Raw genomic sequence first — 54,202 nt, forward strand, 5'->3', positions numbered from 1 at the left:
CCGCAAGATCGGTCGAGCGCGACATCTCCAAGAGCGCCTATCTGGTGTCGCCACGCAGGACGAGACGTTGATGACGGCACTTGAAAACTACCAAGCCCGGATGCAGCGGGTGCTGGATCACATAGACCAGCATCTGGACGACGATCTGGGCCTGGAATCCTTGAGCGGCGTCGCGGCGTTCTCGAAATACCATTTCCACCGGCAGTTTACGTCCACCTTCGGCTTGTCCGTGCATCGCTATGTCCAGCTCACCCGCCTGAAGCGCGCTTCCTACAGGCTTGCCGAGAGCGACGCCCAAAGCGTCACCGACATAGCGATGGATGCCGGCTACGACGCACCGGATGCCTTCGCCCGCGCCTTTCGGCAACGGTTCGGACAATCGCCTTCGTCGTTCCGGAAGTCTCCCGACTGGGGGGCGTGGCTCATGGCCTTCGGGCCGCTCGACAAAGCAAGGACCACGCTCATGCAGATAATCTTCGAACCCGACGACGTAATGATCCGCGAAGTGCCGCCGACGCCGGTGGCGATCATGGAGCATCGCGGCGACCGGGCGACGCTCCAGGACACCATCCAGCGCTTCATCGCCTGGCGCAAGGCGGCCGGCCTCTCGCCCGAGACAAGCCCGACCTTCAACATCTTCCGTTCCGAAAGGGAGCCGGCGAACCCGGCCGATTACAGCATGGACATCTGTGCCGGAACCGACCTGCCGGTAGAAGGCGGGCCGATCGAGGACGCACAGATGAAGGCCGGAATCATCCCCGGCGGACGCTGCGCGGTGCTGCGCTACCCCGGCAACACCAACAATCTCGAGCCGGCCGCGCTTTACCTCTATCAGGAGTGGCTTCCGGCCAGCGGCGAGGAAGCACGCGACTTTCCGATCTACTGCCAACGGCACTTTTCGTCGAACGGACAGGTGCGCGAAGTGGTGCTTGAGCTGTTTCTGCCGCTGAAATAGTGGGGGGGCCGGCGGCCTATCTCCGGCCCTGAGCTGGTTGAGCCGACGACCGTGTGAAATCTGATATGGCGCTCCCCCACTCCGTCTCGGCTTCGCCGAGCCACCTCTACCCCCACATTCGTGGGGGAGAGGAAACCCAAGCTTTTGAAGGGCTGCGATCTCGGAATTGGCATTTCCTCATCCCCCATGAAATGGGGGGTCCGAAGGACGGGCGAGACCCGTGGCTCGCCCCGGCAAGGTGGCTCGGCGAAGCCGAGACGGAGTGGGGGTCAGCGCTGCCATAGGCGATTGGCCCAGCGCGCGGATAAGGCAAGGCTATCCCTAAGCCTGCCCGCGCACAGCCTTCCGCAACCGCGAATGCCGCACCGGAGACGCTGCCTCGGGCCCCGGCGCTATCTCCGCAGCTTCCCCCTCATGCAACCCCACCCGCAGCGCCGCGCCCGCCAGATGGTCGCGCATCGCGGCTTGCGCCCCTTCGGCGTCGCCGGCACGGATCGCTCTCAGGATGCGCTCATGTTCGCCGAGCGTGATGCAGGCCATGTCGTCCGACTTTTGCTGGTTGCCGGCGGCGAGAATGCTTTCGCGCACCCGCTCGGACACGAAGACCAGGAATTGGCCCATGTAGGAATTGCGCGTCGCCTCGGCGACGGTGCGGTGGAATTCGAGGTCGCTGCGCAGCCAGGCGACGCTGCCATAGGGGGCGGCGCGCATGCCGGACAGCGCATCGCCCATGGCTTTGAGATCGGCGTCGCTGCGCCGTTTTGCGGCAAGGGCCGCTGCCTGCACTTCGAGGATGCCACGCAGTTCGAACAGATTGCGAAACGAGTCGGCGCGCTGCAGCGTCTCATGGTCGATGGTCAGCACCGTCGGGTTGTTGCTCTCGACCACGAAGGCGCCGCGCCCCTGCTGCGACCAGATTCGGCCTTCCGAGCGCAGCCGCGCTATCGCCTCGCGCACCACGTTGCGGCTGACCCCGAAAGTGGTTGCCAGCGCCGCCTCGGTCGGCAGCTGGTCACCCGGCTTCAGCCGGCCTTGCGCGATCTCGCGCGAGATGGAACTGGCCACCAGAGTGGAGAGGTGTGGGCCGCGATTGACCTTGTCGAGTTTCAGCGTCATCGCTCACCTATAGTCGACGGCGGGTGCGGACGCCAGAATGCGGCCGTTGCTGAGAATGTGGCGCGGGTCGAATGCGTCCTTGATGCCGGCGGCGAGGTCGAGCGTCACCGGATCGATGCGTTCGAGGAACGCCTTCTGCTTGACCCGGCCGATGCCGTGCTCGGCGCTGATAGAGCCGCCATAGCGATCGACGACGGTGAAGATCTCGGCTTCCGCCTGCTCGAACAGATGTTCCATCGCCTCGGTGCCCATGCCTTCCGGCGGCACGACGTTGAGGTGGATGTTGCCGTCGCCGACATGGCCGTAGGTGACGGCCAGCGCGTCGGGCCGGGCTTTCTCCAAGGCGGCCAGCGCATCGGTGACGAAATCGGCAAGCCTGGAGATCGGCACCGACACATCGGTGCGCAGGTAGCGCCCGCCCCTGCCCTGCCGCTCGACCATGATCTCGCGGTAGAGCCACAACCGCTCACCTTGAGCCCTGGTCGAAGCGATGACGCCGTCCTCGACGATGTCCTCGACGCTGCCGAGAAACCCCAGCAGCATATTGGAGAGGTCGATCAGCCCGCCCGACGACACCTCGATCAGCACATAGGCTGGGTACGGCTTGCCGACCGGTTCGGCAAAACCCTGGCCTTCGCGCATGGTGATCTCGATGCCGCCGCGCAGGATCAGTTCGAAGGCGGTGAGCAAATCGCTGCAATCGCGCCGCGCCCTTGCATAGAGTGCCATCGCGTCCTCGACGGAACGCAGGCCAACCAGCGCGGTTTCGATCTGCGTCGGCTTGGGGAATAGTTTCAGCGCCGCCGCGGTGACGATGCCTAGCGTGCCCTCCGAGCCGATGAAGATCTGCTTCAGATCATAGCCGCGGTTGTCCTTGCGCAGCACTTTCAGCCCGTTCCAGATGCGGCCGTCGGCCAGCACCACTTCGAGGCCAAGCACCAGGTCGCGCGTCATGCCGTAGCGCAGCACGTTGAAGCCGCCGGCATTGGTGGCGACATTGCCGCCGATGCGGCAGCTGCCCTGCGCGCCGAAAGTGATCGGCAGCAGGCAGTCGCTCGCTTCGGCGGCGCGCTTGGCGTCCTCGAGAATGCAGCCGGCCTCGACCACCATGGCGAAGTCGATCGGGCTGATCGAGCGAATCCTGTTCATGCGCTCCAGCGAGATGACGATCTCGCCGCCATCCGCCGCCACTGCGGCGCCGACGAGCCCGGTCAGGCCGCCTTGCGGCACGACCGGAATGCGCTCGGCATGGCAGAACCGCATCAGCGCCGACATTTCCTCCACCGAAGAGGGCCGCGCCACCGCCAGCGGCCGGCCGAAATGATCGCCCGACCAATCTCGGCTGTAGCGCGCCAGATCCACTTCCTCGGTCAGCAGCCCGCCATTCGGCAGCAAGCCGGCCAGGGCTGCGATCTGCGATGCGGAGGGTGGCGGCACGGCATTCATGGATTGGCTCTGGGCCCCTCGGCAAAACGGCTGGACAAATACCGGCGTTGTCGTGTTATCATACAACCCTGATTGAGAACATCAAGCGAGGCTTGCCGCCAACCGTGCGATGTGGATGATCAGACCCGCAAATCACAGAATTCGGAGGACTTCCCCAATGAGCGACGCCCCGGGATTTCGCTATATGCACACCATGATCAGGGTGCTCGACCTTGACAAGTCGATCGCCTTCTACACCGAGGTGCTCGGCATGACCCTGCTGCGCCGCGACGACTACCCCGGCGGCAAGTTCACCAACGCCTTTGTCGGCTATGGCCCCGAGGACAAGGAAGCCGTCGTCGAGCTGACGCTGAACTGGGGCCGCGAGGAACCCTACGAGATCGGCACCGGCTTCGGCCATCTGGCGCTCGGCGTCAACGACATCTACGCCGTCTGCGCCGAACTGGAAAAGCGCGGCGCCAAGATCCCGCGCAAGCCCGGCCCGATGCAGCACGGCACCACCCACATCGCTTTCGTCGAAGACCCCGACGGCTACAAGATCGAGCTGATCGGCCTCGACACGATGTAATCCGATCGGGCCGGACCGCATCGGCCGCGCGCCGATGCGGTCCCGTCCTGTCCGCGCTTGCCTGGGAGGCGGGATCACTTGATGACCGCGATCTTGCTGCGGTCGATGGTGATGGCGACGGCGGCAATAAGCACCGCGCCGAACACCATGTTTTCCAGGAAAATATTGACGCCGACGAAGGTCATGCCGATGCGCACGATCGAGATGATCAGCGCGCCGACCGCCGTGCGCGCAACGCCGCCGAGCCCGCCGGTGATCGCCGTGCCGCCGACGATTACGGCGGCGATGGCCGGCAGCAGCAGCTGGTTGGCCAGCACTGGCGAACCGCTCGACAGCCTGGCTGCCAGCACGACGCCGGCGATGGCCGCGAGCATACCCGACGCGGCAAAGGCGATGATCTTGGTGCGGTCGACATTGATGCCGGCCGCCCACGCCGCCGGTTCGCCGGCGCCGACCGCGATCGCTTGCCGGCCGAAGCGCGTGTAGCGCAGCGCCAGAAAGGCGGCGATGCCGATGACCGCCGAAATCAGCACCACCACGGGAATGCCGGCGACAGTGGCGTTGATCCAGGCGGTGTTTTCGCGACCAGCCTCCTCGATGGTGATGGCGCGGCCATTGGAGACCCAGAGCGCCAGGCCGGTGACCACGCCGCCGGTGGCGAGTGTCGCGACGAAGGACGGCACGCGCAGCTTGACGTGCACGACACCGCTCAACACGCCGAAGGCGAGCCCCGACAGGATCGCCACCGGAAAGGCGGCGAGGCCGAGCGACGGCAGCAATTGCGCCAGGATGACGCTGGCCAGCGATGCCACCGCCTGGATCGACAAATCGATGCCGCCGAGCAGAATGGCGAAGGTGACGCCGGTCGCCAGGATGAACAGCACGGCGGTGTTGGCAAACAAAAGCGCCACGGTTTCGCCGGTGAGGAAGCCGGGCGCGGCGATCTCGATGATCAGCAGCAGGCCGACCAGCAGGATCAGCGGAATGGCGCCTTGCGTCCACTTGCCCTCGAAAACCTGCCTGATGGAGAACGCCTCATTCATCGGTTCACACCATTGCCCTGAGAAGATCGACCTGGTTCGGCTTGTTGCCCGGACTGGCATCGAAGCGCGCGGTGATTGCACCGTCGCGCATCACCAGCACCTGGTGCGACAGACCGATCGTTTCCTCCAGCGTGTCGGAAATCAAAAGGATCGCCACGCCTTGCGCCGAGAGATCGCGCACCAATTCGTAGACCTCCTCCTTGGCGCCGACATCGAGGCCGCGTGTGGGATGGTCGAGCACCAGGATGCGCGAGCCCGCCGTCATCCAGCGCGCCAGCACCACCTTCTGCTGGTTGCCGCCGCTGAGCTTGCGGCAGGCGGCATCGGGACCGGGCGCCTTGATGCGCAGCCGCTTGATCCAGTCGGCGGCAAGCCGGCGCTCCTTGCCATAGTCGATGGCGCCATGGCGCATGACGCTGGAGAGATCGGCCAGCGAAATGTTCTCCGCGATCGACAGGAACATCACCAGCCCTTCGAGCCGGCGCTCGCGCGGGACATAGCCGATGCCCTTGCGCACAGCCGGCTCCGGCGAGGAGAAGCGCACGGCATCGCCGGCGATTTTCATCTTGCCGGCATCATGCTGGACGAAGCCGCCAACGGTGCGCGTCACCTCCTCGCGGCCGGAGCCGACGACGCCGGCAATGCCGACGATCTCGCCCGCCCGGATCGAGAGATCGACGCCGTGATAGTAACCGTTGGCGCCAAGGCCCTTGGCCTCGACCATCACTGTATCGCGCGGCGCGAGCTGGCGGGCCTCGCGGTAATATTCGGCCTGCAGGCCGCGCCCGACCATGATCTCGTGCAGCTCCGGCGCGGTGACTTCAGCTGCGCGGTGCTCGGCGACGACCGCGCCGTCCTTCATCGTGTAGACACGGTCGGAGATGTTGAGCACCTCGTCGAGGCGGTGCGAGACGAACACAAAACTGGCGCGGGATTTAAGCGAGCGCACCCGCGCGAACAGCACCTCGATATCAGCGGCGTTGAGCACCGAGGTCGGCTCGTCGAGCAGGATGAGCAACTGCCGCTCGACCACTTCCTCCAAGGTCAGCGCCTTGGCGAGCTCGACCATCTGGCGTGCGGCGAAGGTGAGTTCGGAGGTGCGCGCGGTGACGTCGATGTCGATGCCGATCTTGGCCAGTTGCCGCCGCGCCGCCGCGTTCATGGCGCGCCAATTGACGAGGCCGAAGCGGGTGAAGCGGTCCTCCTCGCCGAGATAGATGTTTTCGGCAACCGTCAGGTTCAGCACCAGCGACTGCTCCTGGAACACCATGCCGATGCCATGCCTGGCCGCATCACGGGCGTTGCGCATGCGCAGCTGTTCGCCATCCAGCGTGAGCGAGCCGCCATCCGGGCGGTAGCCGCCGGCCAGCACCCGCATCAGCGTCGACTTGCCGGCGCCGTTCTCGCCGATCAGCCCGACAACTTCATTGGGCCGCACTTCGATGGAGACGTCGCGCAGCGCCTGGACGCCGGGGAAATTCTTGATGATGTTGGACGCCTGCAGCATGGCGTTCACTTGACGATTTTCAGGCGGACACGGTCGAGCGACAGCGCCACCGCGGCGATGATCATCAGACCCTGCACCGTCTGCTGGATGTAGGGCGAGATGCCGAGCAGGATCATGCCATTGGCAAGCACGGTGACGATCAGCACACCGATCAGCGTGTTGACGACGCCGCCCTCGCCGCCGGTCAAAGCGGTGCCGCCGACGACCACTGCGGTGACCGCTGCAAACAGCCTGCCGTCGCCGATGACGGCGTGCGACTGGCCGAGCTGTGCCGCGGCCAGCACGCCGGCAATGCCGAAGAAGAACCCTGCCAGCGCAAAAGCGGCGATGCGCACGCGCACGACATTGACGCCGGAGAGCTTGGCGACATCCTCATCGCCGCCGATCGCCAATATGTGGCGGCCGAGCTTGGTGTGATACTGGATGACAGTGGCGAGCAGGAAGGCGCCGAACGCGACCCAGACCGCCACCGGCAGGCCGAGGAAACGGTGCAAGGCCAGGTCGCGGATCGAGGCGTCGTTCAGCTTGATGGCCGTGCCGCCCAGCATATAGACCGACAGGCCGAGGCCGATGAACCACATGCCGAGCGTGCCCATGAAGGACGGGATGCGCAGCATGGTCTGGACGAGACCGCTGACGAAGCCCATGGCGGTGCCGGCGGCGATGGCAGCGAGCACCGCCCACCAGCCATAGTCGTTGCCGTTGCCGTCATTGGCGGCGAGCAGCACAAGCACCATTGCCGCCACCGAAAGCGTGCCTTCGACTGCGAGGTCGATGCTGCCCATCAGGATGATGAAGGTCAGCCCCATCGCCAGCGTCAGCGGCACGGCGGCGGAATTCGCAAGCCGCACCAGATTGCGCAGCTCGATGAAATTGGGATTGGCAATGGCGATGAGTACGCAGAGTACAATCAGCACCGCCAGCGGCGCCAGGCTGCGCCAGCGCCTGCCGCCCAGGAATGTCGCGATGCGGCCGGGGAACGGTGTCATGGGCGTCGTCCGCTCGATGTCCGAAACGGACTTCAGGGGTTCTGTATGGATTGTCAAGAAACCGCTTCCCGTCTGCTGGTGACAGCCGTCGCGACAAGGGGATCGCGACGGCTGCGGGAGGAAGCGGGCCGCCAGGGAGTTGCAGCCCACTCCGATGGATCAGGTGCGGATTGCTCCGGTGACCCGGCCCCACAGATCGTTCCAGTCGATCTCGGGCTTCGCATCGACATTGGTCTTGTAATATTCCTCGACATTGTCGTGCGAGATCAGCACCGCCTTGCCGTAGAACTCGCGGTGCTCCGGGGGCTCCTTGGTCGGGTCGAACTTGCCGATCTTGGCGTTGTAGCCGATGGCTAGACCCATGCCGCCCTGCCAGAACGGATCCGAAGTGACCGTGCAGGCGAACTCGCCGGTGCGCACCGCATCGACCGCCGTCTTGATGCCGTCGACGCCGACGATCGGCACATTGCCGGCGAGATTTTCGGCACGCAGCGCTTCCAGTGCGCCGGAGCCCATATCGTCATTGGCCGCCCAGATGCCCTTGATGTCGTCGCCGAAGCGGGTGAGCAGATTGCCCATCAGGTCGAAGGCTTCGGTCGACTTCCAGTTGGCGACCTGAAAGTCGAGCAGCTTGATGCCTGGGTTGGCGGCAAGGGCTGCGTCGAGGCCCTTCTTGCGCTCGATCGCCGCCGTGGTCGAGATCAGGCCGCCGAGCGCTACGATGCCGCCCTTGCCGCCAATGGTCTTGAACAGGATCTCGGCGATGGTCTTGCCGCTGTCGATGCCGTCGAACTCGATATGCGAGACATAGTTCGGGTTGAAATCCTTCGGGTGCAGATCCCCAGGCTTGTTCCACTGCGTCACCACATAGGCGCCGGCCTTGGCGCAGGCCTCGACGATCGGGCGCGCATCGGGCGTGTCGTTGGGATCGGAATTCAGCACCATATTGCCGCCGGTCTTGGCCAGCATCGCCTTGATGTCGGCAATGCCCTTCTCGCTGTTGCCTTCCGAAACCAGCGTGACGTGTTCCAGCCCGGCCCATTTGGCATACGCTTCGGCGCCGGTCTTCCACACCGCGTGATAGGGGTTGGACAGCGAGCGGATCGACGTCACCAGTGTCGGCTTGTCTTGCGCGCGCAACACGCTCGGCATGGCGAGTGCCGCCACGCCGGCGGTGGCGCCCATCATCAGCGTGCGCCGGTTGACCGCAAAATTCTTCGTGTCGTTCATACCTCGAAACCTCCCGATTGAATTCTGTTCCGCCCGGCATCTTGCGCGTGGAGCGCGGCCGGGACCTCCTGGTGAGGATCGTCAAGCTCCTCCACTTGTACGACAACCCTTCAACACGATAACCATACCCTTTCTCTTGACGCGGCACAAGCGACTTGAGATCGTCGCGCGCAAGAGGAAGGGGCGGTGATTTTCATCGCCCGCCGGAGCATGATCCCTGGAAGTGGGAACCGGTTTTCTCGGACAAATCGGGAAACCGTTTTGTCCGGAGATCATGCTCCAACAAAGAGAACCCGGGAGTGGAAATGACGGATTACATCATTGTCGGCGGCGGTTCGGCTGGCTGCATTCTGGCCGCCCGGCTGAGCGAGGACCCGGACGTGTCCGTCGTGCTGCTCGAGGCCGGTCCGCCCGACACCGACCGCTACATCCATTTGCCGGTCGGCTTCTTCAAGATGACGTCGGGGCCTCTGATCTGGGGCTATGACACCGCGCCCGGCAAGGAGATCGACGGCCGCACCATGGTCTATCCGCAGGCGCGTGTGCTCGGCGGCGGCTCCTCGATCAACGCCCAGGTGTTCACCCGTGGTTGCCCGCAGGACTACGATGGCTGGGCGACCGACGATGGCTGTGCCGGCTGGAGCTATGCCGACGTGCTGCCCTACTTCGTCCGCTCCGAGGGCAACGACACTTTTGCCGATGCGCAGCACGGCACTGACGGCCCGCTCGGCGTCTCCAGCGGCGCGCCGCATCCGCTGACCCGCATCTTCGTCAAGGCGGCGCAGCAGGCGGGCCTTCCTTTCCGCGCCGACTTCAACGCCGGTGAGCAGGCGGGCGCCGGCTTCTACCAGACGACGACGCGTCGGGGGAAACGCTCGAGCACGGCGGTCGCCTATCTAAAGCCGGCGCTCGGCCGCAAGAATCTGACGCTACGCACCGACGCCTCCGTCAGCCGCATCGTGGTCGAGAACGGCCGTGCCATTGGCGTGGAGATCATCGCCAATGGCCGCACCGAACTGCTCCGCGCCGAGCGCGAAGTCATCGTCACCGCCGGCGCCATCGGCTCGCCGAAATTGCTGATGCTGTCCGGCATCGGCCCGGCCGCGCATCTCGGCCAGCACGGCATCAAGGTGATCCACGATTCCAAAAACGTCGGCCAGAATTTGCACGATCACATGGACGTCGACGTCGTCGCCGAACTCAACGGCCCGCATGGCATCGACCGTTACAAGAAGAAGCGCTGGCAGGCGGTTGCCGGTCTCGAATATGCGCTGTTCGGCAAAGGACCGGTGGCCTCCAACATCGTCGAGGCCGGCGGCTTCTGGTGGGGCGACCGCGCGGAGAAGACGCCGGACATCCAGTTCCATTTCCTGCCCGGCGCCGGCGTTGAGGAAGGCATCGGCTCGGTTCCCGGCGGCAATGGCTGCACGCTGAACTCCTACCATGTGCGCCCGCGTTCGCGCGGCAGCGTCACGCTCGAGTCCGCGGACCTGCGCGATGCGCCCATCATCGACCCCAACCCGTTCGCCGACCGCTATGATCTCGAACGCGCCATCGACGGCATCGAGATCAGCCGCGAAATCCTGTCGCAGCCAGCCTTCGCCAGATACATCAGCCGCGAGCATCTGCCCGGCAAGGCGATGCAGGGGCGCTCAGCACTCGAAGCCTTCGCCCGAGAACATGGCCGCAGCGCCTATCACCCAGTCGGCACCTGCCGGATGGGCGGCGATGCCGGCAGCGTCGTCGATCCCGAGTTGCGCGTGCGCGGTCTGCAAGGCCTGCGTGTCTGCGACAGCTCGGTCATGCCAAGCATCGTGTCGTCCAACACCAACGCGGCCGTGGTCATGATTGCGGAGAAGGCTGCGGATCTGATTGCGGGGCGAACGGTGCCGGTGGCGTAAGCAGGACAAACGCATGTGGTGGCGCCACGCGATTGCCCTGCCTTGAGCACCTGTCGCTGAGCGCATAGCACTCGAACCGCACTAAAAACGACAGCCTCCCGCAGCGCCTTCAACCGACGCTTGCGCAACCCACCAACCGACCGGAAACCCCCGGTTGCGGGCTCGTTGCCGACGCCTGCGCGGGGATGTGAAAGCGCTTTTGCGCCAGTTCCGCGATCACACCATATGAACCGATCCAAGCTCTGCTAGCTTGTGGGCGTGGGACTTGTCCCGCTTTGGCCGGTGCTTCAGGCAACCCCATCCCAACCCCCCGCCCCCTGCGGTACCGGCCATCCCCCTCCCCCTTTTGGCAGGCTTCTCGACCTGCCATCCTCAGCCGTCCCTGCCAACTTCGAGGTCGACGACGAGGCCTGATGCGTGGCATGCAAATCAAGACCATCGGCAGCTTATCGAGGGATTTCACATCGGCTGTCTGGACGACGTCCTGGAGAGCGACAGATCGGGGTCGAGCCGCCTCAGCTCCCGGTTAATGGCCGCCAGGCGCTCCGGTTCGCCTTCCGTGTTGCAGACATTGAGAGTAACGACGCGTAAGCGCATCAGCGAACCACCGCCGCGATGCGTTCCAACGTGGTGCGCGAAACGGCTCGGCCATCGGCGCGGTTCGGCTTGCCAAATGCCGCCATGCCGCCCATACACGGCTTGAACAACCGCCCCGAGGGTCCGCGCCCATTTTGCCAAAGGATACTCTCCGATGTCTGTGACGCCGTCCCCCTGGTCAAAGCCGTGACGGCCTCCCTCGCAAGCCTGGGCTGGACGGATTTCTTCGGCGACCAGCTTGAAGCCGATGAGGCAGACCTCGTGCCGACGCGCATCGCCTCGGTGCACCGCGACCGCCTGGCCGGCCTGTCCCGGGCAGGGCCAGTGGATCTGACGCTGCCGGCCAATGCCAACACCGGCGACTACGCCGTCGGCGACTGGGTGCTGGTCGAGCAGCATACACATCTGCTGCTCCGCCGGCTGACCCGCAAGACGGTGCTGGAGCGCCGTACCCAGGGCGGCAGGATCCCGCAGCTGGCCGCGGCCAATGTCGACACGCTGTTCATCGTGACGTCCTGCAATGCCGATTTCAACATCGCCCGGCTCGAGCGCTATCTGGCGCTGGCCAACGAGGCCGGAACGACGCCGGTGATCCTGCTGACCAAGGCCGACACCGCTGACGATGCCGAGAGATACCAAAGCCAGGCTGCCGCCCTTCAGCGTGGTTTGCCCGTAGTGACGCTGAACCCGCGCGTCGCCGATGCCGCAGCGGCGCTTGCTCCCTGGTGTGGCGCAGGGCAGACGGTGGCGCTGGTCGGCTCCTCCGGCGTCGGCAAATCGACGCTGGTCAACACGCTGGCCGGAGCGGCGCAGCAATCGCCGCAACAGACTGCGGGCATTCGCGAACACGATGCCAAGGGTCGCCACACCACCACGGCGCGGTCGCTGCACCCCATCGCCGGTGGCGGCTGGGTAATCGACACGCCGGGCATGCGCACGCTGCATGTCAGCGACGTCGCATCCGGCATCGACACGCTGTTTGCCGAAATCACCGAGCTCGCACCGCTGTGCAAGTTCCGCGACTGCACCCATGTCCACGAACCGGGCTGCGCGGTGCAGGCTGCGTTGAAGGCGGGTACGCTCGACCCCGAGCGCCTTGCCCGCTGGCGCAAGCTGTCGGAGGAAAACCAGGGCAACACGCCGGTTCAGAGCGGGCCGCGCGGCAACAAATCGCCTGCCGGGCGCCCGAAGCGGCGTTGAGAGGATAGGAATTGCGGAACGAGACGTCGGAGGCCCGGCATGTGCCGGGCCTCCCTTTTTTCACTCTCCGCGCATCGTTGCCTGGAAGGTCGGCAGGTGCTTCTTCTGCGCCTCCAGCATACGCTCGCGGTAGACGCCATAGATGACGTCGGTGTCGTGCAACGTCACGCCGGCAATGGTCGGCGAGGCGAAGACCGGCAGTTCGATGCCGCGCTTGGCGAGCTGCTCGGCCGTGCGCGCGATCAGCTCATGCGCCAGGATCATGGCAAGCACCGTCGATGAGGCCGACACCGGCCGGCTCCAGCCCTCGACCGGCACGATGGCGTCCTCGATCGGCGAACAGGTGTCGATGACGAGGTCGGCGGCATCCGCCAGCCGCTTGCCGGAGGAGTGCGTCGCTGGCTTGTCCAGATTGTTCTTGCTGGTGACAGCGACGACGAAGATGCCGCGCTTCCTGGCGTAGAGCGCGGTGTCGATGCCCGACGAGTTGCGGCCGCTATGGCCGAAGATGATGATCGAGTCGCCCTTGTTGAGCGGCTGGTGGTCGAGGAATTTTTCGGCGTATCTTTCCGTACGCTCCAGCCACAAAAGCTCGCGCACGCCGCCGGCGCCGAGCACATTGTGCCACATCACGCGCGGGTCGGTCAGGGGGTTGAAGCCGACATAGCTGCCATAGCGCGGAAACACTTCCTGCACCGGCAGCACCGAATGGCCGGAGCCATAGAGATGCACCAGCCCGCCTCCCTCGAGCGAGTCGGCAAAGCGGCTGGCGGCCTGGCCAAAGGCCTCTTCATTGGCTTTCGCAGCCTGGTCGATGAGGGCGGCGAGACGGTGGATGTAGAGATCGGACACGTGGGTACTCCTGTTTGCTGTGTCGGTCTGGAATGGATCAGCTTCTCGGGTTCAGCGGCACGCGTCCGGCGCGCAGCGTCGAGCGGATTTCGTAGCGGTCGCCGCGCATGATCGAGACGGTGAATTCGAACGGGCCGCGCTCGTCGGTGGTGATGCGTTCGACGACGAAGGCCGGGCTGCCGACAGCGAGGTCGAGCAGTTCGGCGTCCGCCGCGCCGACCGCGCCGACCCGGTAGTTCTCCCGCGCGGCCACCGGCACGATGCCGTAATGGCGCTCCAGCGCCTCGTAGAGCGAGCCCTGCAGCAGGCCGGCATCGAGGAAGCCCGGCACGCGCACGGCCGACAGCTGCGCCGTCTGGATGCCGATCGGCTCGTTGTTGCCGAGCCGCAGCCTGCGGATGCGCACCACCGGATCGCCCTCTTCGATCTCCAGCGCGCCGGCAGCCGCCGCGTTGGCGGTGGTCAGGCTGCAGTCGAGCAGACGCGAGCCCGCGACCACGCCCATATTGCCCATCTCCTGGGTGAAGCTGGTCAGTTCGCGCGTGCCGGCGACCAGCGTGGTCGAGCGCACGAACGTGCCGCGGCCATGTTCGCGCCTGAGCAGTCCTGCCTCCTCGAGATTGCGCAAGGCGTGGCGCAGCGTGATACGGCTGACGCCGAACAGGGCGCACAGCCTGTCCTCCGCCGGGATCTGGTCGCCCGTTGCCCATTCGCCGCTCTTGACGATGGCGCGGATCGCCTCTTCGACCTGATACCAGAGCGGCTCCGGCCGTCTGCGGTCCGGCTGCTGAAAGCTTGCTTCGCTCATCGCACCTGCCTCCACCCTTGCCCAACGGCGCCGGCCAGCGCCGCGCCGACCAGGCCGGCGCGGGGACCAAATTTTCCGGGCTTGACGTCGATGCCGCGCAGATGCGGCGGCAGTTGGCGTCGCAGCGCTGCAAGCAGCGGCGGCCGGATCACATCCAGCGCCTCCGCCAAACCACCCGAAATCAGAACCGCTTGCGGATCGAGCAGCGCGACAGCGCCTGCAAGCGCGGTGCCGAGCTGTCGCGCCGGCAGTTCAAGCAAGGTGAGTGCGGCCAGTTCGCCGGCCTGGGCAGCGGCGATCAGCTGGCGGCCGTCGGCAAGGCCGATCTGTCCGGCAAGGGCATCAAGCGCCCGGCCCGACGCGACGCGCTCCAGCCAGCCGCTGCGCTCCTCGCCATGATCTTTGACGTCGGCGCAGGCCCAGCCGAACGAGCAGGCGCCGCCATGCGCGCCGGCAACGATGCGGCCATTGGCCAGCACCGCCGAACCGATGCCGGTGCCGATGGCGAGCAGGATCGCATCCGACATGTTTTTCGCACTGCCTTCGACAGCCTCCGCCAGCAGCGCAATCTGCGCGTCATTGCCGAGCGCTACGCGCAGTTTGGGAAACAGCGGCTGGATATCGACGCCGTCGAGGAACGGCAAGTTGGGGATCCAGCGGCAGACCGAGCCCTCGACCAGTCCCGGCACCGCGATGCCAAGCGCTTCGGCCGACCCGGCCTCGGCGCACAGCGCGTCGATGCGCGCAATGAAGGCATCAAGGGTTGCCGGCGCCGGCTCGCTGCCCAGCGCCTCCAACGCACCGACATCGCCCGTAGACACGGCAGCGCGCAGATTGGTGCCGCCGAGGTCGATGGCGAGTACCCGCCTCATCGACCGGACCCTTTGCCGAAGGGGAGCGAGAACAGGCCGCTGCCGGCATTCCACGAATGCGACGCCGCCGCGAAGGCCTGCGCATGGCGCGTGCCGCGCAGGCAGCCGCGCAGCCGGTAGAGCGAACTGTAATAGTCGACATAGGGGAAGCTGCTCAGGCCGCGCGCCAGCTCATACTCCATGACCGCGTCGCGCCAGGCCTCGAACCCGTCGCTGACATCGACGAGATGCTCGGGCCGGAAGCCGTCATCGTCCTCCCAGTTCTCGCCGAACAGCAGCTGTTGCGGCGTGTGCGCCGGATGGTCGCTGGCAACGGTCGGCAGTCCGGCGAAGAAGATACCGGTCTTCGTCAAATGCGCGGCGGCGCGATGGTCCTTGTGCCAGCTGCCGTGCCAATGGGTGATGACGATCTCGGGTTTCAGCTCGCGAATAATGTCGCCCACTTCGAGCGCCGTCTGATCGTCTGTGGGCAGGAAGCCGTCGCGCAGGCCAAAGCTACGCATGGCGACGCCGAGCCGCTCCGCCGCGCTGCCCGCTTCCTCTTCCTTCTGCACGCAATAATGCGCGGGAACCAGGTACGGATGGCCCTGCTCACCCATGGTCAGATGCAGGAAGGTCACCGTGGCGCCGCGCTTGACGGCAGCGGCCGCCAGCGGCCCGGCCATCACCTCGGCATCGAAGGCGTGCGCGCCGACCACCAGGATCGATTTCGCCGCATAAATCCTGTCTTCGATCATTTCATGCCCCCTCCGGTACCGACGCCTTCGCGAATCTGGCGCGCCAGCAGACAATACATGATCAGGATGGGCGCCATGGATATCGCCAGCGAGGCGAACACCAGACCCCAGTCGGTGCGGAACTGGCCGACGAAGACGCTGATCGCCAGCGGCACCGTCTTGTAGCGGTCGTCGAAGATGAAGATCAGCGGGAAGAAGAAATCGTTCCACACCGCGATCGCGGTGAAGATTGCCACGATCGACACCGCCGGCTTGACCATCGGCAGGATGATCTGGAACAGGATGCGGACCTCGCCGGCGCCGTCCATGCGCGCCGCCTCGTCCAACTCGGAGGGCAAGACGCGCATGAAATTGGCGAAGATGAAGACGGCGAAGGGAATGCGGATCGCCGAATAGACCAGGATCAGCCCGGTCAGCGAATCCAGCAGGCCGAGATTGCGCATCAGCGTGAACAGTTCGACCGAGGCCAACCGGATGGGCAGCATGATGCCGGACAGGAACAGGCCGAGCATGATGGCATTCCAGCCAAGCTTGTAGCGGCTGAGCGGATAGGCGGCCATCGCCGAGACGACGATGGTGAGGATGACGGCGCCGCCCGTGACGATCAGGCTGTTGATGAAATTCTGGCCGAGATCGGCGCGCGTCCAGGCGTTGATGAAATTGTCGAAGGCAAAGCTTTGCGGCAGGCCGAGCCTGTTGTCGTAGATCTCGGCCGTGGTCTTGAAACAGGAGACGACAAGGATGTAGAGCGGCAACAGCACGGCCGCCGTCCAAACGACCAGCACCGTCCAGCCGGGCAGCCGCGCCAGCTGCCGAGAGATGGCCGGTCTTTGCGAAATCGCCAGCGCGCTCATAGCTGCACCGTGCGGCGGTCGAAGAAGCGCAGCATCATGAGCGTGCCGATGCTGAGGATCAAGAACAGCACGGTGCCGAGCGCCAAAGCCAGACCGATATCGGTGATGCCGACAGCACCTTCCGCGCCGAAGGCCAGCCGGTAGAAGTACGTCACCAGCGTGTCGGTCGAATAGCTCGGATTGCCCTGCACGCCCTGCATGACATAGACGATGTCGAACTGGTTGAAGGTGTTGATGAACGACAGCGTCGTCAGCGTGCCCAGCGCCGGCATCAGCAGCGGCAGCGCGATCGAGAACAGCATGCGCGCATTGCCGGCGCCGTCAAGTTTTGCCGCCTCGAAAATCTGGCCGGAAATCTGCCGCAGACCTGCCGTGTAGATCAGCACCGGCAGGCCCATCCAGTTCCAGGCATCGACGGCGATCAGCATGGCGAGCGCGGTGTGGCTGTTGCCGAGCACGGTCAGGCTGCCCTGGTGCAGGCCGAGCCCGTTCAGCGCCCATTCGACGACGCCGCCCGGTGCCAAAAGCAACCGCCACAGCGCGCCGACGATGACCGGGCTCAGCACCGCCGGAAAGAAGAACACCGACTGGAAGAACGCAGCACCCCTGTCGCGCAGGAACAGCAGCCAGGCGAACAAAAGCCCGATTCCGTTCTGGAACAGCATGATGCCGAAGAACCAGGCGGTGTTGTGCCACAGCGCGCCGTAGAGCCGCGCGCCGCTGGGGAAAACGAACAGCCTTGAGAAATTCGACAGGCCGGCGAACTCGACCATGCGCAGCCCCTTCCAGACGAAGAAGCTGCCCCAGAGCGACATCCCCAGGGGATAGAGGACGAACAGCGCATAGACCGCCAGCGCCGGCAGGGTGAACAGCACGGCCATGCGCTGCTGCGTGCGGCGAAGGCTGCTGGTGCGGCGAAGGGTGCTCATGCGCTTTTCTGGTCCGTGAGAGGCGCGGCCGCTTTGCGACCGGCCGCGCCTACTGCTTCGGCTTGAACCAGGTGGCGACTGCGGCCTGCATGTCGGCCGCCAGCTTCTCCGGCGCGATGTTGCCTTCGACCATGTCGATGATCTCCGACTGCAGCACCGAAGACGCCGTCGGCGACTGCCAGCGGAAGCCGACCAGCGTCAGATAGGGCGTCGAATTCTTCGCCATCTCCATCATCGAGGCCAGCACTGGATCCTTCACCGTCACATCCGTGCGGGCCGGCGGCCAGCCGAGCTCGTCGGCGAACATCTGCGCGAACTCTGCCGAAGCCATGAAGCCCAGCACCTTGGTCGCGGCTTCCTTGTTCTGGCTCTCGGAGACCAGGCCATAGGAGCCGTCGGAAAAGGCCGAGGTGTAGAGTTTTGCCCCGGCATCGTCGGCGGGGAACGGGAAGATCGAGAATTTCAGCTTCGGGTTCTGCGCCTTGAAGCTGCCGTTCTCGAACGAACCGCCGAGGAACATCGCCGCCTTGCCGCCGATGAACTGCTGCGTGGCGGTGGTGTAGTCGATGCCGGCGAAGCCGTCGGGGAAATACGGCTTCAGCTCGGCGAAGCGCTTCAGCGCCGCCACATAGCGCGGATCCTGGAAGGTCGCCTTGCCGCTCATCATCTCGTCGTAGAAATCAGGACCATAGATGGTCGGGCCGACCGCGCCGACGGCGATCTCCAGCTCCCAGGCCGAGCCGTTGGCGCCACCGGTGGCGATCGGCGTGATGCCGGCCGCCTTCAGCTTCTCGCAGACAGCGGTGAAATCCTTGTAGGTCTTGGGGATCTCGATGCCCTGGGCGGTGAAAATATCCTGGTTGTAGAAGACGCCCATCATCGGCACCGAGTAGGGCACGCCATAGAGCTTGCCGTCGCTGCGGCCGCGCGCGCCGCCAAGCGCCGCGTCCTCCATGTTCTTCAGCTCCGGCACGCTGTCGTCCAGCGCGTCGAGATAGCCGGCCTCGACGAAGGGCTGCAATTCGCCATAGGCCTTGAGCTGCGCGATGTCGGGCCCGCGCCCGCCGCGCAGCGCCGTGCTCAGCCGGTTCTGGTAGTCGGCATCCGGCGTGAACTGAATGGCGACCTTGATGCCGGGATTCTTCGCCTCGAAGGCATCGAAGATGCGGCGCATCGCCGCCTCGTCCTCGGTGCGCCAGCTCCACAGCGTCACCGTGCTGTCGGCGGCTCGCGCCGGCAATGAGGCAAAGACGCCGGCGCAGGCGGCGGCAAGGCCGCCGATCAGCCTAAGCGCTGCGCGCCGGTGAAGTGAAAGCATGCTCATTGCCAGTCTCCCATTGTTCTCTGTGCTTGGCGTCCCGCGGCGTTCCCGTGCCGTGAGAAGCCATTGGTTCGGCAAAAGTCATTATAACGACATAGCGGTATTCGCAAGAGGTCTGCTGCGCCTCAGGAATGGCGGCGTTTGGCCCCCTCGCGACATTGCAGTACCCGCAACTGTTTGTTACATAACGACAAATACCCACATTCCAGCGCCGCAAAGAAATCTGTGACCGTACCATGTGAGACTTTTTCGCCAGCAAGCCCTTGCGTCGCCGCGCTGACTTGTCATAACCTCATGCGAACCACTAGGGAGGATGAGGAATGTCGTTTGCCTGGACGTCGAAACTGGCACTGGCCGCAGGCCTCGCCATCCTGCCCGCCACGGCCTGGGCGCAGTCGGTCAACATCTCCTATCTCACCCACTGGTCGCCGGAGACGGTCGCGCTGCTGGAAGCGGCGGCTAAGGATTATGCCAAGACCAATCCGGATGTCAGCGTCACCGTGCGCGCCGTCCCCTTCGGCGACCTCCTGACCACGCTGCGCTCGCAAGGCGGCGGCGCGGACGGTCCGACGATCGGCGGCATTTACGATCTCTGGTTGCCGGAACTGGCGCGCGACAAGCTGGTCGCGCCCGCTCCCGATGCGGTGGCCAGCGAGGTCAAGGCCGCCTGGCCGGCGGGCGTCACCAGCGCCGCCTCGGTCGGCGGCACGCTCTACGGCATCCCCAACGAAATCGACGTCTATGCGCTGAACTATAACAAGGCGCTGTTCAAGCAGGCCGGCATCGCGGCGCCACCCAAGACCTGGGACGAGTTCAAGGACGCGGCGAAAAAGCTGACCAACAAGGATGCGGGACAGCAAGGCTTCGGCATGATCAATTCATGGGCCGCCGGTGTCGTCCACCCCTTCGCCTCGCTGCTGGTCTCCAATGGCGGCGACCTGGTCAAGGACGGCAAGCCGGTGCTCGACAGCCCGCAGGCCGCCGAGACATTCCAGCTCTATGAAGACCTGATCAAGTCGGGCGCCAGCGTGCCGGCGATGGCGACAGCCGACGCCAACACCACCGGCCCCTTCCTCGACAATTTCGTCTCCGGCAAGACCGGCATGATCATCATGGCCAATTGGTGGGAGAGCGCGCTGAAGGCCGGCATGGGCGACAAGTTCGCCGACATTGCAACGGCGCCGATTCCCGTCGGCCCGAGCGGCGACAAGCCGCATTCGATCTCCTACTCCTGGATGACCGTGGTCAACGCCAATGCAGGTACCGCCGAGCAGAAGGCGGCGTGGGACTTCCTCGCCTGGCTGAACAATCCAAAGTCCGGCAAGAACGGCGCTTCCGCGATGTCGGATATCCTCATGTCGATGGGCATCCTGCCCTCACGCCTCTCTGACATCGAGGCGCACAAGGACAAGCTCGGCTCGGAATTCCTCTCCGGCTATGTCAGCGTGCTCACCGACGCCAAGCCGTTCCCGGTGGTGCCGGGCGGCCAGGAATTCTCGGAATCGCTGCAGCAGACGCTCGAGGCGTTGCAGTATGGCCAGGTCTCGGCCAAGGATGCGCAGGCGACGGCGCAGGCCGACGCCATTTCGATCCTGGAGCGCGCCGCCAAATAATGATTCAGAGGTACCGTGCCTCGGCGGGCATCATGCTGGCGCCCGCCGTGACGCTGATCGGCATCTTCGTCCTGTTGCCGATGCTGCTCACCGTCTGGCTGTCGTTCCAGGACTGGTCGACGCAGACACCGTTTTCCAGCGCCGGCTTCGTCGGCGTCGACAATTTCCGCGAGATTTTTGGGGTCTCCTCCGTCGGCCGCGATTTCAAGGCCGCACTCGTCAACACAGCCGTCTACACCGCGCTCTCCGTCGTCCTCATCCTGCCTCTGTCGGTGGCCTTCGGCCTGATGGTTTACCAGCGCGACGTCGCCGGCGGCACGGCACTGCGCACGGTGCTGTTTGCCACCTACATGGTGCCGATGATCGCTGTCGCGCTGGTGTGGTCGAAACTCTATTCGCCGAGCGAAGGCCCTCTCAACCAGATGCTCGGCCTTATCGGCATCGGCCCGCAGCCTTTCCTGTCGTCGCCGCGCTCGGCGCTGATCTCGATCGTCTTCCTCAATGTCTGGCAGCAGGTCGGCTATTTCACCGTGCTGGCGATCGCCGGACTGACGCAAATCCCCGGCAGCCTGTATGAAGCAGCAAAGCTCGACGGCGCCAACCGTTTCGAGCAGTTCCGCTTCATCACGCTGCCGCTGATGCGGCGCACGCTGTTGTTCAGCGCCGTCATCGCCATCATTAACGCCGTGCAGGTGTTCGAGCCGGTTGCCCTGATCACGCAGGGCGGGCCGGTCGGCTCGACCAATGTGCTGACCTACCACATCCGCCGCGTCGGCATCGAGCGTGCGCAGGGTGGACTGGGTTCGGCCATGGCGGTGATGCTGATGCTTTCGCTGATTGTCGTCGTCTGCGCGCTGTTTGCCTTCGCCAACCGGAAGAACGACGAATGAGCGCGGGATCGTCGAGCCGGCTGTCGCGCCGGCGCCCGTCCGGCCGCAAGGCGCTGCTGGCGACGCTGATGCTGCTGGTCGCCGTCGCCTCGGCCTTCCCGCTGGTCTGGATGGCGCTGTCGAGCCTCAAGACGCCGGCCGAGAGCATGCAGGTGCCGCCGGTGTGGATCCCCCTTACGCCGAGCCTCGACGCCTATGAGAAGGTGTCGGGCGTGATCAATGTCGGCCGCTCGATGTGGAATTCTCTGGTCATCGCCTCGATCACCACCGCCGGCATCCTGCTGACCAGCATGATGGCCGGCTACGCCTTCGCCAAATACCACTTCCCCGGGAAGTCGCTGCTGTTTTCTCTGCTGATCGCCACCATGTTCCTGCCGCCGATCGTGACGTTGATCCCGCTCTATCGCCTGGTCGGCTCGATCGGCCTCAACGCCAGCCTCGCCGGCATCATCGTGCCCAATCTCGCCAATGCTTTCGGCATCTTCCTGATGCGCCAGTTCATCTCCGGCGTGCCCGACGAGCTCATCGACGCCGCGCGCATGGACGGCGCCTCGGAGTTCTTGATCCTCTACAAGATCGTCGCGCCGAGCGTCGCCCCCGCAATCGCGGCTCTGGCCCTCTTCGCCTTCGTCTATCACTGGAACAGCTATCTGTGGCCGCTGACCGTGCTGCAGGGCAATGCCGACGCCTATCCGATCGTCATCAGCCTGAGCCGGTTGCTGAGCTACAACAGGGGCGCGGTCAACACCGGCCTGGTGATGGCCGGCGCCACGCTGGCCGTGCTGCCGCCGCTCATCCTGTTCGTCTTCCTGCAGCGCTTCTTCGTCGATTCCATCGTCGGCTCGGCGATCAAGGGATAGCTCGCCTCACCCGAACCGTGCCGCCGTCCAAGCCCCACCCGCAGCATTCGACTCCACCGCCGCCACAAACTTCACCCCGCGCGCGCCATCGACGACATCGGGCACCTGTGCCGCGCGCGCCGGATCAACCGACCCGCCCGAACGGTGCGCGCGAATGATGTCGGCGGCGTCGCGGTAGAAATTGGCGAAGGCCTCGATATATCCCTCCGGATGCGCCGCCGGCATGCGCGACACGCGCTGGCTCTCAGTGGTCGAGCCATGGCCGCCGCGCACCAGCGTGCGGGTCTCCTCGCCGTAGATGGAGAAGCGCAGTTCTTCCGGCCGGCCGCCCGACCATTCGAGCCCGGCTTTGTCGCCATAGATGCGCACCGAGAGATCATTGTAGTGGCCGGGCGAGGTCTGGCTGGCGAGGATCGTGCCGCGCGCCCCGCCCGTCCAGTGCACCAGCACATGCGCATTGTCGTCGAGCCGGCGTCTGGGGACGGCGGTGAACAGATCGGCCGACACCGCCTCGGCCTCACAGCCGGAGATATAGCTTGCCAGGTTGAAGGCATGCACGCCGATATCGGCCAGCACCGCCGACTGCCCGGCGCGCGCCGGATCGGTGCGCCACTCCGCCTGCTTCTGGCCCTCGGCGTCGATCGGCTTGGTCAGCCAGTCCTGGATGTAGGCGCCATGCACGGACACGATGCGGCCAAGCGCGCCCGCCGCCACCATCTCGCGCGCCTGGCGGACCATGGCGTAGCCGGTGTTGTTGAGCGTGACGACGAAGCGTCGCTTTTTCTCCCGCGCCAGCGCCACCAATGCTTCTGCGTCGGCCAGCGTCGTCGACAGCGGCTTGTCGCAGATCACGTCGATGCCGGCCTCGAGAAAGGCCGTGGCGATCGGCGCGTGCAGATGGTTGGGCGTGACGATGACCACCGCCTCGATGCCGTCCGGCCGCGCCGCTTCGGCTCGTGCCATGGCGCGATAATCGGCATAGCTGCGCTCGGGCGCGATGCCGATCACGGCGGCCGATGCGGCGGCGTTTTCCGGGTCCGACGACAGCGCGCCGGCGACCAGCACGATCTGGTCGTCGAGGCGCATGGCGAGCCGATGCACCGCGCCGATGAAAGCGTTGCGGCCGCCGCCGACCATGCCGACCCGCAGCCGCTTGCCCGCCGATCCGTCCGATGTTGCGTAGACCATGTTTCCTCCTGGGAAGACAGTTTTGCCGTCGTCGAGTTCTGTCCCGCCCCCCTCTGTCCTACCGGACATCTCCCCCACGAGGGGGGAGATCAGGCACCACAGCGGCCTTCGCCAATCTCAGACGTCGCAAGAGGGCGCCGAAGGCGAAACTGCCAATCTCCCCACCCGTGGGGGAGATGTCCGGCAGGACAGAGGGGGGCGCCGTAGAGCGCTGCTTTTGACCGCTCGCATCAGTCACACTTTCGAACATGATTTCCAATTTTCATATTGTAAAACGATCGTATCGCGCTAGCCTGAAATCATGAGTGGGGCAAGCAAGGCATCCGGACGGTCCAGCACCGACGAGGCGGCGACGCGCAAGCGCGGGCGCTCGCTGGCCGCGCTTGGCTACATCCAGCCGCAGACCTATGAGGAGCTGCGCGCGGTGCTGTCGTCGGGCACGGTGCATTTCCCCAAGCGGCTGCGCCAGGTGGCAATCTTCCTGTGGCAGCATCCGAGCGACGTCGCGCTCGGCACCATCGCGCAGGTTGCGGCACAGGCCGGCGTGCAGCCCTCGACGCTGGTGCGCTTTGCCCAGATCTTCGGCTATTCCGGCTTTTCCGATTTCCAGGGCCTGTTCAAGGAGCACATCAAGGGCTCATGGCCGGAAGGGCGCGGCGAACCGCGCACCGAGACCGAGCCAAATCTGCATTTCCTGCACGGCATGGTCGGCGCATCGCAGGCCTCGCTGGGGCGCATCGAGGCCGGCTTCGACGTCGAGAGTTTCGACAAGATGGTGGCGCTGCTGGCGGCGGCCGAGCTGATCTATGTCATCGGCTCCAAGCGCGCCTTTCCCGTCACCGCCTATCTCTCGCTGACGCTCTCGCAGCAAGGCGTGCGCAACGTGCTGGTCGACAATGTCGGGTCCTCCGCACTCGACCAGATCGGCTGCATCGGCGGCCGGGATGCCGTGCTCGCTGTCTCCTTCAGCCCCTACAATTCGATCACGCCCGATCTCGTCGCGGTGGCGCATGAGCGCAAGGCGCGCATCGTCACCGTCACCGACAGCACCTTCAGCCCGCTGATCCCGCTCTCGGACAGCTGGCTGGAAGTGGTGGAATCCGACTTTGCCGGCTTCCGCTCACTGGCGGCCTCGCTCGCCGTTGGGATGGCGCTGGTCCATGGCGTGGCGGCGCGGCGCGGCGAATGAGGCGTCACTGGTCCAATTGACTATCGGGAATTGTCGTTCCATATTTCTCAAAATAGAAACTTTATTCCCGGGAGGAGGAATGGAGATCCGGCTTGACGGCAAGGTGGCTCTGGTCACCGGGTCGACGCAAGGCATTGGCCGCGCCATTGCCGAGACGCTGGCGCGTTCCGGTGCCGCCGGGCTGCTGGTCACCGGCCGAGAGAAGACGCGTGGCGAGGCTGTGGCGGCCGAGCTTTCGCAAATGGGCACGCCGACCATCTTCGTCGCCGCCGACCTTGCCGATCCTGACGCCCCCACCCTTCTGGCGCAAGCCTGCATCGAGCGCTTCGGCCGCATCGATGCGCTGGTCAACGCCGCCGGCCTGACCGATCGCGCCTCCTTCCTCGACGCCAGCCTCGACGACTGGGCGGCACTGTTTGCCGTCAACACGCGCGCGCCGTTCTTCCTGATGCAGGCGGCGATTGCCGACATGAAGCAGCGCGGACAGGGCGGCGCCATTCTCAACATCCTGTCGATCAACGCCCATTGCGGTTCGCCGGAACTCGCCGTCTATTCCGCCACCAAGGGCGCGCTGGCGACGCTGACCAGGAACGCCGCCAACGCCCACCGTTTCGATCGCATCCGCGTCAACGGCATCAATGTCGGCTGGACCGACACGCCGGCCGAACGCATCATGCAGGCGGAGACATTGGGCAACGGCCCTGGCTGGCTCGACAAGGCCAATGCCGCGCAGCCTTTCGGCCGGCTGCTGACGCCGGACGACATCGCCAGCCTCGCCGTCTTCCTGCTCTCCGATGCCGCCGGACCGATGACCGGCGCGGTCATCGACCAGGAACAGGCGGTGATCGGGGCGAACCGGTGAGCGCTTCCACCGAAACGCTTGGGCCGGCGCTGCTCGACCGCTTGCCGGCCTCGGTCCAGACACCGTCCTATGACCGTACGCTCCTCTCGCCCGGCATGGCGCATCTCGGCGTCGGCGCCTTCCACCGCTGCCATCAGGCCGAATACACCGACGATCTCATCTCGCTGCGCTTCGACCGCTGGGGCATCGTCGGCATCAACATCCGTCCGCCCAGCCTTGCCGACACGCTGGGACGGCAGGGCGGGCTGTACACAAGGCTGATCCGCGAGAACAGCCACATCGAGGCGCGCGTCATCGGCAGCATCGTCCGGGTGGTCGACAGCCAGGAGAGTGCGGCACTGGCGCTCGGCGTGCTGATCTCACCCGATATCGAGTTGGTGACGATGACAGTGACGGAAAAAGGCTATTGCCACGTCCCGTCCAGCGGCGAACTCGACCTTGGCCATCCTGATATCGTCCACGACCTCGCCAACCCCGAGAAGCCGCGCAGCGTCCCCGGCCTGTTGGTGCGGGCGCTGGAGCAGCGCAGGGCCACACATGAGCGACCCATAACGTTTCTCTCCTGTGACAACATTCCGACCAACGGTACTATCCTGAACAATGTCGTGCGGACGTTTGCCGAACGGCGGAGCAAAGGGCTGGCCCGCTGGATAGAGGCCAATGTCGCGTTCCCCGCGGCCATGGTCGACCGCATCGCGCCGGCGGTGACGCAGGATGACCTCGACAGTGTCGAACAATGGTTCGGCTACCACGATGCCGCCGTCGCTGTCGGTGAGCCGTTCCGGCAATGGGTGATCGAGGAAAAATTCGCCGGCCGCATGCCGCGCTGGGATCTGGTCGGCGCCACCTTTGTCGACGACGTCACGCCGTTTGAGCATCTCAAGATGCGGGTGCTGAATGGCGCCCAGACGGCACTCGCCACGCTCGGCGTTCTGGCTGGTCTCGAGCACACATCGGATGCCATGGCCGACCCGCTGCTGTCGGACTTCATCAGGCGCATGCTGGTCGAAGAGACTGTGCCGACGCTGATGCCGGTGCCGGGCATCCTGCCGCTTGCCTATGTCGAGCAGAGTCTTGCCCGGCTGAAGAACACCGCGATCCGCCACCGCAACCACCAGATTGCCACCGACGGTTCGCAGAAGATCGTCCAGCGCCTGCTCAACCCGATCCGCGACCGGCTGAGACAGAGCGCCAGCGCTGGCCTGCTGTCGGTGCCGGTCGCCGGCTGGATGGCCTATCTGATCCAGGCCTCGGAACGTTTCGGCAGACGCTGGCCGGTGTCGGATCCCTATGCCGGCAAGGTCGCCGCGATCGCCGATGCGACCGGTCACGATGCCAGCGCGCTGGTGTCCGCCATCCTTGCCATCGACGGGATATTCGACCCCGGCCTTGCCGCCGACGATACGTTCCGCGCGGCCGTCACATCGGCGCTGGGCGACCTGCTGTCGGACGATCCGATGGCGGCTGTCCGGCACAGTCTTGAACAAGATGAGGTCGCGAGGTTGAAGCGATCCAAACAATCGGCATTATAGTCGTCGGGGTCTAGGAGGCAGAATGAAACTAGGAGTGCTAACAGCACCTTTTGCGGAGACGCCGCTTGGCGAGGTCGCCGGCTGGGCAAGCTCGGTTGGCTTCGAGGCGCTGGAAATCGCCTGCTGGCCGAAAACCTCCGGCGCGACGCGACGCTATGCCGGCACCAGTCATATCGACGCCGCCTCCACCTCGCCTGCGCAGGCCAAGGAGATTGCCGCATCGCTGGCAGAGAAGAAACTCACGGTCTCTGGCCTCGGCTACTATCCCAACCCGTTGCATCCGGACCCTGCCCATCGCGAGGCCGTCATCGGGCATCTGAAGAAGGTCATCGTGCTGGCCGCCAATATGGGCGTGCCGGTGGTCAACACCTTCTGCGGCGGCGATGCCTCGAAGACCGTGGACGTCAACTGGCAGGACGCGCTGAAAGTCTGGCCCGAGACCGTCGCCTATGCGCGCGGCCACGGGGTAAAACTCGCCTTCGAGAACTGCCCGATGATCTTCAGTTATGACGAGTGGCCGGGCGGGCACAACATCGCCTATTCGCCCTACATCTGGCGGCGCATCCTCGAGGCCTGGGGCGGCGAGGTCGGCATGAATTTCGACCCCTCGCATCTGGTCTGGCAGATGATCGACCAGGGCCGCTTCATCAAGGAGTTCGGCCCCTACATGCTGCATGTCCACGCCAAGGATTTGATGATCGATCATGATGGTTTGTATGAGCGCGGGATTCTTTCCGCCGGGATAGGCTGGCAGGTGCCGCGCATGCCGGGATTGGGCGATGTCGACTGGAGCGGCTTCTTCTCCGGCCTCTACCGCGCCGGCTATGACGGCTCGGTCATCATCGAACATGAGGACAGGCGGTTTGAAGGCAACGACGATGCGGTGAAGCGGGGCTTCCTGCTCGCCCGCGACGTGCTGCGCCCCTTCGTCAAATGACGAGGTGAATGACTTGGTCCGATCCTGCCGAAGGGTCTGACCCTGAGACGAAAAACAACAATGTGGAGGAGTACTGACATGAAGAAAATACTGACCATGGTCCCGTTGCTTGCGGGCGCTGCCTTGCTGGCATCGATGGGCGTGTCGTCGGCCGAAGCCAAATATACGATCGGCATTTCCAACACCGTGCAGGGCAATGGCTGGCGCGAGGAAATGGTCTGCGCCATGAAGGCGCAGGCGCTGGCTTCGGGCGAAGTGACGAAGCTCAACATCGCCCACCGCAACACCGATGCCGCCGGCCAGCTCGAAGACATCCGCAATCTGATCAGCGCCAAGGTCGACGCCATCGTCGTCAACCCCGCTGATCCCGCGGGCATCAAGGCGGGCCTGGAAGAAGCCACCAAGGCCGGCATCGTCGTCGTTGCCGTCGACCAGGCGGTGACCGAACCGTCGGCCTACATCATCTCCAACAACCAGGAACAGTATGCCTATCTCGGCGCCAAATGGCTGTTCCAGCAGATGGGCGGCAAGGGCGAAGTGTTCTACATGCGCGGCGCCGCCGGCGCCTCGGCCGATAGCGATCGCGACAAAGGCTTCAAGAAGGCGCTGGCCGAAAACCCCGGCGTGAAGGTGGCGCAGGAAGTCTTCACCGGCTGGCAGCAGGATCAGGCCAAGCAGCAGATGCTGTCGTTCCTGGCCACCGGCACGCCGTTCAACGGCGTGTGGACGTCGGGCATCGACAACGTCATCGTCGACGCGCTGGTCGAATCGCAGGCGCCGCTGGTGCCGGTGGTCGGCGCCGACAATGCCGGCTTCGTCGGCCAGCTGAGCTCGGTGAAAGGTCTCGTCGGTGCAGCCGTCACCAACCCCGGCTCGATCGGCGGCGCGGGCGTGACGCTGGCGCTGCAGATCCTCGACGGCAAGAAGCCGGCGCAGCAGACCGTGCTGGTCGACCCGCAGCTGTGGGACAACGCCACCGACGAAGGCAAGGCCAAGCTGAAGGCAGCCGCCGACCCGTCGCTCAGCCCGGAATGGCCGGTCTCGATCTCGATCCCGGAGTGGACGACCTACACGAAGGACCAGATCGTGGCCTGCAAGGGGCCGGGGGAGTAAGCCTGGTTTGAATGAACTGGCGAGGACGGCGAACGGCCGTCCTCGTCACACAGACTAGCGCTCTACGGCGCCCCCTCTGTCCTGCCGGACATCTCCCCCACAGGTGGGGAGATTGGCTGTCATCTCGGCTTTCGCAAATTTTCTACGTCGCAAGACGAGGGGCGGCGCCGGAACTGCCAATCTCCCCCCAAGTGGGGGAGATGTCCGGCAGGACAGAGGGGGGCGCCGTAGAGTGCCAGCAAGAGAATTTCTGAGCGGACATCGATTTGACCACCAGCCCCCTCCTCGACGCCACCGGCGTCGCCAAGAACTACGGCGCGGTTGCAGCGCTTCGCAACGCGTCGCTCTCCGTGCTGCCTGGCGAGGTCCACGCGCTGATGGGCGCCAACGGCGCCGGCAAGTCGACGCTGGTGAAGATCCTGACCGGCGCCATTCCGGCGAACTCCGGCCGCATCCTGATCCGTGGCGAAGCGCGCGACATTCGCTCGCCCGCCGCCGCGCGCCGCGCCGGGCTGCTGCCGGTCTACCAGGAGCCGTCGCTAATCCCCGATCTCGACGTTCTCTCCAATCTCAGGCTCACCGGCACGCCGGTCGAGCCGTTCCGCGCCTGGGTGCGCGAGCTCGGCATCACCGACCTCGATCTGCGCGACACCGCGCGCGACATTCCGCTGGCCGTGCTGCGCGTGCTCGACCTGGCGCGGGCGCTCGCCGTCGAGCCGGACGTGCTGCTGCTCGACGAGATGACGGCGGCCCTGCCCGCCAACCTCGCCGAAAAAGTGCTGGAAGTGGTGCGCCGCCAGGGCGATGCCGGTCGCGCCGTGATCTTCATCTCGCACCGCTTCGTCGAAATCTCCGCACTGTGCGACCGCGCCACCGTGCTGCGCGACGGCGAGACCGTCGGTGTCGTCGACATCGTGCCGGGCGTGGAAGAAAAGATCGTCGAGCTGATGCTCGGCACCCGCATCGTCAAAACCCATGTCGCGGCCCGCAGCGCTGCCGAGAAGGCCGCGCCCGCGACCACCCGGCCGCGCATTTCGGTGCGAAACCTGCGCGTCGGCGCCAAGCTCAGCGATGTCTCCTTCGATCTCGCCGACGGCGAAGTCGCCGGCGTCGTCGCGCTCGAAGGCCAGGGCCAGGACGAGTTGTTCGCCGCCCTTGCCGGCTCGATCCGGCCCTCCGGCGGCACGATCGAAGTCGATGGCCAGCCGGTGAAATTCTCGCATCCGATCGACGCCATCCGCGCCGGCATTGCCTATGTGCCGGGGGACCGCTCGGAAGCGCTCGCCATGCAGCGCTCGGTGCGCGAAAACATCGCGCTGCCTTTCAGCGCTGCCTTGCGCAACTGGGGTCCGATCAACATGCGCCGCGAACGCGCGACCGTGCTCAGCGCCATCGAGCGGCTGCAGATCGACACCCGCGCCCAGGGCGAAGTGCAGCGCCTGTCCGGGGGCAATCAGCAGAAGGTGACCATCGCCCGCTGGATCGCGGCGGATGCCCGCACCATCCTGTGCTTCGACCCGACGCGCGGCATCGATGTCGGCACCAAGCAGGAGATCTACAAGCTGCTGCGCGAACTCGCCGGCAACGGCAAGTCGGTGCTGTTCTACACCTCGGAGCTGGAGGAGGTGCAGCGCGTCTGCGACCGCGTCATCGTCATCTTCGGCGGCCGCATGGTCGACATTTTTCCGGTCGAGGAGGCCGACGAGCCGGCGCTGATGCGCGCCGCCTACGGCCTGCCGCGCGGCGCCAAGGCCGATATCGGCATATTGGCTGATCCGACCGCGAACACTTCGGCTTCGCCGGAGGCCGCGCCATGAGCCATTTCCTGCGCCGCCAAGCCTGGGTCGTCGGCCTGTTCGCCCTGCTCATCGTCCTGTTCATCGCCACCAGGATCATCCAGCCGGCCTATGGCAGCAATGATTTCGGCTCGCTCGCCCGAGCCGTTCTGCCCTATGCCTTCGCAGTCGCCGCGCAGACCGTCGTCGTCATCGCCGGCGGCATTGACCTGTCGGTCGCCGCCATGATGGCGCTGACCAGCGTCACCGCGGCGTCGATGATGAATGGCGCGAGCGAGGAATACGCGCTGTTCGTGGTGCCCTTCGTGCTGGCCATGGGTTTCGTGCTCGGCGCACTCAACGGCCTGCTCATCGTCGTCACCCGCGTGCCCGACATTGTCGTGACGCTGGCCATGCTGTTCGTGCTGCAGGGTGCAGCCCTGCTGGTACTCGACGCGCCGGGCGGCGGCATCGCCGAATGGCTGAAGGCGCTGATCTCTGGCACCGTACCGATCCCCGGCCTGCCCGACGCCATAGACGCCTGGCTGCCCAAGGCGCTGCTGGTGCTGATCGTGTGCCTCTGCGTCATCTGGATACCACTGAGGCGCTCGCGCCTCGGCCTCTCCATCTACTCCATCGGCTCTAGCGAACTGGCGGCGTTCCGCTCCGGCGTGCCGGTCAAGCGCACTCGCATCATCGCCTATGCGCTGTCCGGCCTGTTCGCCGCCTTTGGCGGCCTGGCGCTGACCATGAGCACCGGCATCGGCGCCCCCATCCCCGGCCCCTATCTGCTCGCCAGCGTCGCCGCCGTGGTGCTGGGCGGCGTCGCGCTCGGCGGCGGCAAGGGCGGCCTGCTCGGCCCGATCGTCGCCGTCTTCGTGTTGCGCCTGGTGCGCACGGATTTGACGCTGCTTGCCATCGACCCGAATGTCACCGCCATCATCGAGGGGCTGATCATGGTGGCGGTGGTGATGTTCGGCGCGTTTATCACGATGCGGGGGCGGCAATGATGGGAGGGCTGTCGCAGAGAGACGTCGGCGTTCCTTCGCGCCCCCCTCTGTCCTGCCGGACATCTCCCCCACAAGGGGGGAGATTGGATGTCGCGACGACCTTCGCCAATCTCCAACCTTGCAAGAATGAGCGAGGCGCTGAAGCTGCCAATCTCCCCACAAGTGGGGGAGATGGCCGGCAGGCCAGAGGGGGGCGCCGTAGAGCACTGTCCTCGCCAACTTGCCGCACCTTGCAAACCTCATCGCGAGCAAGAGCCGCCCCATGAGCACCACCGCCATCACCCCGGTCCCCTTCGCCCGCCGCATAAAGCGCTTCATGGCCGATCGCCCGCTCATCCCGCTGATCGTCCTGCTCGCCATCCTGGTTATAATCCTGCAGATCCTGCGCCCCGGCATCGTCAACGAGCGCTGGATCGCCAACACTATTAAATTCGCCATACCGCTGGCGATCCTGGCGGGATGCCAGACCATGACCATGCTGACCGGCGGCATCGACCTGTCGGTCGGCACGGTGGCGACGATGAGCGCCTTCATCATGGCCACGCAAGTGGTCAACCAGGACCCGGCGGTGGCGTTCCTCCTGGCGATGATGCCGGCGGTGCTGATCGGCCTCGTCAATGGCATTGGCGTCGGCGTCTTCCGCGTCCACCCGCTGATCATGACGCTGGGCACCAGCCTGATCGGCACCGGCTGCCTGCAGGTCTACCAGCGCACGGTGATCGCGTCGGGCGCAAAAATCCCCGACTTCCTGGCTTGGCTCGGCACCGGCGTGACATGGGGCTTCCCCAACGCGCTGCTGCTGTTCGTGCCGCTCGCCGCCCTCATCGTCTTCACGCTCGCCCGCACCGGCTTCGGCCGCCTGCTCTACGCCGTCGGCGACAATGAGCGCGCGACCCGCCTGTCGGGCGTGCAATACTGGCAGGTCATCACCGCGCTCTACGTCACCTCCAGCGTGCTCGCCGGCATCACCGGCCTGCTCTATATCGGCCTGATCAAGGCCCCCTCGCTGTCGCTCGCCGAACCGCTGGTGCTGCCCTCGGTCGCCGCCGCCGTCATCGGCGGCACCTCTATCTTCGGCGGCCGCGGCGGCTACACCGGCAGCATCATCGGCGCCCTGATCCTGACCGTGCTGACAACACTGCTGACCATCCTGCAGATGCCGGAGGGGGCACGGCGGATCTTGTTCGGGCTGATCGTGCTGTTCGTGACGGCGGCGTATCTGCGGATTGTGGAGGAGAGGTAGGGGGCCGAGGCCAGCGCCAGCCGAGACGGAGTGGGGACCGCCCTACGCGATTGCCATCATCCTGGACGACCTTGCCCACCCAGACGCAACGCCCCTTACTTCAACGAAATCGCCAACCCGCTCAAATCCGCATTCACCTGCAGCCCCACCTGCCGGCCCGTAAGCTCGAGCGTGGCGCCCTTGTCATTGGTCATGACGATCACCTGCGCCCCCTTGCCGAGCGCGCCGCCACCGCCGGCCGCGCCATAAACCCCGGTCGCATCCCGCACCCTGCGGATGTGCCGCACGGTGCCCTTGAAGTAGGTCTTGGAAACGCCGAAAGCGAAGCCGCCCGAAACGCCGCCGATCGTGATGGGATAGGAGCGGCCGTGGAAGGTCAGCGTCCCCTCGCCGCCGGAACCGCCGACGAAGAAGGCCGCCTTGTAGACGGCAAAGCGGATCGTGCCGCTATCGGCATGCGCGGCGCTGGCAGCGCTGACAGCAACGGTGGCTATTGCCGCAACCGCGAGCGAACGAAAGCTGGATGAGATGGTCATGATGGGGAGCTCCTCAAGTGCGCCGCTTGCCCAACCGGCAGGCGGCGTCGGCGTCGTAACCAACTTGAACAATCTAGCCCGTGATTTGGTTCCAGGCAGGCTGTGACAAGATCCGACGAAACGTGACGTGGTGTACTTTCGGGTTGCGGAGGAGGCGGCGGCTATTTCCTCTTCCTGAGCACTTTTCGCAGCGTTAACTTCAACCGCCTCATCTGGTAATGGCGCCGCAACTTGGCCAGCGCCGACCGGTGGGCGGTGTCGATTGCAGCCAGCGAGTCCGCCTCGGCTGCCTGCGGCAGCGCGAGCAGCGCGTCGGCCTGAAGATCGGCAAAGGGCTTGGGGTCATAGATGGCGAACGGCGTCGGCGGGTCGCTGAGCACGGTGGGGTTGCTGTTGATCTCGAACACTACAAGCCTGCCGTCCACGAAAGTGTAGTCGATGCGGCCATACTGCATGCGGGCTTTTTCGAAGACCTGCATGACCGCATTGGCGTCAGGATTCGTATCGACATAGGTCCTGATTTCTTCGATATGCGCCTGCAGCAATTGCTCGGGCGAATTCTTGACGAACCACGATTTCGACATGGCGCAATGCTGGCCGTAGATCGTATCGCCGACCCGAAACGCCGCGTACTTCCTGAAATAACCGTCCATTCCGGGGGTGCCGATCATCTCCACCACCATCGGCCGCACCAGATCGCTACCGTCCAGCCGGGCGATCGCGGCGTCCAGCGCCGGCCGGTCGTGCAGCAGCGGCGGCTCCCTGTAGAGTGCGCCCGTCTCGTCGCGGATGAAAACGGGATAGCGTATCGCCTCTTCCAGCTCGTCCGGCCTGAACACACGAAAAGCGTTGCTGCCGTCGGCATGAAGCAGGCGCAGCAGGTCGAAGCGCTGCAGGCTGGCGGTCGGGTGATTGAGCTGCGTCAGGCCGGTGTTGTCAGCCAGTTCGGCGCTGATGCCGGCCGCGCGGCTCAATTCGTCCGATGTCAGCCGGTCCATGTCGGACCAGATGACCACCCCGGCGCGAACGCCGCGCAGCAGCCCGGCATCCTCGTAGCGCACCAGCCGGAACCACGCCTCCAGGTCAGTCCGGTGATACAGAAGCACCACCGCCTGCGTGTAGGCGTGCTCCCGGTGCGCGACGTAAAATATCATGCGTTTCCGTTGTCCGTATGTAATTGCAAAGGGGAACCATGATAATTAGACAGGCTTGTGAAAGCCGTGAAATGGTTCTCGATCCGGCATGCGTCAAACAGGAGATAGAACAGGTTGACGTTTCCGTGAAGCTGCAAACCGCATTGGCAAGAAACTGCCATGCGCCATCAACGCGTTAGAAGTCGAGGCAGCCGACACATGAATTTAGACGATGTTGCGATACCCATCCGCCGGTTAGACCTGGAAGACATCCCTTTGCTGATGGAGCTTGAGGCTGCCGCCTGGGCCGCACCGCTGCAGGCGAGCGAAACGACCATCCGCCACCGGCTGGCACTCGGACACACCATGTTCGGCGCGATCGATGGCGATCTGCTTGCTGGCACCATCTGCTTTACCGAGACCAGCCAGGATCCGCTGGTGCGCGCCGATTTCCCCAGGAATTTTGATGCCTATGCATCGCTGCCGCGCAGCGAGCCGGTTTACGCACTTTACGCCTACAATCTCTGCGTCCGGCCGAGCCATCGCGGCTCCAACACGGCGGTGCGGCTCTTGAAGGAGATGGAGAGCCACGGCCGCCGCCTGGGCGCCAGCTGGCTGATCGGCGATGGCCGCTGCTCGTCCTATGCCGGCTCCTCGGGCGAAGAGTATGATCATGTCAAGGCCGATGCGCGGTTCCGCGCCACCATCGACCGCTGGAACCAGACCGGCACAAGACCGCCGCTGGAAGAGATCATCCGCGATCCGCTGCTGCGCATGCACTACCGCGTCTACGGATGCGAGTTCCTCTACGTCATGCCGGACTTCTTCCCGCAGGACGCCACGTCAGGCGGCTTCAGGGTCATTTCAGCCAAGAATCTCAAGGCATGAGATTCGAGCCGTCATGACAGCTCCGCATTTCGATCCGTTCGCGCTCGGCGACGACCCGTTTCCGCATTTCGCCCGCATGCGCGCCGCCGGCGGCATTGCGCGCGGCGTCGCGCCCTATCCCGAGCTGGCCGACGCGCATTATGTGTTCAGCCATGAGCTGGTGTCGGGCGCGCTGAAGCATCCCGCTCTTCTTCAGGCGCCGCCGGGTACATATGAAGAGGTCCGCCGCAAGCTCGTCGACCATGCGCCCATGGCTCTGCTCAGCCGCTCGGTGCTGCTCGCCGATCCGCCTCAGCATGGCGCCTTGCGCCGGCCGGTCGCTGGCTTTTTCTCACGGCCGGCCATCGAAGCTCTGACGCAAGGTCTTCGCGCGCTGAGCCACGAGCTGGTCGAGCGTGCGCTGGCGGATGGCCGCGTCGACGCCGTCGCCGGGCTCGCCGTGCCGGTGTCCTTCTGGCTGCTGCAGGAAATCCTCGGCATCGAGATCGAGGACCCTTGGGCGTTGAAATCGGTGACCCGCCGCATGGCCAGCGCATTCGACCTGCGAAGAGCGCAGCCGCCGGCAGCAAGCGCCGAGGCCTATCGCGAATGCCAGGCTTTTGTCGAGGAGCGGCTGGCTCGACAGGCCTACCGGCCGGACGGAATGGTTGCCGGCATGGTGCGGGAGGTTGCGCAAGGCCGCTGGTCGCGCGGGGACATGGTGGCCAACATCGTCTTCATGCTGTTTGCCGGACAGGAGACTGTCGTCGACGCTCTCGGCAACGCAATTGTTGCGCTGGATCGCTTTCCCGAACAGCGCGCGCTGCTCGAGCGCGGCGCTGTCGACTGGAGCAGCGCGGCGGCCGAACTGCTGCGCTATGGCGCCTCGGTGCAATACGCCGTCGCCCGCATCGCGGCGCAGGACATCGACCTCGGCGACGTCAGGATTGCGGCTGGCGAAGCGGTCGTGCCGGTGCTCGGCAGCGGCAATCGCGACGATGCCGTCTTCGCCGATGGCGACCGGCTGGACCTCACGCGCCCGCCAGCCATGTCGATGACCTTCGGCACCGGCCTGCATGTCTGCCTCGGGCAACATGTCGCCCGTATCGAGATCGCGGCGATGATAGAAGCCCTGTTCACCCGTGCGCCCGGATGGCGGCTCGATGCCGCAAATGCCGAGCGCCGCGCCACGATGTCGTTTCACGGCATGGCTACCGCGCCGCTGATCCTCGACCCCGCTGCGTGAAAAGCGGCCGCGTCTGGGCGATGACCGCCGGGTCGAGCGACCTGACGATTTCCGAAACCTTTGCCCGCAAGGCGCCCACCGTCGCATCGTCGAGCGGATCGAGAATATCGTTCTGATCTCTCGATACCCGGTACTCGTCCAGCGACGGCGCCTCGCTCGACGGCGTGAAGCCGCCGCCGCGGGCATGCTTGTCGGCCAGTTCCTGCCTCGATTTCACGGCATAGTGGCGGATCCAGCCGATCTTCCATTCCATCGGCATGGCCGCCGGGTGCTTGTCGAGCGTCATGCCGTCGACCAGCGTCCTGCGCAGCGAGATGCGGAAACCGTGCGGGTGCGGCATGAACTGCCCGGGATCCCGCAGCGCCTTGCGCAGCACCGAGGACACGCGGGCAAACGACTTCTTCCAGCGCGCGGTCGGGGCGTCATGCGTGCCGCGCCTTTGAAACCGCACCGTCACCAGTTCGTCGTCATAGGCCTCTTTGCCGTCGCTGCCGAAATTCACCCAGCGAAAGGCGACGCTGCGCACGCCCGGGCGGCTCAAAAGCGAGCGGACCAGTTCCGCTCCGCTCCAGGGCGGCCCGTCGAGCGGCTCGAGGAACTCGTCGGCGTCCATGAAGCCCAGATAGCGATAGCCGTGGAGCAATGCCTGCCAGTAAAGATAGGAATAGGCCCGCCGCTGCGGCAGCACCGTGTCGTGCCGCCAGTCGACGAGCCGGATCCAGCCGGCATCGCGCAACGCCTGGAGCACCGCCGACTGCGGGCCGGCGCTGCAGTTGTCGGCGATCATCAGGTCGAAGCCATGCAGCTTGTGCCAGGCGACCCACTCGATCACATAGGGCTGCTCCAGCTTCATGATCGCGCAGATCACCGGCCTGTTGACGGAAAACGGAATTCTCATCGCAACGCTTTCCCCGCGCCACCCGCTGCTGCTTGAGGCTCGACCTGCCGGAACGGGATCGCATCGCCATAAAATGCCGCAAGCTGCTCCGAAGAGCCCGTCCAGTCGCCCATGTCGAACTGGTGGAACCGATAGCGTGGGTCGTCAAGGGGCAGCAGGTCGATATCCGGCCTGATGCACCGGTCGAATATGCCGGCCACCGGCAGATGGATCGTCCGCGCCGAAGACAACCAACCGGCCAGCCAGGAGAAGCTGCTCACCCCCGTGACGAGATGGCTCGCCCGGCGCAGCGTCTCGAAATCGGTCAATGGCGACGCCTTCGGCGCGAAGACAGCATCGGGAAAACGCTGACGCAGGCGCCGGCAATAATCGTTGTCCTCATGGGTCTGGCCGACGAAGACCGGCTTGCGGCCGCTATCCTTGATGAGCGTCTCGAAGAAGCCGAATGGCATCGGGCAATAGTTGCGGTGGAAGCCGTCGAGGATGTCGCCGGCCCGCACATGGATGACGAGGAAATCGTCGCCATGGGTCGGCGCGGCGACGGCACGCCCGTCGAAAAGCCCGGAGACCTCGTCCCGGTCATAATAACCCAGCCGCTGCGCAAAGCCCTTGAAGCGGATGCTCCGCGCCCGCCTGTCGCGGAACGCGGCTATGATCCCGTCGAGGTCGTAGCGGTGATAGCCGTCGACCCGAAGCAGCCGGTATTTCCACAACAAAGGCGGCCGCACCCTGGCAATGGACCATTCCGGCAGGTCGGCGTCGCAGACATAGCCACCGGGGATACGCTTCGCCAGCACATGGCAAAACATGTACTGGAACATCTTGTTCGCCATGCCGCCAAACGGCTGCATCACGATGGGCACTTGCCGCATTGGACCCCTTTCGCCAAAGACGGTCATTGTTACCCGAGCTGCGCGGGCCGGTCGACTGGCCTCTGGCCAAGGGCGCATCATGATCGCCGCCGTCAAGCCACCCTCAGGGATAATGCGTCGGCTTTGGCGCGTAGATCTTTGGATCGAAGTCCAGATCCCTCGGCAAGGGCAGGCTTGAGCACTGCAAATGCACCTCGCGTGCGAGCAGCCGGCGCCGCTTCTGCTCATGCTCCTTGATGGCCGCAACGAGCCCCATGCTGTAAGGCCCAAGCACGACGCCGGCGGCCCATCCTGGATGCTCCTTCTCGCGTTGGTCGTAATTCAAGGCATCCGTGCGGGCCTGCTGGCATTCCGGCGTTGCCCATTTCGGGTCTTGGGTCGAGAGCGAGGCTCCATACTGGACCGGAGACGATACGCACCCTGCCACTGTCGCAGTCAACGCGACGACCGTTGCAATTCTCATCCGCAAGCCCCTCCTAATGTAGGACGCGACTACAAGACGATTCCAGCGGGAAAAAGGCAGCTTCAGGATGCGGATTTTGCAGGGCCGCTCACCCCAGCAGGTTGCGCGCCGTGCGCATGAAGATTTTCGAACCGATCGGGATCAGATCGTCGGGAAAATCATAATCGGGGTTGTGCAGCGAAGGATGGCGCTCGCCGGCGCCGAGAAAGAACATGGCTGAGCTCGCCTTGTGGCCGAAAATGCCGAAATCTTCCGAGGCGCGCATCGGCAGGGCCTCTTCGCTGCGCGCGACACCTTCCTCGTCGAGCGCGCGGTTGAGATGTTCCACCGCGTCCGGCGCATTGACGCTGGCGACGAAGATTTCGTGATAGTCGCAGCGCACGGAAAGGTGGTGCTCGCCCGCGATCCTGGCGGCCAGGGCTTCCGCAGCTGCGACCAACTCCGCCATGCGCTCGTCGCGCCTTGTGCGCAGCGTCGCCCAAACTTCGGCGTAGCCGGGCGCAATGCCGAACACGGCCTCGCCCATGGTCGCATGGGTGACGGTCACCATGCTGAAATCGTCATCGGCGAAAGTGCCGCGCCCGAGTGCCGGAAGCGCCGGCATCAGCTGGCTGATCGCCGGCATCGGCGACACGCCGGTTTCGGGCATGGAGGAATGCGCGGTCTTGCCCTCCAGCACGATGCGGATGCCGCGCGAGGCGCAGTTGACGACGCCGGGCTTGAGCCGCACCTCGCCGAACGGCACGCCCGGCAGATTGTGCAGCGAGAAGGCAAAATCCGGCGCGATCTCGCCAAAGCGTGGATCGGCGACGACGCCGGCCGCACCATTGCCGGTCTCCTCCGCCGGCTGGAACATCAAGACGACGCGGCCGCGCGCCGGCCGTTCTCGTCCGAGCTGGCGGCCGAGTGCGGCCAGGATCGCGGTGTGGCCGTCATGGCCGCACATATGCGATTTTCCCGGCACCTGCGAGGCATGCTCGACGCCCGAAAGCTCCTCGATCGGCAGCGCATCGATCTCCGAGCGGAACAGCACCGTCGGCCCCGCCTGGCCGCTGTCATAGACCGCCGCCACGCCATGACCGCCAAGGCCGGTCAGCACCTTGTCCGGCCCTGTATCGGCGAGGAAGCCGACGACTTCCTTGGCGGTCTTTTCCTCTTCGTTGGAGATTTCCGGCTGCTGGTGCAGCTTGCGGCGCCATGCCGTCAGCTCGATGATATCGCGATTGGTGAGGGTCATGGTTGGGCTCCGCTTTGGTGCTGCAGGTTACACAAACACGATAGGGTTTTTCTCACGCCGTGCCATACTGATCAATTCCGCTGGTCCATCTGCCTGTCTTGTGTGAGCGTAGATGACGACATCCCATGACCACCACACAACCCAGAGAATTTCCAGCTCCGCACTGAGGCCGTCGATCTCATCTCCGACATCCGGTGGCTTCTCCTGAAAAGCGCCGCGTGCTCGCCTGTGCGACATCTTTGCTTCCATCCACCCGAAGGAACGTTTCGGAGCAACAATGGCCAGGCGGTTTGCGTTTCTCTTGGTTCGCGACTTCACGCTGTCGCCGCTGTCGCTGTTCATCGACACGCTGCGGCTGGCCGGCGATGAAGGCGACCGCAGCCGCCGGATCGAGTTCGACTGGGAGATCGTCGGCGAGCGTGGCCTGCCGATCCGGGCGAGTTGCGGTGTCGAGTTGCTGCCGACCAAGGCGATCGGCAATCCGCAGGAGTTCGACAATGTCGTCGTGGTCGGTGGCCTGCTCGACACCAACCGCAGCCTCAGCTCCGAAAAGGAGGCCTTCCTGTTGCGGGCGGCCGAAAAGGGCGTGCCGCTGACGGCACTCTGCACCGGCAGCTTCGTGCTCGCGCGCTACGGTCTGCTCGATAGCTACAGTGCTGCCGTCAGCTGGTTTCACATCAAGGATTTCCGCAGCCAATTCCCTGATGTGAACGCCCATGCCGACAGCCTGTTTTCCGTCGATAGGGGCCGCTCGACCTGCGCCGGAGGCACGGGTGCGGCCGACCTTGCCGGCCATTTCGTGTCGCAGTTCATCGGCCGCAAGGCTGCGGAAAAAGCCGCCAAGATCCTCGTGCTCGACCGCATCCGCTCGAGCCTGGATGTGCAGCCAGTCGGCGATCTCTTTCCGGCCGCGTCGAGCCGAGCGGTGAAACGGGCGCTGCTTCTGATGGAAAGCAATCTCCAGGAGACGCTGTCGGTCGCCGAGATCGCGGGCCGGTTGCATTTATCCCGGCGCCAGCTTGAGCGGCTGTTCGGCGCCGAGCTCGGCATCGGCCCGATGGCCGCCTATCTTGCGCTGCGCGTACATCAGGCCAAGTCGCTGCTGGAGGGGAGCGACTTGGCAATCGGCGACATCGCCTACCGCTGCGGTTTTCCCAATGCCGGCCATTTCAGCCGTGTCTTCCGCCAGCAGACCGGCATCACGCCGACCCATCTCAGGCATCCGAACCGAATGTCCGGTGTCTTTGCCGACGGCAAGGGGAGCGGTCCCTAAGCCTATATTGGGGCGTGCGATCTCGCCGCTGGTATGATAATATCATACCAACCTGATAGGAGGGATCCATGTCCGCCACCGAAAAACGCACCTTCAGCCTGCCGGCCGAGCAGGCTGCTTTCATCGACCAGCTCGTTCGGTCCGGCACATACGCGACCAGCAGTGAAGTGATCCGCGCCGGTCTTCGCGCATTGCAGGAACGCGACGCCGCTGTGGAGCGCTGGCTGCGTGAGGAGGTCGCGCCGACCTATGATAGGTGGAAGGCAGACCCCTCCCAGGCCATCCCGGCCGACAAGTCTTTTGACAGCATTCGCGCACATCACGCAGCTCGCCTCAAGGGGAACGTGTGAAGCGCCGGCATGTTGTCCTCTTGCCGGAAGCCCAGACGGACCTGTTATGGATATACGATACGGTCGCTCACGCATCCGGCAACCTCACCGCCCTTCGCTACATCGAGCGGATCGAGCGATTTTGCCTGGGTCTCGACTATGCCTCGGAACGCGGAACCCTAAGGGATGATGTGCGGCCGGGGCTTCGCATCGTTGGCTTCGAGCGCCGCCTGACTGTGGCCTTCACCGTAGAAGGCGACCAGGTGGTGATTCTCAGGGTGTTCTACGGCGGCGTCAACTGGGAGGACGAGTTGGCGCCTATCGCTCCGTGAACGCCCGCGCGAACGAGTCCAGCATCGGCCGCGCCAGATATTCGAGGAAGGTTCGGTCGCCGGTGCTGATAAACGCCTCGACCGGCGTTCCCGGGTAAAGCTGCTCGGCTTTCACGCCCTGCGGCAGCGTGTCGGTGATCTTCAGCCTGGCGCGGAAATACGCCTCATGCGTGGTTTCATCGATCAGCCTGTCGGCGGAAATTTGCGTCACCGTAGCCGGGACCTCAGGGGTGAGGCGCGCGTTCAGGGCGGACAGCCTGAGCTTCGCCGGCTGGCCGACGCGAACCAGGTCCACGTCCTTCGGCCGCAGCTTCGCGTCGACGATGAGGCCCGACGCGGTGGGCAGGATCTCCATGATCTTCTGCCCCGGCGCAATCACGCTGCCTTTGGAGTTGTAGATCGAGGATACCACGATGCCGGTTGCCGGCGCCTTGATCGTCGTGCGCCCCAGCACCGCCTCGGCTGCGGTGATCTGTTCGCCGATGTCGGCCAGGCTGGTGCGAACCTCGTCGAGCTTGGTCAGCGCGTCCTCGACGCGCTGCGTGGTCGCGCGCTCGACCTGCGCCTGGGCTTCGACGATCTGCGTCTTGGTCGCTGCGATATCCGCCTCCAGCGCGCCGGCTTGGCCGACCAGATCGGCCTCGCTGCGCAGAAGCTGCGAATATTCGCTGCGGTTGGTGAGACCCTTGTCGAGCAGGCCGGTCTTGATGCCGAGTTCCTTCTTCACGATCTCGGCCTGTTGCTGGATGGCGAGTTTCTGCGCCTCCAGTCCCACCGCCGACTCACGATGCATGGCGACGCGCTGCGCCAGGATCGACTGCTCGGAGCGGAACCGGGCGAGCCTGGCCTCGAACTCCTTCTGCTGTTCGTGCACCAGATTGTCGAAATCGCGCTGGAACGGCGCGGGTGCTGCTTCGGCGATCGGCGCCAGCCTGTCCGATCCGTCGCGCTCGGCCTCAAGTCGCGCGGCACTTGCCCTGAGCGCGATCGTCTGTCTGGTCAGCCGGTTGAGGTCGGTCTCGGCCGCCCTGCGGTCGAGCAGGACCAGCGGTTCGCCTTGTTGCACGCGGTCGCCTTCATGCACCAGCAATTGCTCGATGATGCCGCCCTCGGGGTGCTGGATGAGGATGTTGCCGCCCGTCGCCGAGATCGTGCCGGAGGTGATCACCGCGCCGGAGAGCGGCGCGTTCGCCGCCCAATAGCCGAAGCAGCCGACGAAGAGCGCTATGGCCACGTAGCCGACGACGGCCATGCGGCGGAAGTCGGTGCGCGGTCGACCTTCGAAGGCGAGGCTCTGCTGCATCATCGTCTATGACCCGAAGCGGACGCTGTGCGGGCGCACGGTCGGCACGAACGAGCCTGTCACCACCGAGCTCCCGGCCTTGCCGGCCGCCGGTTGCCTCAGCACCTCGCTCGCAGGGCCGAAAGCTTCGACCATGCCGTTGCGCAGGACTATGACGCGGTCGCAGGCCGCGGCGATCGAAGGGCGATGCGTGATGACGACTGTCGTGACGCTTACACTTCGCGCGGCCGAAAGCATCCCTTCGAGCGCCGCCTCCCCACTGCCGTCGAGATGGGCGTTGGGCTCGTCCAGCACCAGCATGCGTGGCTTGCCGTAGAAGGCGCGCGCCAGCCCTATCCGCTGGCGCTCGCCGCCCGACAGCACGGTATGCGACGGGCCTATCATGGTCTGATAGCCGTCGCGCAGCGTGAGAATCAGCTCATGCGCCTCGGCGCGCCTGGCCGCTTCGACGATCGCGGCGTCATCGGCGTCGGGTTCGAAGCGGGCGACATTTTGCGCGATCGATCCCGGGAAAAGCTCCACCTCCTGCGCGAGATAGCCGATATGCCTGCCAAGCTGGGTTTCGTCCCAGCTCCTCAGGTCGGCGCCGTCGACCCTGACCGCGCCGCCGGTCGGCTGCAGCGCGCCCACAAGCAATTTCGCCAGCGTCGATTTGCCGGCCCCGCTCGGGCCGACGATCGCCACCGCTTCGCCGGCGCCGATGGCAAAATTCAACCGCTTGAGGATGGGCTCAGTGCCGAAAGCCGCAGTCGGCGCGATGAAGAACAGATCCTGCACCGAAATCGCGCCCAATGGATCGGGCAGTGCGAGCTTGCGCCCCTGCGCTGGTTGCGCCGCAAGGGCGGTGTCCAGCCGCTTCCAGCATCGCCTGGCGTCGACGATCTGCCGCCAGGATCCGATCAGCTGGTCGAGCGGCTGCAGCGCGCGCGACGACACCAGCGACGAAGCGAAGATCATGCCGGCGGTCATCTGCCCTTGCAGCACCAGCCACGCGCCGGCGCCGAGGATCGCCAGTTGCAGCATCATGCGCAGCGCCCGCGACGTCGCGCTGAAGATCGCATTGGCGCTTCCGGAACGGTCATGCAGGGTCAGCGCCTCAGCAACGTGCTGTCCCCAGACCGCGGCGGCATTTTGCACCATGCCCATGGCGCGCAGCGTGTCGGTGTTGCGGGCGAAGGCCTGCTCCGCCTGGCTGGCCACCGCCGAGCGTTCCGCCGACATGGCATCGTTCCTGCCGATGGCAAGCTGGTTGGCCACGACCAAGAGAAACAGCAGCACGGCGCCGGCGAGCGTCAGCCAGAACAGGACGGGATGGATGAAATAGAGCAAGGCCAGGAAGACGGGCGCAAACGGCAGGTCGAACAACACCGCCACGCCGCGCGACCTGATGAAGGCGCAAGTCGTGGCAAGGTCGTTCAGCGGCGACAGCCCGCTGCCGGCATGTCTGGCGCCAAGCGAGGCGGCGAATGTCCGCGCGCCCAGTTTCTGGTCGACGGTGGCCGCAACACGTTGCGCGTAGACGGCGCGGACCGCGTCCAGCAGGCCGAGGAAGGCGAGCGCGACGACCGCCATGACCGAGAGATAAAGCAGCGTCTCGACGCTGGAGGACGGCAACACCCGGTCATAGACCTGCAGCAGATAGAGCGGGATCACCAGGAGCAGGATGTTGATCAGCAACGAAAAGATGCCGATATCGGCGATGCCGCGCAGGAAAACCGGGCGCAGGCCGATGGCCGCATCCCTGAGTGGCGCGCGGTCCCGTGACATCTAGACGGCGTGCTCGGCTGTCGTGCTCAGATGGCTCTGCTGCAAATCGTTCAGCGTATAGGCGTGGATATAGTCGATCTTCATTTGCGCGGGCGTCGCCAGATGGTCGGGCGGCGCGCCGGCTTGACCGCCGACCGCAAGGTCGACCAGCATGTACATGGGCTTGTTCATATCGGACGGCGTCGCCGCTTCCGCGACCTGGACGCCATCATAGGTCCAGACCAGCTTGTCCGGCGTCCACAACAGGCCATAGGTGTGATAGCCGTCGGTGTTGGAGACATTCACCGTCGACCCGACCGTGGTGTGGGTTCCCGTCTCATTTGTGTGCGCGGTCATGAGAAGCGCATTCGGGTTCTGCCCATACATTTCGATCACGTCGAGTTCCGGGGGCCATGAACCGTCTTCGGGCAGAAGCCAGAAGGCCGGCCACGCGCCGGCATTTTCCGGGAGATCGGCCCGCATTTCGAAATAGCCATAGGTCTGCGAGAAGGTGTCGTGCGTCGTCAGTATGCCGGAAGTGTATTCGTAATTGTTGATCAGCGGCTTGATGTCGTCGGGCGCATGCGCCGCGGTTATGGTGAGCACGCCGCTTGCGACGCTGAACGGATGGACCGAGCTGGTCGGCGCATAATTGGCGTCGATATACCATTGCAGCTCGCCGTTCTGGGGCTGCGAGCTGCCGTTCTGCGCCCCCCACCAGAAATTGGAATCCCAGATGCCGCTCTGGCCGTTCCACAGGCTCAGCGTGTTGAAATCGTCGTTGAACGACAGCGTCATGCCCGTCTTGTCGATCGGCAGCTCGAACTGGCCGGGCTGAAACTTGTCGATCGTGGTGTTGTGGAACACCAGCACCTCGCTCGAGCCGAGGTTCAGCTGCACGTTCGATCCCACCTGGACCATATTGGCGTGGACGGCCTCGAACGAGGTGAAGGTATAGCCGTTGAGGCGCACCGTGTCGGTCGCGCCGAAATCGGAGATCAGGTCGCTGCCATTGCCCTTGGTGACGATGAAGGTGTCGGCGCCGGCGCCGCCGATCAGCACGTCATTGCCCTTGCCGCCGTCCAGCGTCTGGCTGCCAGCGCCGCCCGTTATGATGTTGTCCTGAGCATTGCCGAAGGCATAGTGGCCGTCGCCGGTGACGACGAGGTTCTCGAAATTGGCGGGCAGCTTGTAGCTCATCCAGGTATCGATCGTGTCGACGCCCGCGCCGTAGTTCTCGACCGCTTTGTTGATCGTCGAATAGAGATGGTAATAGTCGTCGCCCGCGCCGCCATACATGGTGACCTTGACGTTGGTGTCGCCCCAGAAGGAATCGTTGCCCGAGGTGCCGTAGCGGTAAGACGCGCCTCCAGTCGCCGAGAACCAATGGGTGGAAGCGCCGGTATAGGGAAGTGGAATGCCTTTGGCGTTGAGGACTGTGGTCATTCCGACACTCCTTGCGCGTGCTGCCTTGGTCGTTCGACAACCTTCGAGCGACCATTTCGGATCAACTCTTAAATTGATCCGTCGTTCCAGGGAATCATTCTATAGTACACAAAGGAGATCGTCGCCCACCAGTTTAATAGATAATGCCGAAGGCGTTAAGCTGATCCTAATACAACTTTGTAGGAGAGACTTACAATTTTAATAAATTGTGAGATGCGCGCCGAAAAGTTAGGCAACCTGTCAATGATGCATGCAATTTGACGCGACACGACCGCCTGCCTGAGGCGGCGGTCGAAGTCGCGGGCGGATGGCCGCGGGCAAAGGGCTCAAGAAAATTTGACAGGCTATGTCGGACCGGGTGAGGTTCACCCGTCCTTGGGGCATCGGACAACGAAACCACAGAGGATACCGAAGAGATGCCAAGCACCGTACGTTTGCACCGCGTTCTGACGACCAGCCCGGAGAAGGTCTACCGCGCATTCACAGAAGCCGACGCGCTGGCGAAATGGCTTCCGCCGAACGGCTTCACCTGCACGGTGCACAGCTTCGACGCGAAAGTCGGTGGCGCCTTCAAGATGTCGTTCCGAAACTTCACGACGGGCGGCAGCCATTCCTTCGGCGGCGAATATCTCGAACTCGTTCCCGGCGAGCGCCTGCGCTACACCGACAGGTTCGACGACCCCAATTTGCCCGGCCAGATCGAAGTGACCGTGCTCCTGAAGAAAGTGTCGGTCGGCACCGAACTCGACATCACGCAGGCCGGCATTCCGGACGTTATTCCGGCTGAAGCCTGCTATCTCGGCTGGCAGGAGTCGCTGCGCAATCTGGCAAAGCTCGTCGAACCCGAGATCAATCAGTAGAGCCCATCGGATCGGCGGCGCCGCCCAGCCAGTCCGCGCCGCCGACAATGCCGAGCCGAGGACTTATCCCTCACGGCCCGGTGCAGATCGGCAACGGTTGCGGCGGCGGTGGCGGGTTGTCCTTGGCGTATTGCGCGATGATCGGCTCAAGGCTCTTTCGCGGCCAGAATTTCGGCTTGCCGATCTCCTTCAGGCAGGACGCATTCCAATAGGCGCCCGATTTACCAACGGCGGCGATGTCGCGCGATTCCGGGTAGATATAGAGCGTCGTCGGATTGCTCTTCACCATCGAAATGATCTGATCGGCGTCGGACGGCGACCAGCTGGTGCAGCCATTGCTGCGGCCGCCGGCGTAATCCACCAGCTTGCCGTATGGGACGAAGCCGTCATGGTCGGCATAGGAGCTGTTCGGGTTCTTGCGCAGGCACATGCCGCGCAACAGCCGCGCCGCGTGGCCGCCGATCACCCGCTGCCTGGCATTCGCCGTCTCGCCCTCGCCGTCGAACTGGATGAAGGTGCGCAGCAGCGCCTGGTCCTTTTTTGCGCCGATGCGGTAAAAACCCTTGAATGAGGTCTTTGCCTCGCCGGTCATATAGGCGCCGCCGGTCGTCAAGGACGAGTCCAGCGCATTGCCGAAGTTTTTCGCGCAGCGTTTGCCGTTGGAGAAATCGACCACGCCTTTCAAATTGCGGCCGCCGCCATGGCCCGACGAGATCGCCCTGAACGACTGCTTGGCCTCGCAAATGACGTAGTAGCGCCGCCCTAGCACGCCATTGCCGAGATCGCCGGGGCGCGTTGCATCCATGGCGAAATAGCACCCATTGTGGACCGCGCCTTGCGCGACCTTTTTCAGGTAAAGCGCGCGCGCCCGCTCCAGCACCACTTGCGAAATCTCGCCGTCGTCATTGCCGACATGGGCCTGCAGCCAGGCCGGTATATCGGAGGACGCGGCAAAAGACCGGGCAGACACCGTCAAGGCGATGCCGGCGATGGCGAGGAGGCCAAAGACAAAGACAGCCAGAGATTTCAACCGCACCGGACAACCCTTCCGCCCGAACCGTTCTGCGATTCTCGGAAACCCATCATAAATCGTCGCGCGCCGATCGGCGAAACACATCTTATTCAGAACCGCGCAAGCAAGTCAGGTAGCTGCCTGTTCGCCTTTCAGAGCGCCAGGCTGCCCTGTTCCGCCTCCGCGGCATTGGGGTCGCCCGGCGCCGTCGCCCAGGCGAGCTCGACCAGCGTCACCGTGCGGCGGCCGGTGCCGTCGAGCTGGCAGACGATGAGGCCCTGCTCCTCGATATAGGTGAGCAGCCGCCGGGCGCGCCGCAGCGAATGCGAGCCGTAGGCGCGCGCGATCGCCGCGTCGCTCGGGCACGGCCAGCCCTCCTTGGCGGCGCGGGCGATCATCATGAACACGCCCTGCATGTCCTCGGGCAGCAGCGAGGCGCGCACGGAAACGTCCTGCCAGGCGTCATCGCCTGCCATGTCTGCGCCGAGCCCGGCGCGGGCACGCGTCAGCATGCGACGGAATTCTGAGAGGTCCGGCACCACCGAAGCGAGGCCTTCGATGCGGCAGCGGACGACGAACTCCTGATAAAGCACGCCGATGACGCGGAAACCCGCATCGGGCTGCGCCAGGATGGCGCGCAGGACACGGTCCACCCGCTCTCGCCGCTCGGCCATATCCTCGGCGCTTACCGCCGGTTCCGCAGGTTCCGGGCGGATCTCCATCGCCGCCGATTTGGCCGCCATCAGCTGGTCGAGCAGCTCCGGCGACGCCATCCGGCGCGGCGCGCGCATCGTCTCGGGCGGCGGCGCCGCCAGGATGATGGCGCGCGCGTCTTCAAGCGCTGTTTCCGGCATTGCCATCAGCCGCGGCGTACCGTTGCGCGGGCTGGTCTCGGTCTGGCCGATGCGCACGCCCAGCGGACGGCGCGACAGCGCTGGGCCCAACGCCATGAAGTGCCCGCGCTCCAGGTCTCGAAACGCCTCGGCCTGACGCCGTTCCATGCCCAGAAGGTCGGCGGCGCGCGCCATGTCGATATCGAGGAAGGTACGGCCCATGAGGAAATTGGACGCCTCCGCCGCGACATTCTTGGCGAGCTTTGCCAGCCGCTGCGTGGCGATGATGCCGGCAAGGCCGCGCTTGCGGCCGCGGCACATCAAATTGGTCATGGCGCCGAGCGAGAGCTTTCGCGCCTCGTCGGACACTTCGCCGGCCACGGCGGGCGCGAACAGCTGCGCTTCGTCGACCACCACCAGCATCGGATACCAATGCTCGCGGGCAACCTCGAACAACCCGCCGAGAAAGGCAGCGGCGCGCCGCATCTGGTTCTCGGCATCGAGCCCTTCGAGATTGAGCACCGTGGAGACGCGGTGGATGCGCGCCCGCTCGCCGGCTGCTTGCAGGCCACGCTCCGTATGCTCCTCGGCATCGATGACCAGATGGCCGTAATGGTCGCCCAGCGAGACGAAATCGCCTTCCGGGTCGATGATGGTCTGCTGCACCCAGGGCGCGCTCTGCTCCAGGAGCCGGCGCAAAAGGTGCGATTTGCCGGAGCCGGAATTGCCTTGCACCAGAAGCCGGGTCGCCAGCAGCTCCTCAAGGTCGAGCGCCGCCGGCGCACCCGCCGTCGTCTGTCCCATCTCGATGGCTACGGTCATGTCACGACTCTCCTTGCGGACAGGGCTTATCAACCCGGCCGCGAGCCGTCGAGCGCGCCATGGCAACTCGCCCGCTGTTCCACACCTATGCTGCCAAAGCGCCACACATCAGCCCATCTGCCCAAAGGGAAGCACATCAAGCGGAGTTGACCGGCGGCAGAAGCGGCGCGTCCAGCCCGTCGAAGGGATCGCGCCAGGCATCGATGGCTTCGAGCCGGCGATACCAACCCAGAACAGAGGGATAGTCCGCCAGCGGCAGGCCGGCTGCATCGTTGAACGGCAAAAACGTCGCCATACGGAAATCGGCATAGGAGAGCGACTTGCCCACAAGCCATGGCCGCTTGGCGAGCTCCGCCTCGAGAATCGCTGCCGCGATGCGGAACTCCGCCAGCCCCTCCTCGACCTTGCCCTGGTCGACGGGCCCAATCCCGTAGCGCTGCTTGGTTCCGCGCTCGAAATGCACGATGTCGCAGGCCCGGACGAAATTCTCCTTGCCCCAGCTCAGCCAGCGGATCATGTCGGGTTGGTCATCGCCGCCGCCCCAGAAATCCGAACCCGCTTCGCGCGACAGAAGGCAGGCTATGGCGTCTGCTTCCCACAGGCTGCCGCCCGGCCATGCCAATATCGGCAGGGTAAGATTGGGATTGAGCTGACGAAACCGCTCAGCCTGCCCGGGCGCCATGGGTGCCGCAAACTCACACTCGACCTTGGCCTGCAGATGACGTGCAGTTGCAACCGCGAGGCGCGGATTGGGATTGCGGCTGAAGTACAGTTTCATGTCCCGTCCTGGACGCTGTGGGCTCGATCCTATCAAACACGCAAACGTGCCCTCCAGGCAATCTGGTCGGACCACGATTCCGCTGGCACACGCCGTCGTTCGGCGTATTATTTCCTTCGGGAGAGGGTTCTTGGCAGGAGAAAGCCATGAACGTAGTGCCGAGCGTACCTGTCATCGACGTGACAACCCAGAACCTTGTTTCCTCTGCGCTTTCCAGATTCCGCGCCGGCGATACCGTCTCGACCAGGGCGGCGCTCGACGCCATCCGCCGCATGGATCCAACCTGTGTCGACAGCGACGACGATCTCGTCGAACTCGTCGTCATGGCGGCAATTGGTAAGACCATGGCGGTTGTGTTCGACCACCGCTCCCGCTAGCCCTGTTGGACGAACCTGTCCCGTTCAACTCGCTTGAGCTCGAGTGGGTTCGGTTGGCGAGCTTTTACAGCTGCAGCCCGGAAGCGGACGTCTTCGTGCGCGAAGGCCGGCAATAGCATAAGCGGGTAAACCTCAGATCCCCAAGGGATGTGGCATGTAGCCGACGAAGCCGCCGATCTTCCAGTGGCCCGCCACCTTCCTGCAAAAATACAGCGTCTGCCATTTCAGCTTGTCGACGCTGCCATCGGCCTTGGCCACCGAGCCGTTGAACTTCTTGTGCAGCACGGCGCGGTCGCCATCGACATCGATGTCGCGCATGTTGGTGACGCGAAACAGCGCCTCGCGCAGCGGCTCGGCGAATCTGGCCGCCGCCGTCTCCTTGGCCTGGCGCAGCCATTCGTCGCGATAGACGGCAAGGCTCGGGAATTGCAGACGCCAGGCGTCGGCATCGCTGAGGAAATGCGCATGCATGCCGAAGAAGCTGTCGGCGAGGAAATCATCCTCGACCATCGACCAGTCCTGACCGATAAAGGCGTCGATGTCGCGCCGCACCAACATTTCCCAGAGCGCGTGGCGATCGGCATCGCCCTCTGGAAACGGGTTCTTGTCGAAGGTCATTGAAATCTCCTGTCGGGAAAATGCGACGCGCAAGATGCTGGCGAGCCTGCGATAAAGCAACACGCGTTTGGAAAAATGCTGCTTTCCAAAAAGCCCCCTATGAGGATCACCGGGACAGGCGTAGAGCGGTCGTCGAAAACGGGGCGCGGACCGCCATTCTGAACAGGAGTTTCCTTTGCCTAAAGAGTGTTTTGGAACATCCCACGTGCCGCTGTCGCCGGCCGTGCGCGCCGGGGATTTCGTCTACATCTCAGGCCAGGTGCCGGTCGACAGCGACCGCATCGTGGTCAAGGGCGGCATCACCGAGCAGACCGAGCAGGTGCTGCAGAATGTGAAGGCGGCACTCGCGCTGGCCGGTTGCACCATGGACGATGTCGTCAAGACCACGGTCTGGCTCGAGGACGCGCGCGACTTCGGCGCCTTCAATGCCGTCTACGCCAAGCACTTCCCGAAGAATCCGCCGGCCCGCACCACGGTCGAATCGCGGCTGATGATCGACATCAAGATCGAGGTCGAAGCCGTCGCCTACCGGCCGGTTTGACCAGCCGGGGCATGATCCCGAAAAGTGGAGACGGGGTTTTCTCGGACAAACGGAAACCGTTTTGTCCAGAGATCATGCCCCAAAACGAAGAGAGGCAGGCGCCGATGCAGTTCGATCTCCTGATCAAGGGCGGCCGTCTGATCGATCCGGCCTCGGGCCTGGACGCGCCGCGCGATGTCGCCGTTGCGGGCGGACGCATCGTGGCCATCGAGGCGGCGATCGATGCCGAGCACGCCACCAAGATAGTCGACGCTCGTGATTGCATCGTCACGCCCGGCCTCATCGATTTGCATAGCCATGTCTATTGGGGCGGCACCTCGCTTGGCGTCGATGCCGACCGGCTGGCGGCCAAGAGCGGCACCACCACCTTCATCGACGCCGGCAGCGCCGGCGCCGGCAATATTCTGGGCTTTCGCCGCCATGTCATCGAGCGCTCGAAGGTGCGCATCCTGGCCTATGTCAACATCTCCTTTGCCGGCATATTCGGCTTCTCGCAAAGCGTCTCTGTCGGCGAATGCAGCGATCTCAGGCTCTGCGAGCCACGCGAGACGGTGGCTGCGGTGCGCGAGCACGCCGATGTCGTCGTCGGCGTAAAAGTGCGCTCCGGCAAGCATGCCGGCGGCGCCAGCGGCATCGCGCCGGTCGATCTCGCGCTGGAAGCCGCCGACCAGGCCGGCCTGCCGCTGATGGCGCATATAGACGAGCCGCCGCCCGGCCGCTCCGAAGTGCTGCCGCGGCTGCGCAAGGGTGACATCCTCACGCACTGTTTTCGCCCGTTCCCCAACGCGCCGGTCTTCGCCTCCGGCGCGGTGCGGCCGGACATGCGGCTGGCCCGCGAACGCGGCGTCATCTTCGACATCGGCCACGGCATGGGATCGTTCGACTTCGCCGTGGCGAAAGCGATGCTGGCCGAGGGCCTCGCGCCCGACGTCATCTCCAGCGACGTGCATCTCTATTGCGTCGACGGTCCGGCCTTCGACATACTGGTCTGCATGTCGAAGCTAACGGCGCTGGGCATGCCGCTGGTCGAGGTGCTGCGCGCCGCCACGCAAAGGCCAGCCGAGGCGATCGCCAGGCCGGAGCTTGGGACGCTGAAAGTTGGCGGTGTCGGCGATGTCGCGGTGCTGAGACTGCGCCCCGGGCGCTTTACCTTCGTCGATGCGGTCGGTGCGGCGCTGATCGCGGATCAGCGGCTCACATCGGACGGCATCGTCGTGGGTGGTGTCTGGTGGCCGAACGAAGCCGCCGACCACAACGAGACCGAGCGCTTCGAGGCCCACACGCACCATACGCATGTCGAGGTCGCGGCACGGCATTTCGGGCGTAGGCACGATTAGCTGGTCTCCCCTTCATGGGAGATGGTCTGTCTTTCGGCGGCGCGTTTGAGGACCGCCTTCCCCCACTCCGTCTCGGCTTCGCCGAGCCACCTCTCCCCCCTCCGGAGGGAGAGGAAAGGCGCTGTCCGAACCGGATAGATAGGTAACAGAATGGACCGATAGCATGGGTGACAGTTTTCTTGTCCGCCGGAGGACCGGCGATGGTT

At 64.9% G+C, this 54,202-nt stretch carries 51 protein-coding genes; 24 read left to right on the forward strand and 27 right to left on the reverse strand.

Annotated elements, in window-relative coordinates; translation table 11 throughout:
- Positions 1 to 67: 67 nt before the first annotated feature.
- Positions 68 to 955, forward strand: a complete 888-nt coding sequence (locus NKJ78_RS22870; RefSeq protein WP_352460762.1) for an AraC family transcriptional regulator — start codon at positions 68 to 70, stop codon at positions 953 to 955.
- Positions 956 to 1,276: 321 nt separating this feature from the next.
- Here NKJ78_RS22870 and NKJ78_RS22875 read toward each other — a convergent pair whose 3' ends face one another.
- Entirely contained in the window at positions 1,277 to 2,071 is a 795-nt protein-coding gene (locus tag NKJ78_RS22875; RefSeq protein WP_352460744.1) for a FadR/GntR family transcriptional regulator, read from the reverse strand.
- A gap of 3 nt (positions 2,072 to 2,074) precedes the next feature.
- Positions 2,075 to 3,517: an FAD-binding oxidoreductase gene (locus NKJ78_RS22880; protein WP_352460745.1), complete on the reverse strand. Its 1,443-nt coding sequence runs from the start codon at positions 3,515 to 3,517 to the stop codon at positions 2,075 to 2,077.
- Between the two features lie 157 nt (positions 3,518 to 3,674).
- Between NKJ78_RS22880 and gloA the strand changes: the two genes are divergently transcribed.
- On the forward strand, positions 3,675 to 4,085 hold the full coding sequence (gloA, locus tag NKJ78_RS22885; protein WP_019856614.1) for a lactoylglutathione lyase: 411 nt from the start codon (positions 3,675 to 3,677) through the stop codon (positions 4,083 to 4,085).
- A 74-nt stretch (positions 4,086 to 4,159) separates the two neighbouring features.
- Here the strand turns inward: gloA and NKJ78_RS22890 are convergent, their stop codons facing one another.
- The 4 genes from NKJ78_RS22890 to NKJ78_RS22905 all read right to left on the reverse strand — a co-directional run bounded on the left by NKJ78_RS22890 (position 4,160) and on the right by NKJ78_RS22905 (position 8,854).
- Positions 4,160 to 5,128 carry an ABC transporter permease gene (locus NKJ78_RS22890; protein WP_023700940.1) on the reverse strand — a complete coding sequence of 323 codons (969 nt, stop codon included), beginning with the start codon at positions 5,126 to 5,128 and terminating at the stop codon, positions 4,160 to 4,162.
- A 4-nt stretch (positions 5,129 to 5,132) separates the two neighbouring features.
- Positions 5,133 to 6,635, reverse strand: a complete 1,503-nt coding sequence (locus NKJ78_RS22895; RefSeq protein WP_352460763.1) for a sugar ABC transporter ATP-binding protein — start codon at positions 6,633 to 6,635, stop codon at positions 5,133 to 5,135.
- 5 nt (positions 6,636 to 6,640) lie between these two features.
- Positions 6,641 to 7,624 carry an ABC transporter permease gene (locus tag NKJ78_RS22900; RefSeq protein WP_352562643.1) on the reverse strand — a complete coding sequence of 328 codons (984 nt, stop codon included), beginning with the start codon at positions 7,622 to 7,624 and terminating at the stop codon, positions 6,641 to 6,643.
- Positions 7,625 to 7,783: 159 nt separating this feature from the next.
- Complete coding sequence (locus NKJ78_RS22905) at positions 7,784 to 8,854, reverse strand: sugar ABC transporter substrate-binding protein (protein WP_352460747.1); 1,071 nt, start codon at positions 8,852 to 8,854, stop codon at positions 7,784 to 7,786.
- 305 nt (positions 8,855 to 9,159) lie between these two features.
- Between NKJ78_RS22905 and NKJ78_RS22910 the strand changes: the two genes are divergently transcribed.
- Positions 9,160 to 10,755 (forward strand): GMC family oxidoreductase, encoded by a 1,596-nt coding sequence (locus NKJ78_RS22910; protein WP_352460748.1) that lies wholly within the window; start codon positions 9,160 to 9,162, stop codon positions 10,753 to 10,755.
- A 771-nt stretch (positions 10,756 to 11,526) separates the two neighbouring features.
- Positions 11,527 to 12,552, forward strand: a complete 1,026-nt coding sequence (gene rsgA / locus NKJ78_RS22915; RefSeq protein WP_023683132.1) for a ribosome small subunit-dependent GTPase A — start codon at positions 11,527 to 11,529, stop codon at positions 12,550 to 12,552.
- 60 nt (positions 12,553 to 12,612) lie between these two features.
- Here the strand turns inward: rsgA and NKJ78_RS22920 are convergent, their stop codons facing one another.
- The 7 genes from NKJ78_RS22920 to NKJ78_RS22950 are packed head-to-tail and all read right to left on the reverse strand — an operon-like array spanning position 12,613 to position 18,928.
- Positions 12,613 to 13,404: a sugar isomerase domain-containing protein gene (locus NKJ78_RS22920; protein WP_352562644.1), complete on the reverse strand. Its 792-nt coding sequence runs from the start codon at positions 13,402 to 13,404 to the stop codon at positions 12,613 to 12,615.
- A gap of 37 nt (positions 13,405 to 13,441) precedes the next feature.
- Positions 13,442 to 14,212: a GntR family transcriptional regulator gene (locus NKJ78_RS22925; RefSeq protein ID WP_023683130.1), complete on the reverse strand. Its 771-nt coding sequence runs from the start codon at positions 14,210 to 14,212 to the stop codon at positions 13,442 to 13,444.
- Positions 14,209 to 15,084, reverse strand: coding sequence for an ROK family protein (locus tag NKJ78_RS22930; protein WP_352562645.1), 876 nt, complete (start codon positions 15,082 to 15,084; stop codon positions 14,209 to 14,211). Before NKJ78_RS22930 ends, NKJ78_RS22925 begins: the two co-directional genes overlap by 4 nt.
- Entirely contained in the window at positions 15,081 to 15,821 is a 741-nt protein-coding gene (locus NKJ78_RS22935) for a PIG-L deacetylase family protein (protein ID WP_352460751.1), read from the reverse strand. Before NKJ78_RS22935 ends, NKJ78_RS22930 begins: the two co-directional genes overlap by 4 nt.
- A complete protein-coding gene (locus NKJ78_RS22940; protein ID WP_352460752.1) occupies positions 15,818 to 16,675 on the reverse strand; it encodes a carbohydrate ABC transporter permease in 858 nt (285 codons plus the stop codon). Before NKJ78_RS22940 ends, NKJ78_RS22935 begins: the two co-directional genes overlap by 4 nt.
- On the reverse strand, positions 16,672 to 17,604 hold the full coding sequence (locus NKJ78_RS22945; protein WP_027049764.1) for a carbohydrate ABC transporter permease: 933 nt from the start codon (positions 17,602 to 17,604) through the stop codon (positions 16,672 to 16,674). Before NKJ78_RS22945 ends, NKJ78_RS22940 begins: the two co-directional genes overlap by 4 nt.
- Before the next feature lie 49 nt (positions 17,605 to 17,653).
- Positions 17,654 to 18,928, reverse strand: a complete 1,275-nt coding sequence (locus NKJ78_RS22950) for an extracellular solute-binding protein (RefSeq protein WP_352460753.1) — start codon at positions 18,926 to 18,928, stop codon at positions 17,654 to 17,656.
- Positions 18,929 to 19,245: 317 nt separating this feature from the next.
- Between NKJ78_RS22950 and NKJ78_RS22955 the strand changes: the two genes are divergently transcribed.
- From NKJ78_RS22955 to NKJ78_RS22965, 3 genes are read left to right on the forward strand one after another with little or no spacing between them, the layout of a single operon-like run.
- Positions 19,246 to 20,538, forward strand: coding sequence for an ABC transporter substrate-binding protein (locus NKJ78_RS22955; protein ID WP_352460754.1), 1,293 nt, complete (start codon positions 19,246 to 19,248; stop codon positions 20,536 to 20,538).
- A complete protein-coding gene (locus NKJ78_RS22960) occupies positions 20,538 to 21,428 on the forward strand; it encodes a carbohydrate ABC transporter permease (protein WP_023737576.1) in 891 nt (296 codons plus the stop codon). The genes NKJ78_RS22955 and NKJ78_RS22960 overlap by 1 nt, the downstream gene beginning before the upstream one ends.
- Positions 21,425 to 22,288 carry a carbohydrate ABC transporter permease gene (locus tag NKJ78_RS22965; RefSeq protein WP_023671061.1) on the forward strand — a complete coding sequence of 288 codons (864 nt, stop codon included), beginning with the start codon at positions 21,425 to 21,427 and terminating at the stop codon, positions 22,286 to 22,288. The genes NKJ78_RS22960 and NKJ78_RS22965 overlap by 4 nt, the downstream gene beginning before the upstream one ends.
- 6 nt (positions 22,289 to 22,294) lie before the next feature.
- Here NKJ78_RS22965 and NKJ78_RS22970 read toward each other — a convergent pair whose 3' ends face one another.
- Positions 22,295 to 23,476, reverse strand: a complete 1,182-nt coding sequence (locus tag NKJ78_RS22970; protein ID WP_352460755.1) for a Gfo/Idh/MocA family protein — start codon at positions 23,474 to 23,476, stop codon at positions 22,295 to 22,297.
- 301 nt (positions 23,477 to 23,777) lie between these two features.
- Between NKJ78_RS22970 and NKJ78_RS22975 the strand changes: the two genes are divergently transcribed.
- The 8 genes from NKJ78_RS22975 (at position 23,778) to NKJ78_RS23010 (ending at position 33,137) form a co-directional block, all read left to right on the forward strand.
- A complete protein-coding gene (locus tag NKJ78_RS22975; protein WP_023737574.1) occupies positions 23,778 to 24,665 on the forward strand; it encodes a MurR/RpiR family transcriptional regulator in 888 nt (295 codons plus the stop codon).
- A 79-nt stretch (positions 24,666 to 24,744) separates the two neighbouring features.
- Complete coding sequence (locus NKJ78_RS22980; protein ID WP_023737573.1) at positions 24,745 to 25,527, forward strand: SDR family oxidoreductase; 783 nt, start codon at positions 24,745 to 24,747, stop codon at positions 25,525 to 25,527.
- On the forward strand, positions 25,524 to 27,059 hold the full coding sequence (locus tag NKJ78_RS22985) for a mannitol dehydrogenase family protein (protein WP_352562646.1): 1,536 nt from the start codon (positions 25,524 to 25,526) through the stop codon (positions 27,057 to 27,059). The genes NKJ78_RS22980 and NKJ78_RS22985 overlap by 4 nt, the downstream gene beginning before the upstream one ends.
- A 22-nt stretch (positions 27,060 to 27,081) precedes the next feature.
- Positions 27,082 to 27,996 carry a sugar phosphate isomerase/epimerase family protein gene (locus NKJ78_RS22990; protein WP_023737571.1) on the forward strand — a complete coding sequence of 305 codons (915 nt, stop codon included), beginning with the start codon at positions 27,082 to 27,084 and terminating at the stop codon, positions 27,994 to 27,996.
- Positions 27,997 to 28,074: 78 nt separating this feature from the next.
- The gene (locus NKJ78_RS22995) at positions 28,075 to 29,109 is read left to right on the forward strand and encodes an ABC transporter substrate-binding protein (protein ID WP_023683115.1); all 1,035 of its coding nucleotides are present in this window, start codon (positions 28,075 to 28,077) and stop codon (positions 29,107 to 29,109) included.
- A gap of 266 nt (positions 29,110 to 29,375) precedes the next feature.
- On the forward strand, positions 29,376 to 30,926 hold the full coding sequence (locus NKJ78_RS23000; protein WP_023737570.1) for a sugar ABC transporter ATP-binding protein: 1,551 nt from the start codon (positions 29,376 to 29,378) through the stop codon (positions 30,924 to 30,926).
- On the forward strand, positions 30,923 to 31,894 hold the full coding sequence (locus NKJ78_RS23005; RefSeq protein WP_023737569.1) for an ABC transporter permease: 972 nt from the start codon (positions 30,923 to 30,925) through the stop codon (positions 31,892 to 31,894). Before NKJ78_RS23000 ends, NKJ78_RS23005 begins: the two co-directional genes overlap by 4 nt.
- Before the next feature lie 262 nt (positions 31,895 to 32,156).
- A complete protein-coding gene (locus tag NKJ78_RS23010) occupies positions 32,157 to 33,137 on the forward strand; it encodes an ABC transporter permease (RefSeq protein WP_023737568.1) in 981 nt (326 codons plus the stop codon).
- A 95-nt stretch (positions 33,138 to 33,232) separates the two neighbouring features.
- Here the strand turns inward: NKJ78_RS23010 and NKJ78_RS23015 are convergent, their stop codons facing one another.
- Positions 33,233 to 33,673 carry a lipid-binding SYLF domain-containing protein gene (locus NKJ78_RS23015; protein ID WP_023737567.1) on the reverse strand — a complete coding sequence of 147 codons (441 nt, stop codon included), beginning with the start codon at positions 33,671 to 33,673 and terminating at the stop codon, positions 33,233 to 33,235.
- 161 nt (positions 33,674 to 33,834) lie between these two features.
- Positions 33,835 to 34,827 carry a hypothetical protein gene (locus NKJ78_RS23020; protein ID WP_023737566.1) on the reverse strand — a complete coding sequence of 331 codons (993 nt, stop codon included), beginning with the start codon at positions 34,825 to 34,827 and terminating at the stop codon, positions 33,835 to 33,837.
- A gap of 198 nt (positions 34,828 to 35,025) precedes the next feature.
- Here NKJ78_RS23020 and NKJ78_RS23025 point away from each other — a divergent pair, with 198 nt between their 5' ends.
- Both NKJ78_RS23025 and NKJ78_RS23030 read left to right on the forward strand, forming a co-directional pair.
- The gene (locus tag NKJ78_RS23025) at positions 35,026 to 35,694 is read left to right on the forward strand and encodes a GNAT family N-acetyltransferase (protein ID WP_031202403.1); all 669 of its coding nucleotides are present in this window, start codon (positions 35,026 to 35,028) and stop codon (positions 35,692 to 35,694) included.
- 13 nt (positions 35,695 to 35,707) lie between these two features.
- Positions 35,708 to 36,919, forward strand: a complete 1,212-nt coding sequence (locus NKJ78_RS23030; protein ID WP_023737565.1) for a cytochrome P450 — start codon at positions 35,708 to 35,710, stop codon at positions 36,917 to 36,919.
- Here the strand turns inward: NKJ78_RS23030 and NKJ78_RS23035 are convergent.
- The 4 genes from NKJ78_RS23035 to NKJ78_RS23050 all read right to left on the reverse strand — a co-directional run bounded on the left by NKJ78_RS23035 (position 36,885) and on the right by NKJ78_RS23050 (position 40,389).
- On the reverse strand, positions 36,885 to 37,817 hold the full coding sequence (locus tag NKJ78_RS23035) for a glycosyltransferase family protein (protein ID WP_023698638.1): 933 nt from the start codon (positions 37,815 to 37,817) through the stop codon (positions 36,885 to 36,887). The two genes, NKJ78_RS23030 and NKJ78_RS23035, sit on opposite strands and share 35 nt — an antisense overlap.
- Positions 37,814 to 38,689, reverse strand: a complete 876-nt coding sequence (locus NKJ78_RS23040; protein WP_023698639.1) for an alpha-1,2-fucosyltransferase — start codon at positions 38,687 to 38,689, stop codon at positions 37,814 to 37,816. The genes NKJ78_RS23035 and NKJ78_RS23040 overlap by 4 nt, the downstream gene beginning before the upstream one ends.
- A 103-nt stretch (positions 38,690 to 38,792) precedes the next feature.
- Positions 38,793 to 39,152: a hypothetical protein gene (locus tag NKJ78_RS23045; protein ID WP_023737563.1), complete on the reverse strand. Its 360-nt coding sequence runs from the start codon at positions 39,150 to 39,152 to the stop codon at positions 38,793 to 38,795.
- An 88-nt stretch (positions 39,153 to 39,240) separates the two neighbouring features.
- Entirely contained in the window at positions 39,241 to 40,389 is a 1,149-nt protein-coding gene (locus NKJ78_RS23050; protein ID WP_023737562.1) for an amidohydrolase, read from the reverse strand.
- A gap of 277 nt (positions 40,390 to 40,666) precedes the next feature.
- On the opposite strand from NKJ78_RS23050, the gene NKJ78_RS23055 reads away from it, so the two are divergent.
- The 3 genes from NKJ78_RS23055 (at position 40,667) to NKJ78_RS23065 (ending at position 42,323) form a co-directional block, all read left to right on the forward strand.
- Positions 40,667 to 41,662: a GlxA family transcriptional regulator gene (locus NKJ78_RS23055; protein ID WP_023737560.1), complete on the forward strand. Its 996-nt coding sequence runs from the start codon at positions 40,667 to 40,669 to the stop codon at positions 41,660 to 41,662.
- 68 nt (positions 41,663 to 41,730) lie between these two features.
- Positions 41,731 to 42,012 (forward strand): type II toxin-antitoxin system ParD family antitoxin, encoded by a 282-nt coding sequence (locus NKJ78_RS23060; protein WP_023669694.1) that lies wholly within the window; start codon positions 41,731 to 41,733, stop codon positions 42,010 to 42,012.
- A complete protein-coding gene (locus NKJ78_RS23065; RefSeq protein WP_023669695.1) occupies positions 42,009 to 42,323 on the forward strand; it encodes a type II toxin-antitoxin system RelE/ParE family toxin in 315 nt (104 codons plus the stop codon). The genes NKJ78_RS23060 and NKJ78_RS23065 overlap by 4 nt, the downstream gene beginning before the upstream one ends.
- On the opposite strand, the gene NKJ78_RS23070 is transcribed toward NKJ78_RS23065, so the two are convergent.
- From NKJ78_RS23070 to eglC, 3 genes are read right to left on the reverse strand one after another with little or no spacing between them, the layout of a single operon-like run.
- Positions 42,310 to 43,629 (reverse strand): HlyD family type I secretion periplasmic adaptor subunit, encoded by a 1,320-nt coding sequence (locus NKJ78_RS23070; protein ID WP_352460756.1) that lies wholly within the window; start codon positions 43,627 to 43,629, stop codon positions 42,310 to 42,312. The two genes, NKJ78_RS23065 and NKJ78_RS23070, sit on opposite strands and share 14 nt — an antisense overlap.
- 3 nt (positions 43,630 to 43,632) lie before the next feature.
- Positions 43,633 to 45,393 (reverse strand): type I secretion system permease/ATPase, encoded by a 1,761-nt coding sequence (locus NKJ78_RS23075; protein ID WP_023737557.1) that lies wholly within the window; start codon positions 45,391 to 45,393, stop codon positions 43,633 to 43,635.
- Entirely contained in the window at positions 45,394 to 46,818 is a 1,425-nt protein-coding gene (gene eglC / locus NKJ78_RS23080) for an endo-1,3-1,4-beta-glycanase EglC (RefSeq protein ID WP_023737556.1), read from the reverse strand.
- A 416-nt stretch (positions 46,819 to 47,234) separates the two neighbouring features.
- On the opposite strand from eglC, the gene NKJ78_RS23085 reads away from it, so the two are divergent.
- Positions 47,235 to 47,678: an SRPBCC family protein gene (locus NKJ78_RS23085; RefSeq protein ID WP_023683102.1), complete on the forward strand. Its 444-nt coding sequence runs from the start codon at positions 47,235 to 47,237 to the stop codon at positions 47,676 to 47,678.
- A gap of 70 nt (positions 47,679 to 47,748) precedes the next feature.
- Here the strand turns inward: NKJ78_RS23085 and NKJ78_RS23090 are convergent, their stop codons facing one another.
- The 3 genes from NKJ78_RS23090 to NKJ78_RS23100 all read right to left on the reverse strand — a co-directional run bounded on the left by NKJ78_RS23090 (position 47,749) and on the right by NKJ78_RS23100 (position 51,123).
- The gene (locus NKJ78_RS23090) at positions 47,749 to 48,714 is read right to left on the reverse strand and encodes a hypothetical protein (RefSeq protein WP_352460757.1); all 966 of its coding nucleotides are present in this window, start codon (positions 48,712 to 48,714) and stop codon (positions 47,749 to 47,751) included.
- A 128-nt stretch (positions 48,715 to 48,842) separates the two neighbouring features.
- Positions 48,843 to 50,345: a helicase HerA domain-containing protein gene (locus NKJ78_RS23095; RefSeq protein ID WP_023691930.1), complete on the reverse strand. Its 1,503-nt coding sequence runs from the start codon at positions 50,343 to 50,345 to the stop codon at positions 48,843 to 48,845.
- 136 nt (positions 50,346 to 50,481) lie between these two features.
- Positions 50,482 to 51,123, reverse strand: coding sequence for a glutathione S-transferase family protein (locus tag NKJ78_RS23100; protein WP_352460758.1), 642 nt, complete (start codon positions 51,121 to 51,123; stop codon positions 50,482 to 50,484).
- Between the two features lie 146 nt (positions 51,124 to 51,269).
- On the opposite strand from NKJ78_RS23100, the gene NKJ78_RS23105 reads away from it, so the two are divergent.
- Entirely contained in the window at positions 51,270 to 51,500 is a 231-nt protein-coding gene (locus tag NKJ78_RS23105) for a hypothetical protein (RefSeq protein ID WP_023669703.1), read from the forward strand.
- A gap of 132 nt (positions 51,501 to 51,632) precedes the next feature.
- On the opposite strand, the gene NKJ78_RS23110 is transcribed toward NKJ78_RS23105, so the two are convergent.
- Positions 51,633 to 52,118 (reverse strand): hypothetical protein, encoded by a 486-nt coding sequence (locus NKJ78_RS23110; RefSeq protein ID WP_023669704.1) that lies wholly within the window; start codon positions 52,116 to 52,118, stop codon positions 51,633 to 51,635.
- Positions 52,119 to 52,293: 175 nt separating this feature from the next.
- Here NKJ78_RS23110 and NKJ78_RS23115 point away from each other — a divergent pair, with 175 nt between their 5' ends.
- Positions 52,294 to 52,659 (forward strand): RidA family protein, encoded by a 366-nt coding sequence (locus NKJ78_RS23115; RefSeq protein WP_023707576.1) that lies wholly within the window; start codon positions 52,294 to 52,296, stop codon positions 52,657 to 52,659.
- A gap of 104 nt (positions 52,660 to 52,763) precedes the next feature.
- Positions 52,764 to 53,996 (forward strand): amidohydrolase/deacetylase family metallohydrolase, encoded by a 1,233-nt coding sequence (locus NKJ78_RS23120; RefSeq protein ID WP_352460759.1) that lies wholly within the window; start codon positions 52,764 to 52,766, stop codon positions 53,994 to 53,996.
- The last annotated feature ends 206 nt before the right edge of the window (positions 53,997 to 54,202 follow it).

The organism is Mesorhizobium sp. M0037 (assembly GCF_040323635.1).
Lineage (GTDB): Bacteria > Pseudomonadota > Alphaproteobacteria > Rhizobiales > Rhizobiaceae > Mesorhizobium.

What these genes read in the sequence shown, in the direction of transcription:
- NKJ78_RS22875 (WP_352460744.1), bottom strand. Translation starts at nt 2,071, where the DNA reads ATGACGCTGAAACTCGACAAGGTCAATCGCGGCCCACACCTCTCCACT.
- NKJ78_RS22880 (WP_352460745.1), bottom strand. Translation starts at nt 3,517, where the DNA reads ATGAATGCCGTGCCGCCACCCTCCGCATCGCAGATCGCAGCCCTGGCC.
- gloA (WP_019856614.1), top strand. Translation starts at nt 3,675, where the DNA reads ATGAGCGACGCCCCGGGATTTCGCTATATGCACACCATGATCAGGGTG.
- NKJ78_RS22890 (WP_023700940.1), bottom strand. Translation starts at nt 5,128, where the DNA reads ATGAATGAGGCGTTCTCCATCAGGCAGGTTTTCGAGGGCAAGTGGACG.
- NKJ78_RS22895 (WP_352460763.1), bottom strand. Translation starts at nt 6,635, where the DNA reads ATGCTGCAGGCGTCCAACATCATCAAGAATTTCCCCGGCGTCCAGGCG.
- NKJ78_RS22900 (WP_352562643.1), bottom strand. Translation starts at nt 7,624, where the DNA reads ATGACACCGTTCCCCGGCCGCATCGCGACATTCCTGGGCGGCAGGCGC.
- NKJ78_RS22905 (WP_352460747.1), bottom strand. Translation starts at nt 8,854, where the DNA reads ATGAACGACACGAAGAATTTTGCGGTCAACCGGCGCACGCTGATGATG.
- NKJ78_RS22910 (WP_352460748.1), top strand. Translation starts at nt 9,160, where the DNA reads ATGACGGATTACATCATTGTCGGCGGCGGTTCGGCTGGCTGCATTCTG.
- NKJ78_RS22925 (WP_023683130.1), bottom strand. Translation starts at nt 14,212, where the DNA reads ATGAGCGAAGCAAGCTTTCAGCAGCCGGACCGCAGACGGCCGGAGCCG.
- NKJ78_RS22930 (WP_352562645.1), bottom strand. Translation starts at nt 15,084, where the DNA reads ATGAGGCGGGTACTCGCCATCGACCTCGGCGGCACCAATCTGCGCGCT.
- NKJ78_RS22935 (WP_352460751.1), bottom strand. Translation starts at nt 15,821, where the DNA reads ATGATCGAAGACAGGATTTATGCGGCGAAATCGATCCTGGTGGTCGGC.
- NKJ78_RS22940 (WP_352460752.1), bottom strand. Translation starts at nt 16,675, where the DNA reads ATGAGCGCGCTGGCGATTTCGCAAAGACCGGCCATCTCTCGGCAGCTG.
- NKJ78_RS22945 (WP_027049764.1), bottom strand. Translation starts at nt 17,604, where the DNA reads ATGAGCACCCTTCGCCGCACCAGCAGCCTTCGCCGCACGCAGCAGCGC.
- NKJ78_RS22950 (WP_352460753.1), bottom strand. Translation starts at nt 18,928, where the DNA reads ATGAGCATGCTTTCACTTCACCGGCGCGCAGCGCTTAGGCTGATCGGC.
- NKJ78_RS22955 (WP_352460754.1), top strand. Translation starts at nt 19,246, where the DNA reads ATGTCGTTTGCCTGGACGTCGAAACTGGCACTGGCCGCAGGCCTCGCC.
- NKJ78_RS22960 (WP_023737576.1), top strand. Translation starts at nt 20,538, where the DNA reads ATGATTCAGAGGTACCGTGCCTCGGCGGGCATCATGCTGGCGCCCGCC.
- NKJ78_RS22965 (WP_023671061.1), top strand. Translation starts at nt 21,425, where the DNA reads ATGAGCGCGGGATCGTCGAGCCGGCTGTCGCGCCGGCGCCCGTCCGGC.
- NKJ78_RS22970 (WP_352460755.1), bottom strand. Translation starts at nt 23,476, where the DNA reads ATGGTCTACGCAACATCGGACGGATCGGCGGGCAAGCGGCTGCGGGTC.
- NKJ78_RS22975 (WP_023737574.1), top strand. Translation starts at nt 23,778, where the DNA reads ATGAGTGGGGCAAGCAAGGCATCCGGACGGTCCAGCACCGACGAGGCG.
- NKJ78_RS22980 (WP_023737573.1), top strand. Translation starts at nt 24,745, where the DNA reads ATGGAGATCCGGCTTGACGGCAAGGTGGCTCTGGTCACCGGGTCGACG.
- NKJ78_RS22990 (WP_023737571.1), top strand. Translation starts at nt 27,082, where the DNA reads ATGAAACTAGGAGTGCTAACAGCACCTTTTGCGGAGACGCCGCTTGGC.
- NKJ78_RS22995 (WP_023683115.1), top strand. Translation starts at nt 28,075, where the DNA reads ATGAAGAAAATACTGACCATGGTCCCGTTGCTTGCGGGCGCTGCCTTG.
- NKJ78_RS23005 (WP_023737569.1), top strand. Translation starts at nt 30,923, where the DNA reads ATGAGCCATTTCCTGCGCCGCCAAGCCTGGGTCGTCGGCCTGTTCGCC.
- NKJ78_RS23010 (WP_023737568.1), top strand. Translation starts at nt 32,157, where the DNA reads ATGAGCACCACCGCCATCACCCCGGTCCCCTTCGCCCGCCGCATAAAG.
- NKJ78_RS23015 (WP_023737567.1), bottom strand. Translation starts at nt 33,673, where the DNA reads ATGACCATCTCATCCAGCTTTCGTTCGCTCGCGGTTGCGGCAATAGCC.
- NKJ78_RS23020 (WP_023737566.1), bottom strand. Translation starts at nt 34,827, where the DNA reads ATGATATTTTACGTCGCGCACCGGGAGCACGCCTACACGCAGGCGGTG.
- NKJ78_RS23025 (WP_031202403.1), top strand. Translation starts at nt 35,026, where the DNA reads ATGAATTTAGACGATGTTGCGATACCCATCCGCCGGTTAGACCTGGAA.
- NKJ78_RS23030 (WP_023737565.1), top strand. Translation starts at nt 35,708, where the DNA reads ATGACAGCTCCGCATTTCGATCCGTTCGCGCTCGGCGACGACCCGTTT.
- NKJ78_RS23035 (WP_023698638.1), bottom strand. Translation starts at nt 37,817, where the DNA reads ATGAGAATTCCGTTTTCCGTCAACAGGCCGGTGATCTGCGCGATCATG.
- NKJ78_RS23040 (WP_023698639.1), bottom strand. Translation starts at nt 38,689, where the DNA reads ATGCGGCAAGTGCCCATCGTGATGCAGCCGTTTGGCGGCATGGCGAAC.
- NKJ78_RS23045 (WP_023737563.1), bottom strand. Translation starts at nt 39,152, where the DNA reads ATGAGAATTGCAACGGTCGTCGCGTTGACTGCGACAGTGGCAGGGTGC.
- NKJ78_RS23050 (WP_023737562.1), bottom strand. Translation starts at nt 40,389, where the DNA reads ATGACCCTCACCAATCGCGATATCATCGAGCTGACGGCATGGCGCCGC.
- NKJ78_RS23055 (WP_023737560.1), top strand. Translation starts at nt 40,667, where the DNA reads ATGGCCAGGCGGTTTGCGTTTCTCTTGGTTCGCGACTTCACGCTGTCG.
- NKJ78_RS23060 (WP_023669694.1), top strand. Translation starts at nt 41,731, where the DNA reads ATGTCCGCCACCGAAAAACGCACCTTCAGCCTGCCGGCCGAGCAGGCT.
- NKJ78_RS23070 (WP_352460756.1), bottom strand. Translation starts at nt 43,629, where the DNA reads ATGATGCAGCAGAGCCTCGCCTTCGAAGGTCGACCGCGCACCGACTTC.
- NKJ78_RS23075 (WP_023737557.1), bottom strand. Translation starts at nt 45,393, where the DNA reads ATGTCACGGGACCGCGCGCCACTCAGGGATGCGGCCATCGGCCTGCGC.
- eglC (WP_023737556.1), bottom strand. Translation starts at nt 46,818, where the DNA reads ATGACCACAGTCCTCAACGCCAAAGGCATTCCACTTCCCTATACCGGC.
- NKJ78_RS23085 (WP_023683102.1), top strand. Translation starts at nt 47,235, where the DNA reads ATGCCAAGCACCGTACGTTTGCACCGCGTTCTGACGACCAGCCCGGAG.
- NKJ78_RS23095 (WP_023691930.1), bottom strand. Translation starts at nt 50,345, where the DNA reads ATGACCGTAGCCATCGAGATGGGACAGACGACGGCGGGTGCGCCGGCG.
- NKJ78_RS23100 (WP_352460758.1), bottom strand. Translation starts at nt 51,123, where the DNA reads ATGAAACTGTACTTCAGCCGCAATCCCAATCCGCGCCTCGCGGTTGCA.
- NKJ78_RS23105 (WP_023669703.1), top strand. Translation starts at nt 51,270, where the DNA reads ATGAACGTAGTGCCGAGCGTACCTGTCATCGACGTGACAACCCAGAAC.
- NKJ78_RS23110 (WP_023669704.1), bottom strand. Translation starts at nt 52,118, where the DNA reads ATGACCTTCGACAAGAACCCGTTTCCAGAGGGCGATGCCGATCGCCAC.
- NKJ78_RS23120 (WP_352460759.1), top strand. Translation starts at nt 52,764, where the DNA reads ATGCAGTTCGATCTCCTGATCAAGGGCGGCCGTCTGATCGATCCGGCC.